The following is a 41,495-nucleotide window of genomic DNA, read 5'->3' on the forward strand; positions in this document are numbered from 1 at the left end:
GTTACCAGGCCGGTCGCGCCGTCGAGCGGCGCAACAAAGTCGCTGGGCTGCACGTCCGCACCGATGAAGACCTCGGTCTGCACCTTCGCGGTGAACGCGGTGGCGCTCCGTGAGTCAACCGGACGCTGCTCAGCGTTCGCCAGCGCCGGTGAGCCGAGCATGGGCACGATCGCAAGCGCGAGCGCCGTGCCGATTCCAAGAATCCGGCCGTTCTTGGGGGCGCGAGAGCGGCGGCGAACGGTGTGAGTGGGGGGAGCTTCGACTGTCAAGATTTCCTTACTCGCGGTGCGCCGAGAGGTCGACCGAGGTCGCCCCCTAGACGCGGCGGACTGCACGGCCTCGGAGACGCGGCGGCGGCGGCGCTTCGTGCGCCCGCTCAACACTCCGCGTATGAGACCGAGGCTAGCCGCGCGTACCAGCCCCCGGCGGGCGGTCCGGAAGTAGCCGTGCTCGGGCCTGTCCGGTGCAGTGGAGGCGGGCGACAGGCTGCGTGCACCGAGTGAACCGACACCCGTGCACGGTGGTGGTGTGTACGTGCACAAGCGCGGATGCCGCGACGCCCGCCGATCCCCGGCCAGCGCCGCTCCGCGCCCTACCGCGGCTCGACGGCGGGCGTCGCCGCCGCGGACCCGGTTTCACTCCCGCCGTCCGCTGCGTTCCCGCCCCGCGCCGCACGCACGCGCACGAGCACGAGGTACACGGCCGCGGTCACCACGAAGCCGACCAGCCAGGCGATGTCGATGTTGCGCAGCGGCGCCGCCATCGGACCAGTGAACAGCGGGGTGATCATGAACGGCACCTGCGCCGCGAAGCCGATGGCGTAGCTCCACAGGCCCACCGCGTTCCAGCGACCGTACTCCCCGCCCTCCCGATTGAAGAGTTCCCCGATCGCGTAGTCGCCCTTCTTCACGATGAAGTAGTCGGCCAGGTTGATCGCCGACCACGGGATCAGCACGTACAGCAGGAGCGACAGGAAGCTCTCGAACATCGTCATGAAGTCGCCCTGCCCGAGCAGCGCGATGAGTGTCGCACCAACGCCGCTCACGATCGTGGTCACCACGCGGGTGCGGGAGGTGATGATCACGTTGCGGAACGTTGACTGGATCCCGGTCAGCGCGTTCATCACCGCCGAGTAGAGCTCGACCCCGTTGATGAGGGCGGAGCTCACCGCAAAGATGATGAGCACGACGAGTCCGATCGTGCCGAGGTGCTCGCCGAGCGCGGCGAGCGGATTTTCCGGGCTCGCGGCACCGAGCAGCACGCCGAGCGTCATGACGAACACCGAGCTCAGCACGAGCCCCAGGTAGGTGCTCCAGAACGCGGCCTTGGGTCCCGTCGTCTTCGGCAGGTACCTGGTGTAGTCGGAGACGTACGGGGCGTAGGCGAGCTGCCACACGATCCCGATCGCGAGCATCGCGAAGAAGCCCTCGAAGGTGAACTCGGCGTCGGCGCGCAGGCCGGAAACCTCGGGCTGCAACCACAGCAGCACCATCGACACCGTCACGGCGAGCGCGATCACGATCGAGAGGTAGACCATGGTCTTGCGCAGCAGGTCGTAGCCGAAGACGCAGAGCACGATCCCGATCACCGCGAAACCGAGGATCGCTAGCGAGCCGTTGAAATCGGGGAACACCGCCAGCAGCGCATCGCGCGCCACGATCAGGATGCTCGCAAAGAAGCCGATGAACATGATGAAGGCGATCAGCGCGAACAGGCTGCCGCCCATGTATCCGAACTGAGCGCGCGCCTGCAGCATCTGCGGGATCCCGAGGTGCGGCCCCTGCGAGGCGTGGAGGGCCGATCCGAACGCCCCCAGCACGTTGCCGAGTAGGATCGCGGCGATGCTCCAGCCGATCGGGAGGCCGTACGCACCGCTCGCGACTGCGCCGGTTACGACGGTGAGCGGCATCATGTTGAGCCCCACCCAGATCGCGAACAGCGACCAGCTGGTGCCGGTGCGCTGGTCCTCGGGGATCGGGAGGATGTGCTGTTGCTCGAATCGCACGAATGACTTCGTGACGACGGGTGGTTCCTGGGTCATGATTCTCCTCGTTCGGTGGGCGCCCCGGCGGGACCGGGGCAGAGTGCCTCAGCGCCCCGGCGGGGCCGGGCGAGCGTCGGCGGCGTAGACGGTGGCCCCGCCGAGCAGGGTGCGTGCAACGCGCACTCCGTCGAACGCCTCGGGCGCGCCGATCGGGCCGGTGAGCAGTACGAGGTCAGCGAGCGCGCCGGCCGCGATTCTGCCCGCGTGCGCGGCGGTGCCCGAGATCTCGGCCGCTCCGAGCGTGTAGGCCCGGATCGCGGTCTCGGGATCGAGCCGCTCGGCGGGGAGCGCGGGGACGCGGGCCGCCGCGTTTCGGGCGTGCAGGTCGCCCGCGGGTGCCGTGCGCGTGCACGCGGTGTGCAGGCCCCAGAGGGGGTCCGGGCTCGTCACCGGCCAGTCGCTGCCCATCGCCAGGTGCGCCCCGGCGCGGTGGAGCGAGCCGAACGGGAAGTGCTGCGTGGCGCGGCCGGGGCCGAGCAGCGGGAGCTTGCGCTCGACGATCTCCTGGTCGTTGCGCGCCCAGAGCGGCTGCAGGTTGGCGGTGACCCCCAGCTCCGCGAAGCGCAACACGTCGGCCGGATCAACGAGGTCGAGGTGCGCGATCTGGTGCCGCGCCCCCGCGCCGTTGCGCGCCCGCGCCGCGGCGACCGCGTCGAGGCACTCGCGCACGGCGCGATCTCCGACGCCGTGAAAATGGACGCTCAGCCCGGCGGCGTCGATGCCGGTGACGATCTCCGCGAGGTCTGACGGCGCGATCACTGAGTCACCGCGCGCCTCGGGCGAGACGCCCGTGTACGGTTCGATCAGGGCGGCGGTGCAGTTCTCGCAGATCCCGTCCTGCATGATCTTGACGCTCGACACCGCGACGCCGGCGGACCGCGCAGCCGCGACCCGCGCGAGGATCTCGGGCAGGTACTCGGGCCCCGCCGCCGGGGGCCACCACAACGAGCCGGTGACTCGGGCCGTGAGAGCACCGGACGCGATGGTGTCGCGGTAGCTCGGCAGGCTGTCCGGCAGCGTCAGGTACTCGCCGAGGATCGCGTCGTGCCAGCTGGTGATGCCGAGCGAGAACAGGAGTTCTTGGGCCGCGAGCAGCGCGCGGCGCATATCGGCGGCCGCCCTGGGCGGGGCGAGCCGCGTCACGAGTTCGCCGGCGGAGTCGAGCAGCATCCCCGTGGCACGGCCAGCCGCGTCGCGCACGATCCGTCCCGCCGGTGGGTCGGGGGTCGCGTCGGTGAGGCCCGCGAGTTCGAGCGCCGCGGTGTTCACCCACACGCCGTGCGCGTCGTGGCTGGTGAGCACGGCCGGGCGGTCCGGCACGAGCTCATCGAGCAGCTCTCGCGTGGGGAGTCCGCCGGGAAATACGTCCCCGAACCAGCCGCTCCCGACCACCCACGGTGTGGGCTCAGCCGCGGCCGCGCGGATGAGTCGCGCGTAGCCGGCAAGCGAGTGCTCAGTCTCCAGGTCGCAGCCGAGCAGCGCGAGGCCACCGGCGAGCGCGTGGATGTGCGCGTCGTGAAACCCCGGGAGCACCGCCGCGCCAGCGGCGTCGAGTCGCACCGTGAGCGGGCCGGCGAGGGCGCTGATCGTCGCGTCGCTCCCGACCACCGTGATCCGGTCGCCCGCGATTGCCACCGCGGTCGCCGCGCTCGGTGCCGGATCCCAGAGCTGCGCGCCCGTGATGACGAGCTCGGGCGCGGTCACCGCCGCACCTCGGCACGCGGTGCGGCGGCCGCCGTGGCGCTCCCCGCCACCGCTGCGCGCAGTTCGCGCCGCCGCCACAGACCGTACACCAGGGCCGGCACAATGAAGCCGACGATCCAGGCGACGTCGACGTACCCGAGGGGAGCCGCGAGCGGTCCGGTGTACATGTTCGTGACCATGAATGGCACCTGCACGAGCAGGCCGATCGCGTAGCTGATGAGACCGATCGCGTCCCAGCGACCGTACCGCCCGCCGTCACGGCGGAACATGTCCGCGACCTCGTACTCCCCCTTCCGCAGCACGAAGTAGTCCACCAGGTTGATCGCCGACCACGGGATGAGCACGTAGAGCAGGATCGTGACGAAATCGCTGAAGATCACGAGGAAGTTGTTCTGTCCGAGCAGTGCGGCGACCATCGCGAGCGCCCCGTAGACGACGGTCATCAGCACGCGCTTCGCGGTGTTGATGTCGATGCGCGCCGAGACGGTCTCAAGCACTGTGAGTGAGCACATGACCCCCGAGTAGATGTTTGAGGAGTTCATCACCGCCGTCGCGGTGCCGAGCGCAAACAGCACGACCGGGCCGAACCCGCCCAGGAGGTTTCCGAGCGCCGACATCGCGTTCCCCTCGGTCGTGGTGAGCCCCACGATTCCGCCGAGCGCCATCACGAGGATCGTGCCGAGCACGAGTCCCAGGTAGGTGGCCCAGAACGCCGGCTTGGCGCCGCCCTCCCGCGGCATGTACCGCGAGTAGTCGGAGACGTACGGTGCGTACGCGAGCTGCCACGTCACCCCGATCGCGAGCATGCCGAAGAACCCGGCGGTGTTGTACCCGAGGCCCGGCTGCGCCTGGAACGTGGCGGGGTTCGCGATCGCGATGATGATCGACACGATCATGAGCGCGCCAATCAGCACGGAGAACACCGCCATGCTGCGGCGCACGAGGTCGTACCCGAAGATCGCGATGGTGAGCGCCGCGATCGCGCACGCGATGATCCACGCGAAGTCCGCGCTGCTGCCGAACGCCGCGGCGAAGCTCTGCGCGGCGACCACCAGGTTCGACGCGAAGAAGCCGAGGAACATGATGAGCGCGATGAACGCCAGCAGGCTACCGCCGAAGAAGCCGAACTGCCCGCGCGCCTGCAGCATCTGGGGAATCCCCAGCCGTGGCCCCTGCGAAGCGTGCAGCGCCGCGCCGAACCCGCCGATCACGTTGCCCAGCACGATCGCGGTGATGGTCCAACCGAGCGACAGGCCGAACAGCGTGGGTCCCAACGCCCCGGTCACCACCGTGAGCGGGCCCATGTTGATGCCGAGCCAGACGAAGAAGAGTCCGCGCGTGGTGCCGTGCCGCTCGTCGTCGGGGATCGGCCGGATGTGCCGGCGCTCGAAGGTCATCACCTTCGTGGTCGAGGTTGAAAGTCGTGGATATTCACTCATGATGGATCCCTACGTTCGCCATTGAAGTGGGTCGAAAATTGGCGCGCGAAACCGCGCCACCCGGGGCCCGCGCGCTGCGGGCCCCGGGGCACTGCGGGCGTGTTAGAGGCCCGCGCTTGCCGTCGCGGCGGTGAACGCGCGGTCGAGGAGGCCGGCGAGCTCGTCGATGTCCGCGCGGGTCATCACGAGCGGCGGCGACACCTGCACGAGCGGGTTGCCCTCGGCGTCGATCGCCACGCGGCACAGCAGCCCGGCCGCCGCGAGTGCGGGGTTGAGGTGCCCGCCGACGAAGTCGCTCGCGTTCACCGGGGTCTCGGCCCACCGCTTCGCTGCATGATCTGTCACGAGCTCGAAGCTGCGGTGGAAGCCGTCGCCGCGCAGGTCGCCGACGATGCGCTGGTGCTTCGCGGCAACCGCGGCGAGCTGCTCGCCCAGGTACGGCGTCAGCTCCGCCACGTTCTCGACGACCCGCTCGCGCTCCATGATCTCGAGGTTCTTCAGTGCCGCGGCGCAGGCAACCGGGTGTCCGCCGTAGGTGAGGGCGTGGTTGAACATGCCGAGCGAGCCGTCGAGCACGGTCTCGATGATCCGGTCGCTCGCGATCACGCCGCCGAGCGGCATGTACGCGGAGGCGATGCCCTTTGCGAACGTGATCATGTCCGGCTGGAACCCGTAGTGCGTCGAACCAAACCAGGAGCCGAGTCGCCCGTACCCGGTGATGACCTCGTCGGCGATGAGCAGGATGCCGTACTTGTCGCACAGCGCGCGCACCCCGGGGAAGTACTCGGGTGTGGGCGGGGTGAGGCTGCCGCCGGCGTTCTGCAGCGGCTCCATGATGATCGCGGCGATCGTGTCGGCGCCCTCCTGCACGATGAGTGATTCGAGCTCGGCGAGCAGGAACGCGGTGGTCTGCTCAGGCGTCTCACCCTCGGGGCGGCGGTACCGCTTGGTGTTGTGCGTGTGGCGCACACCGTGCATGAGCGGCTCGAACATCTTGCGCACGTCGGTCATGCCGTTGAGGGACATCGCGCCGTAGCTCGTGCCGTGGTACGCGACGCGACGGGCGATGAACTTGGTGCGGGTGCCCTCGCCGCGGTCGATGTGGAACTGGCGGGCGAGTTTGATCGCCGCCTCGTTCGACTCGCTGCCGCCCGAGGCGAAGAAGACGCGGTTGAGATCGCCCGGCGCGAGCTCCGCGATCTTCTGCGCGAGCCGCGCCGCCGGCGGGTGCGCAACGCTCCAGGTGGTCTGAAACGGGAGCTCCGCGAGCTGCTCGCGCACCGCGTCGCCAACCTCGGCGCCGTGGGTGTAGCCGAGCTGCACGCAGAACAGTCCGGCGAGGCCGTCGAAGAACCTGCGGCCGGTGTCGTCGAACACGGAGCAGTGCTCGCCGCGCACGAAGACCGGCAGATCGTCGTCGCGGTACTTGCCCGCGGGGGTGAAGTTCATTACGAGGTGGCGCTTCGCGATCTCCGCGAGCCCGGTGGGCGCGTCGCTCAGTGCCTGCTCGGGGGCTGCGGTGTCTTGGTGCAGTGTCATCGTTCGTGTGTCCTCTCAGTCAGCGTTGACCGGGCGGGGTGCCGTCGCTGTTCCCCATGCTGGCAGCGCTGTCGTCATCGGTAAAATAGGGATATTGGTTCAGCTGAATCTCTGAATGCGATGCAGCGGCGCTAGCCCCACTGCATCCAGGTGGTCTTGTAGTCCGTGTAGTTATCGAGCGCGTGCACCGACAGGTCGCGGCCGAAGCCGGACTGCTTGAACCCGCCGAACGGGGTGGTGAACCCGAGCGCGTCGACCGTATTGACCGACACCGTGCCGGCGACGAGCTGCTGCGACACCCGGTGCGCCCGCGCGAGCGATCCGGTCCACAGCGAGGCCGCGAGGCCGTAGGGGGTCTCGTTGGCGCGGGCGATCACCTCCGCCTCCGTGTCGAACGGGGTGACCACGGCAACGGGGCCGAACACCTCGCGCGTGTGCAGCTCGTGGTCGGCGGGGACGTCGGCGACGATCGTCGGTTCGATGAACGCGCGCGACCCACCGATCTCCGGCCTCGTGCCGCCGGCCACGATCGTGCCGTCGCGCCGCGCGGCCTCGATCGTGGCCCACACCTCGTCGGCCTTCGCCTCGGAGACGAGCGATCCGATCCCGCTCGCCGGGTCGAGGGGGTCGCCCGGTGCGTACGCGCGCGCGGCCGCGGCGTAGAGCTCCAGGAACTCGTCGTACACGGCGCGCTCAACGAAGACCCGGGAGTTTGCCGAGCACACCTCGCCCTGGTTGTAGAAGCTCCCGAACGCGGCCTTCTCGGCGGCGAGCGCGAGGTCGTCGCAGTCGGCGAAGATGAGGTTGGAGCTCTTTCCTCCGGCTTCGAGCGCGAGCCGCTTCATGTTCGACTGGCCGGCGTACTCCTGCAGCTGCTTCGCCACGGCCGTGGAGCCGGTGAACGCGATCATGTCGATGTCTGGGTGCAGGCCGAGCGCACGGCCCACGACGGAGCCGCGGCCGGTGACCACGTTGACCACACCGGCCGGGATGCCGGCTTCGAGTGCCAGCTCCGCGAGCAGCAGCGTCGAGTGCGACGCCTCGACCGGGGGCTTCACCACGACCGAGTTTCCTGCGGCGAGCGCCGGGGCGAGCTTCCACGTGGCAATCTCGAGCGGGTAGTTCCAGGGGACGATCACGCCGATCACGCCGAGCGCCTCGCGGGTCACGAGCGCGGTTGACCCGGGCGGGGTCACGGGGATCAGGTCCTCCGTCTTCTCGATCGCCTCGCCGTAGAAGCGGTAGAGCGCGGCGGATCCCGGCGCGTCGACGGTGGCGGACTCGCGGATCGGCTTGCCCATATCGAGGGTGTCGTGGAGCGCGAACTCGTCGGCGCGCGCCTCGATGAGCCGGGCAAGCTCAAGCAACCGCTCGCGGCGGAACCCGGCGCCGGCGCGCGACCAGGCGCCCGAGTCGAACGCGGCGCGGGCAGCCGCGACCGCGGCGTCGACCTCGGTGTCCCCGCACTCGTGGATCTGCGAGATCACTGCGCCGGTGGCGGGGTTGCAGTTCGCAATGGTGGCCCCCGAACTCGCGGCGACGCGGGCGCCGCCAATCACTGGGCGGCCGTCGAGGGTGAGCGCGGCGGCGGCGGCCTGCCAGTCGGTGTGGCTGCGGGTCATGAGGAGCTCCGATCGGTGTGGGTGGTGTGGTGGGGCCCGCCGGTGGGCGGGGAGTCGGTGGCGGCGGCCGGGGCAGCGGAGTCCGTGGGGTGCAGCGCCTGCAGCACCTCCGCGGGGATCTCGACGGTCGCCGTCTCGAGGTCCTGCGCCTTGATGAGGGGGGTGCCGCGCGTCTCGGGCAGTGTCAGCACGGTCACCACGCCGATCACGCCGACACCGAGCAGGAAGTACCCGGGGACGAGCATGTCGCCGGTGACGCCGAGCAGCCAGGTCAGCACGTACGGCGCGGGGCCCGCGAAGAGCGCGGCCGTGAGCGCGTACGCGGTCGACAGCCCGGTCTGCCTGGTGCGCGTGGGGAAGAGCTCAACGACGGTGACCGCGTGGGTGCCGAGGATGATGGCGAGGATCAGCGCGAGGCCGAGCGTCGACACGAACGCTGCCCACTCCTCGCCGCGCTGCATGAGCATGAAAAGCGGCACCGCGAGCACGGTGAGGGCGATGGCGGCGGTGAGGAGCACGGGCTTGCGGCCAAGCCGGTCGGAAGCGATGCCCGCGAACGGCACGATGATGAGGCCCAGTGCTGAGGCGAGCGTCGAGAGCAGCGCGGCGCGGCCGGCGTCGAAGCCGATGTACACCTCCTGGTAGGTGAGGAGGTACACGAGCACCACGTAGAACGTGACGTTCATGAAGGTCTCCATGCCGCTGGTCTGCAAGAACTCGCGCCAGTTGCGCTGAAACACCTCGCGCACCGGGGCGTGCGACACGGTTTCGAGCTCCTTGAGCTGCTCGAACTCCGGCGTGTCTTCGATCTTGCGCCGGATGTAGAGCCCGATCAGACCGAGCGGCACGGTGATGAGGAACGGGATGCGCCAGGCCCAGTCGATAATCTGCTGCGGATCGAACGCGAGGTTGAGCAGCACCACGGTGAACGAGGCGAGCAGGAAGCCGAGCAGGCTCCCGAACTCGAGCCAGCTCACCCCGAAGCCGCGGTGCTTCGCGGGTGAGAACTCGCCGAGGAACGCGGCGGCGCTGCCGAACTCGCCGCCGGCGGCGAGCCCCTGCACCACGCGGGTGGCGATGAGCAGGATCGGGGCGAGGATCCCGATGGTGTCGTAGCCGGGGAGCAGCCCGAGCACGAGGGTGGCGAGCGCCATCGCGAGGATCACGATCGACAGGGTGTGCTTGCGACCCAGCCGGTCGCCGAGCCTGCCGAAGATCACCGCGCCGATGGGGCGCACCAGGAATGAGACCGCGAACACCGCGAACGCCGAGAGCAGGCCCGCGGTGCTGTTCGACTCCGGGAAGAACACGACGGCGATGGTGCCGGCGAGGTACGCGTACACGGCCCAGTCGAACCAGTGCACCAGCACGCCGATCGACCCGGCGACTACGCTCTTGCGGAGGCTCTTCTTGCTCACGAGCTCGCTGATCTCTGGGGGCGGGGCTGCGGTCGACATTGACACGTCCTGTTCTCTGAGTGGGTGGTTACGCGGGCTGGGGCGGCGCGAGTCCGGCGCCGCGCCGCTCACGCGCGACGTCGGCGGCGACGTCGAGCGCGGTCCAGGCGAGGGCGCGGACCCCGTCGCGGAGCGCCTGCTCCGCCCGTTCGCCCACGCACGACTCAGCGAACGCCGGCTGGTGATTGCTCGCGGTGCCGCCGACTCCGATGTACGGGTGGATGGCGCGCACGAGCTGGGACACGTTCCCCATGTCGGTGGAGGCCCGGTTCATGCTCGCCGCCGCCGGGTCGACGTCGAAGCTGCGGCCGAGCGCGCGGGCGTTCTCGCGGTAGTGCTCGAGGGCTGCCTCGTCGGTGCGCATCTCGGCGTAGCGCTCGCTCTCGGGGGTGATCGTGAGCGTCGCGCCGGTCGCGAGCGCGCCGGCCTCGAAGCACGCGCGCACCCGCGATTCAAGTGCGAGCAGCTCCGCGGTGGTCTCGGCGCGCACGTACCAGCGCCCCTCGGTCCGCTCGGGGATCGCGTTGGGCGCCTCGCCGCCGCGGGTCTGCACCCCGTGCACGCGCGCGGTCGCCGGAAGCTGCTGTCTGAGCAGTCCGATCGCGAGCTGCGCGATCAGAAACGCGTCGTTCGCATTGATCCCGCGCTCGGGGTACGCGGCGGCGTGGGCAGCGGCGCCGTCGTAGCTCACGTGCCAGTGTGTCACCGCGAACGGCCGCGCCTCCGCAACATCGACGGGGGCCGGGTGGGCCATGAGCGCCAGGTCGAGCTCGGTGAACGCGCCGCGCTCAAGCAGCACAATCTTGCCGCCGCCGCCCTCCTCAGCGGGGGTCCCGATCAGCTCGACGGCGATCCCGAGCTCGTCGGCGACGGCGGCGAGCGCGATCGCCGCGCCCACCGACATCGCCGAGATGAGGTTGTGGCCGCACGCGTGGCCGAGCCCCGGCAGTGCGTCGTACTCGGCCAGAAACCCGACCGTGAAGTGCGGGAGCCCGCGCGGGGTGCGCACCGCGCGCACGGCAGTATCGAGGCCGAGGTATGGCTGCTCGACGGTGAAGCCGTGCGCGGTGAGGAGCGCGGCCACCGCGGCCGCGGACCGGTGTTCCTGCCAGCCGATCTCGGGGTTCGCGTGCAGCGCGTTCGAGAGCGCAATCAGCTCGGCGTCGACGCCTGCGGCGCGCGCGGCGATTCGGGCCTTCAGCTCGCCCGGGTCGTCACTCATCGCCCGGCACCCCGTACGAGGGGGCCGCGGCCGGGTTGAGCCCGCGGCGGGTGTAGTCGTCACGCTGCGGGAGCCACTCGTCGAGCGCGCGGCGCAGTTCTCCGATCGGATCCTCCGACCAGTCGACGCGCAGGTCGGTGATGCGCCATCCCGCGGCGCCCACCACCGCGATGCCCGCGGAGTGCACGGGGCCGGCCTCGCCGCCCGCGGTGATCGCCGCGCGGAGGGCGGCGTGCAGGCGCTCTTCGATCCCGCCCGGTGCGGTGAGCGCGGTGTCGACGAGGGCGTCGAGCACGTCGTGGCTCGCGAGCATGTTGCCGCCGGCGACCGCGTTGTCCCGCACCGCTGAACCGTAGATTCCGAGCGCGCGATCGCCCGAGTGCACGGCGGCGCGCCCCGCGGCGTCGAGCACGAGCAGCTGCCGGTAGCCGATGGTTGCCGGATCTGCCGCGGCGACCACGGCGGCGAGCGCCGCCTGCGCGGTCGCGCCCGCGCGCAGCTGTTCGATCAGGGCGGGGCCGAGCCGCGGGTCGGTCACGTTCTGGGAGTGCGCCCCGCCGATCCCGTCGGCGAGGTTGACGCAGCGCGCGGCCACGGCCGGGGACGAGGACGAGATCGCGGATCCGAACTCGCCGGTCACCGGGTCGCGCAGGATCAGGGAGAAGGTCACGCTGCACCCCCGTCGCTCAGCACGGCGGTCGCGTCGATCTCCACGAGCCACTCGGGCCGCGCGAGCGCCTGCACCACGATTCCGGTCGACACGGGGTACACGCCGCGCAGCCACCGGCCGACGGTGCGATACACGTCCTCCCGGTACCGCGGGTCGACGATGTAGATCGTGACCTTGACGATGTCGGCGAGCCGGCTCCCCGCCTCGTCGAGCAGCAGCGCGATGTTCTGCATCGCCTGCTCGGTCTGCGCAACCACGTCGCCGATCCCCACCGATTCGCGGGTGTTGAGGTCTTGCCCGATCTGGCCGCGGAGGTACACCACACCGCCAGCGACGACCGCCTGACTCAGGTCGTTGTCGAGGTTCTGCTCGGGGTAGGTGTCGCGGGTGTTGAACTTCCGCAGGCGCAGATGCGTCGTCTCCGTCACAGTGTCTCCTCGTCGAGTGGGCGGCCGGGGTGGCTCTTCAGCCAATTGTCGGGAGCCACAGAGAATCTGTAAAATACTCAAAAGGGAGATAAGGTATCTGAAAATTAGATACCTGGCCCCACGGCCCGGCCGGAGGATCCTCGCAATGGTGCACCGCTTCTCGATCACACTCACGCAGCTCAGCTACTTCGCCGAGTGCGCGAAGACGCTCAACATGACCGCGGCGAGCCAGGAGCTGCACGTGGCGCAGTCGGCGGTCTCCACCGCGATCTCGCACCTCGAACGCTCGCTCGGCGCCGCGCTGTTTATTCGCCAGCACTCGAAGGGCCTGATCCTCACCGCCGCGGGCGAGTCTCTGCTGCGCGACACCCACCGCGTGTTCGGCATGCTCTCCGACTCGATCGAGACGATCCAGTCGCACCAGGACGACGTGCGGGGCACCATCACGGTCGCGTGCTTCCACACGCTCACCCCGTTCATCCTGCCCCAGCTTCTCGCCGAGCTGCAGCAGCGGCATCCTCATCTCGTCGTCGAGGTGCTCGAGGGCGACTCGGAAGAAAACCTCGCCGCGCTGCGCGGCGGGCGGGCCGAGATCTCGATCGGGTACGACCTCACGTCGCCCGACGGCGTGGACCAGGAGGTGATCGGCAGCGTGCGCCCCCACGTGATCCTGCACACGGACCACCCACTCGCGCACCGCAGCGAGGTGGCGCTCACGGAGCTTGCCGGCGAACCGCTCGTGCTGCTCGATCTCCCGGACAGTCGCGAGTACTTTCTTGACCTCCTCACCGGCGCGGGCCTCACGCCGCGCATCGCGTATCGCACGAAGAACTACGAGGCCGTGCGCTCGCTCGTCGCGATGGGCTGCGGCTTCTCGATCCTCAATCAGCGGCCCCGGATCGAGGAGACCTACACCGGCAACCGCACCGCCGTGATCGAGATCAGCGGCGACGTGCGCTCACTAAACGTCACGGTGTCATCGCTGTCGCAGGTGGCGCACACCGCGCGCGCCCGCGCCGTTGCGGGAGCGGTGCGGGCGCTCGTCGCCGGGGCAGAACTCGCGGCGCCGGAGCCCCGCGGGGCGGAGCCGGCGGAGCAGTAGCGAGGCGGCAGCCGCCACGGCGCCGCACCGACGAGCCATCATGTGAAATTCCGATCAGCTCGGATAACTAGTTCTTAGAAACCGATCCAATGCACCACGAACGTGTATTGGCTTCGCCCCCGCGCCCTGCGCTTTGCTGGTGCCTACCCGGACCCACCCTCGGCGTCCGGGAGCTGAATCCGGCCCAGCGCGGCACTCGACCGCGCGCGCCGGGAACAGCCCAGTCCCCCGAGACGAGCGGAGAGCGAAGTATGTCGAGCCAAGAGATCGAGGCCACCGAAGTCCTCATCGTCGGTGGCGGCCAGGCCGGAGTGGCAATGAGCGAACACCTCAGTGCGCTCGGAGTCGCGCACGTCGTGCTTGAGCGCCACCGCGTGGCAGAGCGCTGGCGCAGCGAACGCTGGGACTCGCTCGTGGCAAACGGCCCCGCCTGGCACGATCGGTTCCCCGGCCTCGAGTTCGAGGGGGTAGACCCCGACGCGTTCGCCACGAAAGACCGGGTCGCGCAGTACATCGAGGACTACGCGGCGCAGATCGGGGCCCCCGTGCGCACCGGCGTCGAGGTGCAATCGGTGCGGCGCCTCCCCCACGCCGACGGGTTCCACGCGGACACCTCCGCCGGGCCGATCCGCGCGCGCTATGTGGTCGCAGCGACCGGCGCGTTCCAGATCCCGGCGATCCCGCCCCTCGTTCCCGAGCAGGCCGGGCTCACTCAGATCCACTCGGCCGGCTACCGCAACCCCGCGCAGCTCCCCGCCGGCGGGGTGCTCGTTGTGGGCGCCGGCTCCTCGGGCGTGCAGATCGCGAACGAACTGCGCCAGTCGGGGCGAGAGGTCACCCTCGCGGTGGGGCCCCACGACCGGCCACCCCAGCGCTACCGCGACCGCAGCTTCGTGTGGTGGCTCGGGGTGCTCGGCAAGTGGGACGCCGCGACCCCCGCGGAGGGCGCCGAGCACGTCACCATCGCGGTGAGCGGGGCCGACGGCGGCCGCACGATCGACTTTCGCAACCTCGCGGCCGACGGGATCACGCTCGTGGGGCGCGCGAACGCGTACGCGGACGGCGTGATGCGGTTTGGCACCGACCTCGCCACCAACATTCGCGGCGGCGACGAAAACTACCTCGCGCTGCTCGACGAGGCCGACGCCTACATCGAGCGACTCGGCCTGGACCTGCCGGAAGAGCCCGCGGCCAGGGAGCTGGGGCCGGATCCCGCGAGCGTGACCAGCCCGATCCTCGAGCTCGACCTTGCGCGGGCCGGGATCACGTCGATCGTGTGGGCCACCGGGTTCCGAGCCGACTACGGCTGGCTCCAGGTGAACGCGTTCGACGAGGTGGGGAGGCCGGTGCACCAGCGCGGGGTGTCCCCGGAGGCCGGCGTCTACTTCCTCGGCCTGCCCTGGCAGTCGCGCCGCGGCTCAAGCTTCATCTGGGGAGTGTGGCACGACGCGAAGTACCTCGCCGACCAGATCGCGATCCAGCAGGGCTACCGCGCGTACCGCCCCGCGCCGCACCTCACCCACGCGTAGCGGGGCGATCGGGCGCCGGGCGGCAGCGCGCCCGGCGCCTAGAGCGTGAAGTCGGTGGCGACGCGGGCGATCGCGTGCCGCTTCACCACGGCACCCGCCGCGACGTGGTCCGGGTGGGTCGCATACACGGCGAGTCCGGCCGCGTCGTCGAAGTCGGCGACGAGCGTCAGGTCGTAGTTTTCGCCGTCGAAGAGCTCGTTGCGGTGCACCGCGAGCGCGCGCACGGTGGGCACGAGGTCGACGAGGGGTTCGAGCGCAGCACGAATTTCGGCCGCCTGCGTGTCGCGCGCGTCGCGGGTCTCGCCGCCGAGCTTCCAGGAGACAATGTGGCGCAGCGTCATGGTGGGTTCCTTCCGGGGAAAACGTGAGTGTGGTGGCGCGTGGGTGAGCTGGTTCAGCCCAGCAGCCGGCCGAGCGGGCCGCGCGCGGCCCGCTCAATCGCGGTCGTGAGCTTGGCGGGGTCAACGCGCCAGATCGCGTGCTGCTTGCCGCTGACCCGCACCACAGGAATGTGCTCCGAGTACCGGCGGGCGAGCTCCGGATCCTGCAGGATGTCGAGTTCTTCGAACCGCGTGTCGAGCCCGCGCGTGGCGGCGTCCGCGCGGACGGCGGCGATCACCTCGCGGGCCTCGTCACACAGGTGACAGCCCGGTTTCCCGATCAGCGTGAGCTGCACGGTGCGCATCGCGCTCCCTTCCGGCCACGGGCACCGCCCGTGGCACCGCGGACCTCAGCCGCAGCGCGCTGGGCGCGCGGCGTTCACCCGAGGCGCTGGGGCCTCAGACAACAAAAGGCGCCGGACCAGAGGTCCGACGCCAGCATCGGTCGCGCCCGGGGCGCGCCGACTACTTCTTGTTGCGACGCTGGTGACGCGTCTTACGAAGCAGCTTGCGGTGCTTCTTCTTGGACATACGCTTACGGCGCTTCTTAATTACTGAACCCACGGTCACCTCACAACGTCTCTCGGGCCGCCGGATTCGTGGCCCACAAAACAGTAATCCTACTCTGCGCAGCGGCCCAGCGCGAACCAACGGGCGCGAAAAGTGAAATCAATCGCGCAAACGGAAGCGTGCAACGAGCTCTTTGACGCGATTCTCGGCGCGCGCGGCGGCGCGTCCGATCCGCTCGGCGGCCGCGGCGGCTTCCTCGGGGAGCACTTCCTCACCCAGGTCGGCAAACGCGTCCTGCGCTCCGGGGCCCGCCACGCGCTCGCCGCTCTCAGAGAGGTACTCGACCGTCACCTCGGTGTCGAACCCGGCGGAGAGGAACGGGATCACGAAGTCCTCGATCATCTCGAGCGGCTCGGGGTTCAGCGAGTAGTAGCGATGCTGCCCCTCCTCGCGGACCGTGACGAGCTCGGCCTCGCGAAGAACCTTCAGATGCTTCGAGACGGTGGGCTGGCTAATCTCCAGCTGGCCCACAATTTCCGAGACGCTGATCTCGGCGTCGCGCTTGAATCGCTCGAGCAGCACCTGCAGGATGTCGCGCCGGGTCGCGTCGGCAATGACCCCGAAGATATCTGGCATGACCCCAGGGTAGTGGGCCGGGGCCGTTCTGTCCCGTTCCCGCGTGCCGTGGGGCCACAATTCACCCTTCCGCCGCCGGATGTGTAGCATGACAGCATCGAGTCGAGACCGTGAAATCCACGCGCCTCGCGCCGTCAGCGGAAAGTAGGGCACCGTGGGGGCATCCGTCGTGAGGCAGCGTCGCTCCGCCGCACTCTCGCGCAAGTCCTGGGTCGGCGCGATGATCCACTCATCGCCAGCGCGCTTTGCGCTGCTCGTATTCACCGCGCTGATCCTGCTCTGGACCGCGCTGCTGTCGCTGCCGTTCGCGAGCGCGGACGGCAAGATGACGCCGCTCGTCGACGCTCTCTTCACGGCGGTCTCCGCGATCTGCGTGACCGGGCTCTCGACGCTGGACATGTCGACGCACTGGTCTCTGTTCGGCGAGATCGTGGTGCTCGCCGGCCTGCAGATCGGCGGCATCGGCGTGCTCACGCTCGCGAGCATCCTCGGGCTCACGGTGACGCGCCGCCTCGGTCTGCGGCAGCGCCTCCTCGCGGCCGGCGACACCAACCCCATGCGGATGGGGCGCGACGTGTCCGAGAGCCAGGCGGTGGGCCTCGGCGAAATCGGCGGGCTGCTCGGGGCGGTCGCGCTCAGCGTGGTCGTGATCGAGGGCGTGCTCACCCTGCTCATCACGCCGCGCCTCATGGTGGCCGGCTACGACTTCTGGCACGCGCTCTGGAACGGGTTCTACCTCGCGGCCTCCGCGTTCACGAACACCGGCTTCGTGCCACTCAGCGGCGGCCTCGACCACTTCGACACCGACGTCTACCTGCTCAGCATCCTCGCGATCGGCGTCTTTCTGGGCGCCATCGGCTTCCCCGTGATCTTCGCGCTGTACCGCTACGTGATCGGGGGCGGCTGGCGCGTGCACAAGCGGCTCGGCCTGCACGCGAAGCTGACGCTCACCACGACGATCATCTTCGTGATCTTCGGCTGGCTCGCGATCGCCGCGCTCGAGTGGAACAACCAGGCGACGCTCGGCAACCAGAACTTCTGGCAGACCATGTTCAGCTCGGTCTACATGTCGATCATGACGCGATCGGGCGGGCTCGGGATCATCGACCCGCTCGACATGAACGGCTCGACCCTGCTCGTGATGGACATGCTCATGTTCGTCGGCGGCGGCTCGGCGTCCACCGCCGGCGGGATCAAGGTCACCACCATCGCGGTGCTCTTCCTCGCCGCCTACGCCGAGGCGCGCGGCTACAAGGACGTGCAGGCGTTCGGCCGCTCGATCCCCAACGAGGTGCTGCGAGTCTCGGTGTCGATCCTGATCTGGGGCGCCACGATCGTGCTCGCGGCGACCGTCGCGATCATGCACATGACCGGAGAGTCGCTCGACATTGTGCTCTTTGAGGTGATCTCTGCCTTCGGCACCTGTGGACTCTCGTCGAACCTCTCGGCGGATCTCCCCGACGCGGGCAAGTATGTGCTCGCGGCCACCATGTGGGCCGGCCGCGTCGGCACCGTCACCCTCGCCGCGGCGATCGCCGCGACGAGCCGCTCACGCCTGTTCCGTTTGCCCGAAGAAAGGCCGATCGTTGGTTGATATTCGCAGTGACGCCCCCGTGCTCGTGATCGGCCTCGGCCGCTTCGGTGCCGCAACCGCCGGGCAGCTCGACCGCCAGGACCGCGAGGTGCTGGTGGTCGACACCGACCCCACGCTCGTGCAGAAGTGGGCGGATCGCGTCACCCACGCGGTGCAGGCCGACGCCCGCTCGATGGAGGCGCTGCGGCAGATCGGCGCCGACGAGTTCCAGGTCGCCGTGGTTGCGACCGGCTCCTCAATCGAAGCGAGCGTGCTCATCGCCGCCAACCTCGTCGACCTCGAGATTCCCCAGATCTGGGCCAAAGCCATCTCCGCCTCGCACGGCAAGATCCTTGAGCGCATCGGGGTGAACCACGTGATCTACCCGGAGCGCGAGGCGGGCGAGCGCGTGGCGCACCTGCTCAGCGGGGCGATGCTCGACTTCATCCAGTTCGACAACAACTACGTGATCGCGAAGATGTACCCGCCCCGCTCGATCCGCGGGCGCACCCTCTCCGACAGCGGCGTGCGCACCCGCTACCGGGTCACGGTGGTGGGCGTGAAGACGCCTGGGCAGCCATTCACGCACGCAACGCAGGACACGATGATCTCGCCCCACGACCTCATCATCGTGAGCGGGACCGCCTCGGACGTGGAGCGCTTCGCCACCATTGGCTAGCGCCTCGGCCGGCGCTCCGGGGAGGCAGAGCCTGCCTCCCCGGAGCGCCGCCGCCCGGCCGGGCGACTAGGACCCCTGGAGCTCCTCGGAGCGGCGGATGTTCGCGGCGAACGCGCGATCGAACAGCTCACCCCACGCGCCCTCCTGGAGCACGGCGACCGAGCGCTCGGTGGTGCCGTTGGGGCTCGTCACGTTGCGGCGCAGCTGCGCCGGGTCCTCGCCCGTGGTGCGCATCAGCTCGATCGAGCCGAGCACGGTCTGGCGCACCAGCTCGCGCGCCGCCGCGGCGTCAAATCCGAGCCGCTCAGCCGCCGCGATCATCTCCTCGACGAAGAGGAACACGTGCGCCGGGCCCGATCCGGACACCGCACCGACCGCGTTGATCTGCTCCTCCGGAACCACGAGCACCGAGCCGACGGTCTCGAACAGGCGGCGCACCAGCTCAAGCTGCGCGTCGTCGGCGGTCGCCCCGGCGGCGATCCCCGTGACCCCCAGGCCGATGTGGGACGGGGTGTTGGGCATGGCGCGCACCACGGCGACCCCGGCGGGGAGCACCGCCTCGATCGCGGCGGTCGACACTCCGGCGGCCACGCTCACCACGATCGCACCCGGCGCAAGCGCGTCCGCGATCTCGCGCGCCGTGTCGACGATCAGCCAGGGCTTCACCCCGAGGACCACCAGGCCCGCCCCCGCCACCGCGCGCCGGTTCGCCGCCGCGTCGTCGTCGGTCGCCGCGGCGGTCACATCGGCGGCACCCGCAAACTTCGCCGCGCTCGCGGCCGACTTGGTGGTCACGGCGATCGGGCGCACGATCTGCACCTCGGGGGCGCGCAACCCGGTGAGGATCGCACCCCCCATCGAGCCAACGCCGAGCATGGCGGTCTGCGGAAGGGTGGGCTGCGGGGACTGCGTTGTTTCGCTCACTCGCCCAGTGTAGGAGCTCCCGTCCGCCGCGCTGGGAGATATAGCGGGTTCGGCGACCCCCGCCCCGTAGACTGGCGCAGATAGGTTCGACTCTCGGCTGGAGGCATCTGACATGAGCGCGACAGGCGGAAGCAAGGCGATTATCGCGGCGTTCCTTGCAAACATGGGTATCGCGATCACCAAGTTCATCGCGTGGGCCCTGTCCGGCTCGTCCTCGATGCTCGCGGAGGGCGTCCACTCGCTCGCTGACTCGGGCAACCAGCTCCTCCTGCTGCTCGGCGGGCGCCGCGCGAAGCAGGCGGCCGACAAGGAGCACCCGTTCGGCTACGGTCGCGTGCGCTACGTGTACGCATTCGTGGTGGCGATCGTGCTGTTCTCCATCGGCGGTGTGTTCTCCGTGTACGAGGGCGTCTCGAAGATCCAGAACCCGCACCCGCTCGAGATGTGGTGGCTGCCGCTACTGGTGCTCGTCATCGCGATCGTGCTCGAGAGCTTCTCCCTGCGCACCGCGGTGCGCGAGAGCCGTCCGCACAAGGGCGATTCGAGCTGGTTCCAGTTCATTCGGCGTTCGAAGGCCCCCGAGCTGCCCGTCGTGCTGCTTGAAGACGTCGCCGCACTCGTCGGCCTCGTGCTCGCGTTCTTCGGCGTGGGACTCACCGTGCTCACGGGCAACGGCCTGTTCGACGGGATCGCCACGATCGCGATCGGCGTCTTGCTGATCGGCGTCGCGATCATCATCGGCACCGAGGTGAAGAGCTTGCTCGTCGGCGAGGGCGCGAGCGATGAGGACGTCGCGAAGATCGAGGCCGCGCTCCTGAAGTCGCACGACATCGACCGCATCATCCACATGAAGACCCTGTACGTGGGCCCCGACGAGTTCATGATCGGCGCGAAGATCAGCCTCGCCCCCGAGCGCACCATGAACGAGGTCTCGATGATCGTCAACCTCGCGGAGCGCCGCATTCGCGAGGCGGTGCCGGCCGCGCGGATCATCTATCTTGAGCCGGATGTCTACCTCGATCCAAACGCCGCGCAGCCGACCACGAGCTCGATCGTGATGCTCTCGAGCGACTAGCGCCGTCGGCGCATCAGCGCTTCACTCACCGTTCACCCGCAGGGCACTCTCGCGCTCCCTGGCGGAAATCAGCCTTCCCTAGCGTTGGATCGGATCGGCGCCACCACGGTGGCAGCCGCACGCGCCGCACCGGCGATCCGTTCACACCTCCGGAAGGAACACCAGTGACCTCTCGCGCACTCCTGCGCTCGGCGACGCTCGTCACGACCGCGCTCCTGATCAGCGGCCTCGCCGCCTGCTCCACCAGCAGGGCGGCCGATACCGGGTCCGGCGATGCCGGGGCCGCGGCCGTCGACGCTGCAACCGCCACCAGCGCCGCAGATTTCGGTGGCCTCGACGCCCTCGTCGCGGCCGCGGAGGAGGAGGGGCAGCTCAACGTCATCGCCCTTCCCGAGACCTGGGCGAACTACGGCGAGATCATCGCCGGCTTCGAGGAAAAGTACGACATCACCGTGAACTCGGCTTCCCCCGACGCGTCGAGCGCCGAGGAGATCCAGGCGGCGGACAACCTCAAGGGGCAGGACACCGCGCCCGACGTGTTCGACCTGGGCGCCGCGGTCGCGCTCGAGAGCACCGACTACTTCGCGCCCTACCAGGTTGAGACCTGGGACTCGATCCCCGCGGAGAACAAAGACCCCGAGGGCCTCTGGGTGAACAATTACTCGGGGATCATGTCGATCGGCTACGACGCGGACAAGCTGCCCGAGCCGAAGGCACTCACGGATCTGCTGGGCACCGACTACTCCGGCGCGGTCGCGCTGAACGGCGATCCGACTCAGGCCGGCGCGGCGTTCGCGGCGGTCGGCTCGATCGCCGCGCTCAACGGCGGCGGTGTCGACGATTTCGGACCCGGCATCGATTTCATGGCCGAGCTGCGCACCGCGGGCAACTTCCTGTCGCTCGACCCCACGCCGGCCACGATCGCCTCCGGCGAGACCCCGGTCGTGTTCGACTGGTCGTTCAACAACGTCGCGGCAGCCGCGGACAAGCCCAGCTGGACCACGACGGTGCTCGACGGACCCACCTACGTCTCGTTCTACAACGAGGCGATCAACAAGGACGCGCCGAACCCCGCGGCCGCTCGCCTGTGGCAGGAGTGGATCTTCTCCGACGAGGTGCAGGCGATGTTCCTCGACGCTAACGCGGTTCCCGTTCGCGTCGACGCGCTGACCGAGGCCGGCACCGCCGACGCGAAGCTCATTGAGCAGGCCACCTTCGGCACCGACTCGGCCGACTGGGTGTCCCCCACGCAAGACGAGACCGACGCCGCGAACGCGCTCCTCGCCGAGCGCTGGGCGACCGCGGTCAAGTAGCCGGCCGGTGGGGTGCGGAGCGATCCGCACCCCGCTCCGCCGTTTCACATGAAACGCATCGCCCCGGCGCTCGGCCTCACGCCGTTCGTCGCATACGTCCTCCTCTTCCTCGCCGTGCCCACGCTGCTCGCTATCGCGAGCGGCTTCGCCGGCCAGGACGGATTCACCCTCGACGGCCTCGCGGTACTCACGCAGCCGAACACGCTCTCCGCGTTCGGCGCGAGCGTGTGGGTGAGCGCGCTCACCGCGGTTGTGGGCGCCGCGGTCGGTGCGGTGCTCTGCTGGGCGCTCGCCGCACTCCCCGAGGCGGGCCCGCTGCGCCGCGTCGTCGACGCCGCCAGCTCGGTGCTCGCCCAGTTCGGCGGCGTGATGCTCGCGTTCGCCTTCATCGCGACGATCGGCATCCAGGGCGTCGTCACCGTCATCCTGCGCGAGCAGTTCGGGATCGACATCTTCGCCGGCGGTGTCTGGCTCTACGAGCTGCCCGGCCTGATCCTGCCCTACCTCTACTTCCAGGTCCCCCTCATGGTCATCACGTTCCTCCCGGCCGTCACAGCGCTGCGCCCCGACTGGTCAGAGGCGGTCGCCACGCTCGGCGGCACGAGCCGCGCGTACTGGCGGCGCGTCGGCCTCCCGGTGCTCGCTCCGGCATTCCTCGGTTCACTCCTGCTGCTCTTCGCAAACGCGTTCTCGTCGTACGCAACCGCGGCGGCCCTGATCAGTCAGGGCTCGCAAATCGTGCCGCTGCAGATCCGCGCGGCGCTCATCGGCGAGACGGGTGCCAGCCAGGCCTCGAGCGCGGGCGTGCTCGCGCTCGGCATGGTCGTGGTGATGACCGTGGTGATGCTCGCGTACGGCCGGCTCATGAGCCGCGCGGCCCGGTGGCAGCGATGAGCGCCCGCACGCCGGGCCGGCCGTCTCCCGCCATCGCGCGCACGGTGATCGGCGTGATCGGTGCCGCCTTCATCGTGCCCCTCCTCGCGATGCTCGAGTTTACGCTGCGCCGCGCCGAGGGCGGCTACGGCGCCGAGCACTGGGTCGCGCTCTTCGACCCGGCGAACGAGCGCAAGTACCGTGTGCTCTTCGAGGGGGTGGGCAACTCGGCGCTGCTCGCGGTGCTCACACTCGCGCTCGTGCTGCTCGTGTTCTTCCCGACCATCGTGCTCGTGCACCTGCGCTTCCCGCGGCTGCAGCGCTGGCTCGATCTGCTCACCGTGCTGCCGATCGCGATCCCCGCGATCGTACTCGTCGTTGGCTTCGCCCCGATCTACCGCGTGATTGGACAGACGGTCGGATCGGGCGTGTGGACGCTGTGCTTCGCCTACGGCGTGCTCGTGCTGCCCTTCGCGTACCGCGCGATCGTGGCCGACCTCTCGGGAATCGACGCGCGGGTGCGCGCCGAGGCCGCACGCTCGCTCGGCGCCGGTTGGGGCACGGTGCTCGTGCGCATTATCGCTCCCGGCGTGCGCCGCGGACTCCTGGCAGCCTCGCTCCTCACCATCGCGATCGTGCTGGGCGAGTTCACCGTGTCGTCCCTCCTCAACCGGATCACGCTGCAGACCGCGCTGTTGCAGGTCTCGAAGGCAGATCCATTCATCGCGGTCGCGGTGTCGCTGCTGTCGCTCGTCAGCGTCTTCGTCGTGCTGCTCATCGTGAGCGCAACGGGCGGCCCGCCGCAGCGGCGCACGCGGGGCCGCGGCCCCGACCCGGATCCGACCGCTGCGGCGGTCGCCGCCGCCCACGGCGCCCTGCCACTGAATCGCCCGCTGCCAAACTCCCGCGGCGCCCTTCCCCCACTCACCGCATCACCCAGTTCCTCCGAGGAGGCACCCAGTGCCAGCTGATCACGCACCCACCACCGCAGGCCAGTCGGTCGCGCTCGAGGGCGTCACGAAGACCTACGGCTCCACCACCGTGCTGCACGGCGTCGACCTCGCGCTCGACCCCGGCGAGCTGCTCTGCCTGCTCGGTCCGTCCGGCTGCGGCAAGACCACCGCACTGCGCTGCATCGCCGGGTTGGAAGCGGTGTCTGCCGGTCGGGTGCGGATCGGTGGCCAGGAGGTGACGGATGTGCCGGTACACCGCCGCGACATCGGGATGGTGTTTCAGCAGTACTCACTGTTCCCGCACCTGAGCGTGGCGAAGAACGTGGAGTTCGGCCTCGATATGCGCCGCGTAGCGAAGGCGGAGCGGCGCACGCGGGTCGGCGAGATGCTCGAGATCGTGGGCCTCTCGCACCTCGCCGAGCGCTTCCCGCACGAGCTCTCCGGGGGACAACAGCAGCGCGTCGCGCTCGCACGGGCGCTCGTCACGCGGCCGCGGGCGCTGCTGCTCGACGAGCCGCTGTCCGCGCTCGACGCCAAGGTGCGAGTCAGGCTGCGCGAGCAGATCCGCGCGATCCAGACCGAGCTCGGGATGACCTGCGTGTTCGTCACCCACGACCAGGAAGAGGCGCTCGCGATCTCCGACCGCGTTGCCGTGATGGAGGCGGGACGGATTGCGCAGCTCGGCACCCCGGAGGAGCTCTATCGGCGCCCGGCCTCGTCGTTCGTCGCCGACTTCGTGGGCCTTTCAAATCGGATTGACGGCGAGCTCTCGGGCGAGCGCGTGCTGGTGCACGGCGCCGAGCTCCCTGTGCTCGCCACCCCGTCCGGTCTCACGGGGGTCGCCGGGGCGCGCGTCACGGCGTATGTGCGGCCCGAGCATGTGCGCCTCGGTGCCGCGGGGAACGGCGCCGGAGCGGACGGCGCCGACGCCGCCGTGGTGCTCTCGAGCGGCTTCCTCGGACCGATCCGACGCACCGTGGTGCAGTTCGCCGACGGCAGCACCCTCGCCGCCCAGCACGGCTCAGAGGCCGAGTTTCGCGCGGGCGAGCGGGTGGCGGTCGCCTTTGCGCCGGAGGCCGTGACGGTCGCCCCTCGCATCTAGGCGCGGGGGCCCGGCGGTGCGGGGGCGCGTGAGTCCGGCGCGGGCGTGAGACGCTCGGCGCTAGCGACGGTCCGCGAAGAAGTCGCGCAGCAGCTCGACACTCTCCGCCTCGCACACGCCGGCGCTCACCTCGGGCACGGGCGAAGGGAGGCGGCCGTCGCGCAGCAGATCGTAAACGCTCCCCACGGCGCCGGCTTTTTCGTCCCACGCACCGAACACGACACGCGGGATCCGCGCGGCGAGAATCACCCCGGCGCACATGACGCACGGCTCGAGCGTGACCACGAGCGTGCAGCCGTCGAGAATCCGGTCGCCGAGCGCGGCCGCGGCGGCGCGGATCGCGAGCACCTCGGCGTGTCCACTCGGATCGGGGGTGGTTTCCCTGGCGTTGTGGCCGGCGCCAAGCACCTCCCCGCTTGGCCCGAGCAGCACCGCGCCCACCGGGATTTCGCCCGCGGCGGCGGCGCGACGCGCCTCCGCGAGGGCGAGATGCATCGCGGCGATGTCGGCGGGGGATGGAGGGATGGTGGGCACGGGAATAGAATAGGCGCATGCGAGTTTTCGTTGCGGACCATCCCCTGATCACCCACAAGCTGACGGTGCTCCGCGACGCGAAGACGCCGCAGCCCACGTTCCGGCTTCTCATCGAGGAGCTCATGACCCTGCTCGCCTACGAGGCGACGCGCGAGGTGCGGGTCGAGCCGCACGAGATCGAGACGCCCGTGGCACCCACCACGGGCGTGCGGCTCAGCGAGCCGCTCCCCCTCATCGTCCCCATCCTGCGCGCCGGCCTCGGCATGCTCGAGGGCATGGTCAAGCTGGTGCCCACCGCCGAGGTCGGCTTCCTCGGCATGGTGCGCGACGAGGAGACGCTGCAGCCCACCACCTACGCCGAGCGCCTTCCCGAGTCGCTCGCGGGGCGCCAGTGCTTCGTGCTCGATCCAATGCTCGCGACCGGCGGCTCGCTCGCCGGCGCGATTGAGTTCTTGTTCGCGCGCGGCGCCGACGACGTGACCGCGATCTGCGTGCTCGGCACCCCCGAGGGCGTCGAGGCGATCCGCCAGGCCGCCGGAGACCGCGACGTCACGCTCGTGCTCGGCGCACTCGACGAAGGGCTCGATGAGCACGCCTACATCGTTCCCGGCCTCGGCGACGCCGGCGACCGGCTCTACGGCACCGCGTACTAGCCCACACCGTGGGGGGGGGTGCGGCGTCCCGCAGACGCAGAGCTCCCCGCCCCGCCACAGGACCCCGCTGCGTCATCGCGCGGGGTCTTGTGCTGTGTTCTGGCGCGATCAGGCCGCATCGCTTGACACGCGACGCAATGTTTTGCTTAACTGTCCCTTATGCATGACACCATTCGTCCCCGGTCCGCCTTCGAGGTGAACTTTGGGAACACCGGCATGATGATGGCCGGTCAGGGAGTCATGCGCTGTCGAATGTGCATCTAGACCGCACGTACGTCTGGTGTATCGCAGCGCTTCCACTTCTCGGAACCGCTTCCCCGTGAGCTTCTGAGCCGCTCGGCTCGCTCGCACAGCATTCACGCCACCGCGATATCGCGGGAGGCTTTCCGCCACGCGGAACGACAGTCAAGGACATCATCATGACCACCACGCAGACCCTTCGCTCAGCTCGCCCCGACCTCACCTCGCTGCTTCCCGCCCAGCCGGCCCCGGAACGCAACGTCCCCGAGGGCACCGAGGTGCGCGGCTTCGCACTCTATGTCGGCCTCGCCGACGACAAGATCGCCGACACCGATCCCCGCCTCGGCGCGATCGTCACGCAGATCAAGCAGCTCGTCGCCCAGCTGGCCCCCGCGGCCGAGACCTACGCCGCGGTGGCGCTCGCCCCCGAGGGCACCGGGGGCCGCGACGTCGACGTCGTGCGCCTCGCACTCGGCGACCCCGCCGCGCACGCGCGCCAGAAGCAGCACGACGCCGCGGATCAGGATCGCGCCGCGAGCGGCGTCGTCCTCGACCTCTCCCGCAAGCGCGTGCTCCTCGACAACGTTGCCGCGGCGCTCACCTTCCGTGAGTTCGAGCTGCTGCAGTACCTCGTGCTGCGCGAGGGCCGCACCGTGAGCCGCGACGAGCTGATCACCGCGCTGTGGCACGACGCGTCCGAGGAGGACACCCCGAGCGAGCGCACCATCGACGTGCACATCCGCCGCTTGCGGGTCAAGCTCGCTCAGTACCAGGACATCGTGCGCACGGTGCGCGGCACCGGCTACCGCTTCGACCGGCACGCCGACGTGTCGATCCTGCACACGGCCGGCCCCAGCCCGGACGTCTTCTAAGCCGCACGAATACCGCCCCCGTCGCGCGCAAGACTCTGTCCGTGACCTGGAAGTCCCGCGACGAGTGACTACCGTTGAGTGGGGCGCCTGCGGTAACGTCGTATACAGATCAATCTGCAGAGGAGATCCCCATGAGCACGCTGCCCCCCCGAAGGACAGGACGGCCAGCCCGTCGGCAATGAGCCGGCGACCGGGTCCCCGGCCGATCCCGCACCCGCCCCCACGGAGCCGCCGCAGGCACCGGTGCCCCCGCAGGCCCCCGTGCCGCCGCAGGCACCGCAGTACACAGCACCGCAGCAGCCCGTGCAGCCGCCGCAGTACGCTGCCCCACAGCAGCCGGTGCAGCCCCCGCAGTACACGGCACCGCCCGCCGCGGGCCAGTACCAGGCCCCGCCGCCCGGCGGCTACCAGCAGCCCCCGCTCGGGTACCAGCAGCCCATCGCCGATCCGGTGAGCAATGTCACGCTGAACTACTGGCTCTCGGTGTTCTTCACCTGGATCCCGGCGCTCATCTTCTTCCTCATCGAGAAGGACAAGGGCAACCAGCAGGCGTACGCTTACCACCGCGACAACCTCAACTTCTCGCTGCTGCGCGTCGGCGTGGTGATCGCGACCTGGATCCTCGGGGCGATCCCGTTCCTGGGCGGCTTCCTCGCGGTCATCCTCGGCATCGGCTCGCTCGTGCTGTTCATCTTCCACATCATCGCGGCGGCGAAGGCTCCCGAGAACTACCGTCGCGGCGAGCAGCCGGGCTTCATCTTCAACATTCCGCTCGTCAAGTAGTCTGTGGCGCGGCACGCAGGGCTCGGGCTTCGGCCCGGGCCCTGCGTCGTTTCCCGGCGCCTGCGCTGTGCCCCGGGGCTTCGTCCGTGTCCCGGCCCAGGCTTCTCACCGGAGCGCGACTAGGGTGTTGCGGTGCCGCCCTCGCGGCGCTCCCCGCGTGCCTCGCGGCGCGCACGGCGCGCAGCGCGCCAGGTGTTCCAGCGCTCCCAGAACCGCGCGAGCACCCGCCTGAGCCAGCCCAGCAGCCGCCGCGCCCAGTGAAATTCGGTGCCCAGGATCGTCAGGCCAATAAACACGATCAGCCAGCCGGGACCCGGCAGCGGGACGAGGATCAGCCCCACCACCACCACGAGCACGCCGAGGGTGGTCACGAGCACTCGGTAGACGGTGTTGAGCCAGGGCCTGCGCCGGATCCGCTCGCGCCACCGCGCGGCGAAGCGGCCGAACCCGCGGCTGAGCCGGTGGGCCCGCGCAGCGTCCTCGGCGTATGGATCCGTCATGCGTTCGAGCCTACGGCGCAGAACTGGGGATCGCCCGGACACATCGGCTCGCGGTCTCGTACACTTGACGCATGACTCCCAGGTGGCGCACCGTTGCCCAGGCGAGCGGCCTCGCCGCCCCCGACGGGACCACGCGTCCCACGATCTTCGCCGAAATGACCGCGCTGGCTCACGCGACCGGCGCGGCAAACCTGGGGCAGGGCTTCCCCGACGCCGACGGACCGGCGTGGATCCGCGAGGCCGCGGTCGACGCGATCCGAGGCGGCGCGAACCAGTATCCGCCCGGCCGCGGGATCCCGGAGCTGCGTGCCGCGATCGCCGCCCACCAGCTCCGCCACTACGGGATCGAGCTCGATCCAGACCGCGAAGTGCTCGTCACAGCGGGCGCCACCGAGGCGCTGGCCGCCGCGGTGACCGCGCTCGCGGGCCCGGGGGACGAGGTGGTGACCCTTGAGCCGTTCTACGACGCGCACGCGGCGGTGATCGCACTCGCGGGCGCCACGCACGTCACAGTGCCGCTGCGGCCGAGCTCGGGCGGTTTCCGTGTGGATACCGTAGCGCTCGCGGCCCGCGTGAACGAGCGCACGCGGCTCATCCTCGTCAACTCACCGCACAACCCCACGGGCACGGTGCTCAGCGATGCGGAACTCGACGCGATTGCCGCCGCGGCCCGCCGCGTCGGGGCGATCGTTATCACCGATGAGGTGTACGAGCACCTGGTGTTCGGGGCGCGGCCGCACCGGCCCATCGCCACCCTGCCGGGAATGGCCGAGCGCACGGTCACCATCTCTTCCGCGGGGAAGACCTTCTCCCTCACCGGGTGGAAGATCGGGTGGGCTACGGGCCCCGCCGAGCTCATCGAGGCGCTCACCGCGGTCAAGCAGTTCCTCACCTACTCGGGCGGCGCGCCGTTCCAGCCCGCCATCGCTCGCGCCCTCACCGAGGGCGACCCCGACATCGCGGAGCTGCGCAACTCACTCGCCGCCCGACGCGATCTCCTCATCGCGGGTCTGCGGGCAGCTGGCTTCTCGCTCGTCGAGCCCGACGGCACCTACTTCGTGTGCGCCGATGCGTCGCCGTTCTTCACCGCTGAGGTCCGAGACGGGGCCGAGTTCGCCCGCGCGCTCCCCGCACTCGCCGGCGTCGCGTGCATCCCGCTCTCCGCGTTCTGCCACCCCGGCTCAGACACCGCCGGCGCACTCGCGTCGTGGGTGCGCTTCACCTTCGTGAAGGACGAGGCGACCCTGCTCGCCGCGATCGAGCGCCTCGCGCAGCTCACGCCCCGCCCCACGCACTGACGCCCGCGGCCGGGCGTCCCCGCTCGCGGGCGTGAGCGACCCGGCGAATGCCCCAGAACCTACGCGGTGGGGACCGGCGCGTGGTTGCACTCCGCGCACAGCGTGCGCTTCGCGCCGTTCCCGTCGCGGTACTCCACCCGCTCCTCGTCGCGCGCGATCTCGCGGTCGCAGTCATCGCAGCGGTGCGTGCGGCGGCGCAGCGCCAGCAGCAGCCAGCCGATGAGCAGCAGGGCGATCGCGATCCCAATCAGCGCGAGGATTCCCGTGGCACCGGTCACTGACAGCGTAGGGATCACGGGCGGCTCGGTCTCACCCGTCAGCTCAACGCCCACGTCAAAGCTCAGCACCGTCGAGTCAGCGCCGAGCGCCCGCGATGTCTCCACCGCGGCGTCCATCTCGAAGCCCACGGTCACCTGCACGGGGTCGCCCTGCGGCACCGCGATCTCTGCGACGTTTGCGCGGCCCTCCGGTACGAGCGCGGAGAAGCGCTCCTCACCGGAAACCCCGGCGATGTCCCAGAACAGCGTGACGTCGTCAGCGAGGTTGGGGTTCTGTGCCCCCTCGGGGACCACCTCGGCGAGGTCGATCGTGACCGTCGCGACGCCGTTACCGGGCCCGGCGTTCACCACGTTGAGCGTGCGCACCACGCGGTCGCCCGGGGCTGCCACGCGGTCGCCAATGAACGTGGTCTCGGCGCGCGCGTACTCGGCCCCGGTCCAGTCGAGGTTCACCGCGGGGCCGTCCCAGGTTGCCTCGATCACGCTCGGGTCAACGGGCACCGCGGACGGGTCGGAGGCAACTCCCCCGAGGCGCTCGGGGAGCGCGCTGTCAGAGGCGGCGGGCGCCGTGTTCTGCGCCCGCGCGCCGGAGATCGGCAGGGCGTCGGCCGCCGCGAGCGCGAGCACCGAGGTGACAAGCAGCAGGATCGCGAGTACCCAAGCGATCGCCCGGCCGCGCGACGACAGGCCGTCGCGCGAGTCGATGGTGATCGCACTCAGCCGCGGGTCTCTCGTGTCGATAGACGGGGACATCATCACGCCTCAATTCGCTTGGTCGCAGGAAGTTCACTTGACTGGTCCTCGTCGGCGGTGCCGAGGAAACGTTCGGGGGTCAGCAGCTCGGTGTCAAAGCTCGGCTCGGCAGCGTCCTGCTGCGGCGCGCGCTGCATCGCGAAGGCGAGTTCCCGCTCACGCAGCTCGAGCTCGCGCTCACGCAGTTCGAGCTCGCGCTCGACGAGCGCGTGGTCCCTGCCGGGAACCTGGGCGTCCGCGCGCCGCGCCGCGCCGTGCGCCGGGGCGGCTCCCCCGGCCGGGGTGCTCGGGCCTGCGGGCCGGGGCACGGTCATCACGGTGGTGCGCGGGCGCTTGAACGAGGACCACAGTCCGGCGATCACGAGGGCCGCGGCGGCGATCCCCACCACCAGCATGGTGTTCTCGCTGACCCACTGGCGTGCCCAGCCGAGCTTCGGAATCCCGTACATGAAGACGCCGCGCACCTGCGCCGGCGAAATCGGCTCGTCGACCGAGGAGTTCGCGTCGCCCTGAGTGATCAGGCGGCAGCTGGTGCCGTCGTCGAAGGTGCCGATCGTCTTGCCCACCACGCGGTGCGTGATGAGGGTGGGATCGTTCGGCTTGGGGAAGAACGTGACGATCGTGCCCACCGAGACGTCGGTGCACACCTCTGCCTCGCTGATCCCCTTCGCAACGACCACGTCGCCGGGGGCGAAAGTGGGCTCCATCGAGCCGGAGAGCACCGTGAACGAGTCGCCGCCCAGGATCCGCGGCACCGCGACGATCGCGAGCAGCAGGATGATCACTGCGAGGACGAGCGCGGAGCTGACTGCGCGGCCGGCGATGCGCCAGGGCGACTCGAACCAGCTGCTCTTCACCGCACCCCGGGAGGTGAGGCGGCGGACCTGGCGTCGAACGCTCATGCTGTGGCTCCCTTCAGGTGCTGAAAACTTGTGGGGCGCGTGTGCGCCGCTCGGGGGTGCCGGTCCGAGACCCGGGGTGGTGCCCGCCGCTCGCTGCGGAGGGGCGGGCACCTGCCGCGCCGCGGAGGCGGTGCGGGGTGTTCGGGGTGCGTGGGTGCCGCGCGCGGCACCCACGCGGGCGCGGGGTTAGCTGAACTGCGCGCCCGTGTCGCGGACCTGCGACAGCGAGACGGTCAGGTCGCCCAGCGTGTCGGCGAGCTGCACGTCGGTGCGATCCTCGACGGTCACGTCGGTGTCCTGGTAGCGGAAGTCGCCATCCTGGTCCTCGTAGAAGGACGCGTAGATGACCACGTTCAGGTCAACCGTGGTGGCCGGCATGCCGAACACAGCGCTCTGCGCGGCGACACCGGTCACGGTCGTGGCGGTCGAGCCGAGGATGCCGTTGGTGGCGTCCTCTGCGCCCTCGTCCTGGCCGGCTGCGGGAGCCGAGAGGTAGAGCAGCGGCGCGTCAGCCGTGGTCGGCAGCACGGTCTCGCTGACGAGCAGCGCGTCGCCGTAGTAGACCTCGTAGCTGTAGTTCATGCCGGTGATGGTGTTCGCCAGCTGGTCCAGGCCATCGATGCCGACGCGGGCAACGAGGTTGTCGCCGTCGAGCGTGGCGGTGGCCTCGAACGATGCCGCGAGCTTGTCGCCCGGGGCGATGCGCCACGTGTTCACGTCCGTGATCTTGTGGCCGGGCTGCGAGCCGTCGGATGCGCCGACGGTCTCGGTGGCGTCGACACGGTCGTTCGACACGTCCCAGAAGCTCGTGTCCTCAAGCTGCACGAGGTTCAGGTCACCGGCGGTGATGGTGCCGCCCGAGAAGGTGTCGTTCGCTGCCCACAGCGCGAAGGTCGAGCCACCGGCGAGGAGGGCGGCGGCGCCTGCGGCTACCCACAGGAGGCCGCGACGGCGCTTCTTCGGCTCGCTAACGACGATGATCTGGTCGTTATTCATTTCAGACATGTGTTATCTCCTGGTAGGTGAGCGCTAGGGGGATAAGGGGCCGCGACGGCGCTCGTCGACGCGGCCAAGTATGGGGGAAGTTGGTCTTGCTATATTCAGTTTGATCTGCGATTTGCTGCCAAAACGCGAGTTCAGTAGTTTCCGGTTATTCCTGAGTAGTGAGTGAGCAGCACCTGAGTTCTCCTCAGGGGATGAGTCGCACTACTCAGGGCACCGTCGCCCGGGAGCTAGTCCCGGGGGTCGACGTCCGGGTTGAGGTTGGTGACGATCGGGTCGAGCTCGATCACCACGTCGGGTTCCCCGGACGGATCCGGGTACACATCGGCGGACCAGTCGGCTGTGGCTCGCGCCTTGGTCGTGTCCTCCGCGGTCGCCTCGGCGAGCGCGCGGTTGTGGTAGACGCCGAGCAGCTCCAGGGCCGGCGGGTAGCCGACCGCGGCGTGCCACCGGTCGGTGGCCCCGTTGAAGCTGCCGTCCTCGGCGAGGCCGGTGACCTGCACGTCGTTGACGTAGGTGCCGTCAGCGACGTCGTTCCAGTCGAGCGCCACGCACCACTCCTGCTCCGATTCCGCGCCAGTGAGCGCGGCTCCGGGGGCCTGGAGTTCGACGTCGACGGTGTCGTACAGGTACACGTTCTTGGGCGTCTCGCCCTCGGCCAGCTCGGGGGTCTCGGGCACTGCCGAGCAGTCCCCGCCGGCGGCCGCCGGGTAGACCTTCATGGTGGTCCGCTCCAGCACTGAGCCGGGCTTGGCCACCCCGGAGGTGAGGTCGTGAGCGTCGTCGTCGGTGCGCTGCTCGGTGGTCGCGACGCTGTAGTTTAGGCCGGCGATTCCGAGCGCAGTGCCCTTCGCCGTGAAGCGCCAGATCACCGGCTCCGCGTCGATCGAGGTCTGGTCGAGCACCTCGATGATCTTTGATCCGGGGAGGGTGACGCTCACCGGCGCACCGCCGTCGGAGAAGGTGCGGGAGTCGGCGTCGAGGGATTCCTCGGCCGAGAACCTGACGGATCCGATCGAGAAGTCCGGGACGGGGGCGTCGGTCTGCGCGTTCCAGAGGGCGTTCGCAACGAGCGCGCCGCCCATCAGCGCGACGACCGAACCGCCGATCAGCAGATTCCGAGTGCGGGCCTTCATTATGCGCCACCCCCAGCCGTCACGAAGCCGTCGCCCTCGCGCACCTGCTGCAGTTCGACGTTGATTCCGTCGACAGACCAGGATGCGAGGTCGAGCATCGGCTGCTCGGCGGTCCAGCGGTAATCGCCGAGCACCTCAACCGTGACGACGACCGTCCAGTTCGCGGTGACCCCAGCGTTCGAGCTCTCGAGCCCGGGGACGCGGACCGGCGTACCCAGCTGGGCCTCGCCGGTGGCGGGCGCCACCTGTGCGCCCGTGCCGTCCTCGATGCGATAGCTTGCCGCGACGATCCCGGCCTCAATGTCGCTGGCCGCGCCAGCGCCCGTGTCGACGGCGAGCTCCGCGTTCAGGTTTTCACCCTGCAGCGTGGTCGTGATCGGGACCGAGATCTCGATCACGTCGCCCGGCATCGTGTTGAAGCCGGCGGTGCCGCCGCTGAGCGTGCCGCTCTCCGGGGCGGTCACCCCGGGGGTGACCTGCTCCCAGGAGCCCTCGCTCGTCGCGACGTTCAGGTCGCCGGAGCTGACGGTGCCGCCCGAGAACGTGCTGTCCGCGTTCCAGAGGGCAACGGCCATGCTGGCGGCAGCGACCACGCCGACCGCGGCGAGCGAGGCGCCAGCAATGAGTTTCGTTCTGTACCGCATCCCGCTCACCCGCCTTCCTGCCGCTTGTAGTGTGTTGTGAAGTTTCATTACGGAGCGCTCACCGTCGTATCAACGGGGATCAGCGAGCCGCACGCCGAGAGCAGTGTGCTCTGGCCCACGCCGAGCTCGGCGACCGTTCCGATCACGCCGTCGGTGCCGAGGCGCGCGTCGGTGTCGGTGACCGTCACGTCGGTAAGCTTCGTGGCCCAGTCGTCGGCCGAGATGTTAGAGACCTGGTAGACGAAGCAGACTGCCTGCCCGTCGGTGAGTCGCGTGCCACTCAGCGCCTCGGTGCCCGTCGCCATAACCTGCTCGGGGGTCGAGGAGTCCGCCACATCGACGAACGCGCGCTTGGTGATCCGGATCGACGGATCGGTCGAGAACAGCTTCACGGTGGTGGCACGCACCACGAGTCCGTCGTAGTTCGTGTCGTCCGAGGTGACGGTGTGCGCAATGCTCACCGGCGTGTTCGCCACCACGTCACCCGCGTCCGCGGTGACTCGCACCTTGTCCGAGCTGGTCTTGCCAGCGGGGATCACGGGGCTGGTCGTCGACAGGTTCACCTTGTTGTCCACCCCGGCCTGGTCGAGCGCGCCGGTGAAGTTCAGGTCTGCGCCCGGCGTCGGTGCGCCTGCGGCGACCGAGAACCCGTACTGCTTGCCATCGGGTTCGCCGGTGACGAGCGTAAACGAGCTCGGCTTGGTCGAGATCGGGTTGATGAACGTGATGTCCGGGTCGGTACTCTTCGCAGCGGCGGCGTTCTTCAGCCCGCCGGTGCTCGTGACCTTTTCGGCAGCAATCGCCGCGGTGACCTTCGCCGAGTCATCGACCCGAGCCACCACGTCGAACTTCTTGTTCGCGGTGCCCTCGACGGCGCTCACTGCGACCGAGCGCGGGTTCAGACGACCGGCGTCGATGGTCTCGGTGACCGCGGCTGCGGTGACGTCGACGACCGCGGCCGACACGGATGCCGGGTCGAGCGGCAGCGAGGACTCCACCGTGTAGTGGAGATCGCGCGCCAGCGTCGAGTCGTTCTGGTTGTCCGCCTGATTAATGGTGAGCTCCGGGCGGCAGTTGCCGCTGAAGCCGACCGTCCGCGAGTACTGCGATGACTGCGTGCCCGCGTTTCCGATCGTCTGGAGTCGGAGGTAGCCGCCGGCCTTACCGGTCGCGGCGTCAACGATTGTTGCCTCGTCGAACTCGTCCACCACGGTGGACGGGAACTTCTGCGCGCCGACCGGCAGGTCGAGCACCAGCTTCGCGTCGGTACCCGAGACCTGCTCCACGCGGCCGAGGTAGATCTCGGCGGTGCGGTCCTGAGTCCAGTACAGGTCGAGATCGACCGTGGCCGACGGGTACGGGCCGGCGGTGGGGTACTTCACGTCGAGCGTCGCAACGCACACCGGGATGTCCTCGGCGAGCGGGGACTCGACCTGCTGCGCGCCCGCGGGCACGTCCTCGGTGAGCACCGCCGCGTCGGCGGAGGGGTACCAGGTGTTCACCCGGCCGTTCGCCGTTCCCGCGTTGTCGACGAGCGTGCTCGTGCCGTCGCGAGTCTCCTCCGCGACCGCGGGCCGCGCCTGGCTGGCGCTGCGCGCGCCGAACGTGTTCTTCTCGACCAGCACGTCGCCCGTGTTGTTGAGGTAGATCGAGGTGCCCGAGTAGCCGTTGAAGTAGTTGTTCGAGATGCGCAGGTCGCCGGCGCTGCCGGACGTGGTGTTGCCGGCCCAGGACACTGCGTACGAGTGCCCGCTCGTGGCGCGCGTGACCTTGTTGTTCTCGATCACGTTCGTGCCGCCCATGGGGCCGTACGGCAGCGCGATGAACGCGTTGTGCACCCCAGAACCGCCGGAGCCCTGCATGTTGATGAACTGGTTGTTCGAGATGTTGATGTTCGAGGCCTTGACACTGTAGCCGGCAGCTGCCGCCGTGGTGAAGGGGAAGGTCGCGTTCGAGGTGATGTTCGACACGAACGAGTTGGTGAACGTGAAGCCGTCGAGGTTGACGTTCGCCCCGCGCTGGTAGAACCCGATGAGGTCCGTGCGGCAGCCCGAGCCGTCCGAGGCGTTGCAGTAGCCGCCGACGGTGTAGGTGACCTGCACGTTGTCGATCACGACGTTCTGCACCGGAGTGCTCGACAGCTGGTTGAAGTAGAACAGCGCCTGGCCGGGGTAGAAGCCCTGGAGCCGGTAGTTCTGCACGGTGATGTTCTTGGCGCCGTCGCGGTAGATCACGAAGCGCTCGGGGCCGTAGCTGCGCTGCGTCAGCGAGGTACCGCCGTCGATGACCACGCCGTCGGCCTTCGGGCCCATGACGTACGAGGTCTCGCCCGAGAGCACGTTGTCCATGTTCAGGAAGTTGATGCTCGGCCCGTTCACGTGGAACATCGCCGGGGCGGAGTCGAGGAGCGTCTCCATGGTGACCTGGTTCTTCAGGTCGATCGTGACCGGCGCGGTCACGAGGTAGTGGGCACCACTGTCGAAGTTTGAGACCGCGGTGGTGTCCATGCGGCTCGCGACCACCGGGTTGATGTTGCCGGTGAAGCCGGGCTCCACCGTGATCAGTGCGGCACCGGCCGGGAGGTTCAGCGCGTTCGTTTCCTGCAGCGCGGCCTGCATGGTGCAGGTGCCGGCCGCGGTGGCGCAGACGCCGTCGCCGACGTTGATGTCCTTCGCGGCCGTGGTCGCGTCGAGCGAGTTCACCACGAACGTGTGCGTGACGGCCTGCGCCCCGGTCGCGTTCAGAAGCGGGGCGGCCAGGAGTGCGAGCACTGCGACGAGTGCGGCGGCGCTCCGGCCGAGGACCTTCTTCTTCTGGCCGGAGGGCACTGAATGCCGACCCAACGCGATGCGCCCATTGGTCGCCCGATGCCTCATAATCTGAAATCCCTCCACAGGTGTGCTGTACAGAATCGATTCTCGACCCTCGTCGCGACCCGTGGGGGCGGTGTAAGTAAGCTGAGGCCAGACCTGAGTACCGGTCGTTCATATCTGAGTCGTGCTCAGTCGCGGTTGTCGCTCCCCCACGTACTCAGGCGCTCAGCGAGTGAGAGCCGAATCGGGTTCGATTTTGAGGGAATCGGGCACTCTCACACGCGGATCCCGCCCGGTACGAGCAGCACAAAAAAGCCCCGAGCGCGGGCGCGACGCGCGCCTGCGCTCGGGGACAGAGCGCTAAGAAATCCCAGTTCCTAGCCAGGACCGTACCCACTCGACCGCCTCGCGGCGACTGGAGACGCCGAGTTTGCGCATGAGCCGATGCACGTGGTTTTCGACCGTCCGGATACTGAGCACCAGCTCGTCCTGGATCTGTCGATTCGTGAGCCCACGCACCATGAGTTCTGCCACCTCGCGTTCGCGCGCGGTGAGCTGGGCGCCGGCCGACTCCTGCTGCGCAGTGTCGTACGTGCCCGGTTCGAGGGTGTCCAAGAACTCGGCCTCGAGCGCCTCGATCTGCACGGCGTGCGGCTCGTCGCCGTGCTCCCGGGCGATCGACGCGACCACGTCGTAGACCTGCACGGCCTGCCCCACCCGGCCGTTCTCCACCAGGCGCGGCAGCACCGCGAGTAGCCGGTCGCTGTCCGCCTCGTGCCTGGCCACGATGAACTCGTAGTACACGTTGACGTACTCGCTCCGCATCGGGGCCATCCACTCCTGCAACTGCTCGTTCCGCTCGCGGTCGAACTCGTAGTCGAGCGAGCGCAGCCCGCCGAGCACCGCGGCGAACGTGGCGCCGCGCTGATACATCACCTCCGCGCCGATCCAGCACTCGCGCGCGGCCCCCTCGGGCGAGCCTTCAAGCGCCAGGAGGCGCGCCCGCGCCCAGGCGCGGGACGTGCCGAGCAGCGGGCCGTCGGGCACTGGGAGTTCGTCGAGCGCGCGCACGAGCTTGCGCAGGCTGCGCGGAGACTCGCTCGCCGCGGTCGCCGCGCACACCTTCACCCCGAGGTACGAGATCTGCGGGAAGAGCGGCAGTCCCCCGATTGCCTCAACATAGTCTTGAATGCGGGTGATCTCCTCGTGCTGTCCGCGCACCAGCAGGAGCAGACTCAGCAGGTGCCCGTGGGCGCGGAGCGAGCGCTCATCGAGTTCGTCCTGCGCCAGCTCGAAGCCGTGCACCGCGATCTCCCGAGCTCGCTCGAAGTCGCCGCGCGCGAGGGCGACGAAGCCCTCCATAGAGTTCTGCAGGTAGGGGAAGTAGTCGTCGGACCAGGTCGACACGCGCTCGAGGGCCGCTGCCGCCAGATCCGGAAACCCCCGGTTGAGGTACACGAACGCGAGCGTGCGGGACATCTCGGTCTGCGCCACGAGCGGCAGCCCGTCGGTAGCGCTCAGCAGCTCGACCGCGTCGGCCGGCACCGTCGCGACGTCCGAGAGGAGTCGGATCCGTGCCGCGACGAGGATCCCCCAGTACTCGCCGGCGGCCTCGCGCTGCGACAGGAGCTGCTCCGCCCGCGCCACGTCGCCGCGAATGTACCCGTGCACCCACGCCTCCCAGACGATCAGGCGGACGCGCTGGTCGGTTGGTCCCTCCGCGGCGAGTCCCGCGGCGATCGCATTCAGGATCTCGTCGGTCTCGGCATTGACCACCACCAGCGTGCGCACGAGATTCACCGCGGTGGCGGCGCTCGGCGTGCGGGCCCAGTCTGACTCCGCAGAGGCGCGCAGGTCGCTGCGCTTCTCACCGAGGAGCCGCAAGAAGAGTGGGTCGATTGGCGCCACATGGATCCCGCGCTCGTGCGACTGCGATTTCGCCTCAAGCTGCCGCAACGAGGTGACCTGCTCGATGCGCGCGCTGAGGTGCTCGCGCCGCGCCGGAAGCACCGTGTGGCGGTACATCTCGCTCAGCAGCGGCGGATTGACCGTGACCCACCGGTTCTTGCCGGCGGGGTCGATGGTCACGGCGGCGCAGCGCTCGAGCTCCTCGAGCACCTCGCCCCCGATCAGCTGATCGGCCGCGCTCACGTCCGTGAGCCCCACGAGTGCGAGCATCTCGAGCGCGGTGCGCTGCGCATCCGTGCAGTCTTCGACGTAGCCGCTCGCGATTGAGATCAGCGCGTCGCTCCACAGGTCGCTCACCGCGACCCAGTAACCGTCGATGAGCTGCAGGCTGCCCTCGAGGCGGGCGATCTCGCAGATCGCGATCGCGAGCTTGATGTAGCCCGCCGACTTGGCGTACACCCGGTTAATCGAGGTCGTCTCGAACATCGCGCCGAGGCGCGAGTAGAGCACCGCGTGCACCTCTTCGCGGGTCAGCACGGGCAGGTGCACCACCACGCCGGTGCCGGGGAGCATGCTGTGCGGGATCGGTGCGTTGGTGAGCACCACGACCTGCGCCGCCGCGCGCTGGCGGTACAGCGAGAGCACCGCGGTAAGCGCGGGGGTGAGGTTGTGCTCGCCGTCCATCACCACCACCAGGGGTTTCCCGTCGAGCGCCCGCACAAGCTGCGCCGCGAGCGCCGCGGGCGAGTCCCCCGCGAGCCCCGCGTTCGTCGCTTCGCGCAGCACTCCGAGAAACGCGCTCGGAAGCGTGGCCCGCTCCCCCGTTTCCGGGAGGAACACGACCTTCGAACCGGATTCCTGAAACTCGTCGCGCAGCTCCCGCAAGAAGCGGGAGCCCCCGTTGCCGCGAGGCGACACCAGGTTGACGTCGAAGCCGAGCTGAGCGTACCGCACGATCAGCTCAACGGTCTCCGTCCGCGGCTGATATGCAAGCTGTCGGAGCATGAGTGAGTGCCTCCCCCCAGGCGGAGACACTCGCCGCCCGTTTAGCTCAATTTAAGTGAGATACGGGGGTACTCTGCAAGCGTTCTCACGAGTTTTCGCCAGAATATGAGTGTGTACACAGATCACCCCCGACTGACCGCCTGAGTACCCCTAAGTGACCCGCCCGGCTCGGCTCTCAGAAGGGTCACTCGTCTTCCTGGTCGCGCGGCCCCCGGCCGCACGCCACGGGGTGGCCGCCGGACGGGTTTCCGGTGGCCACCCCGTGGCGTGCTGTTCTAGTCGCGTGAGCCCGCGCGCGACCGGCGCGACCGGGCGGCGATCCCGGCTCCGGCACCGAGCAGGAGCACCCCGGCCGCTCCGAGGAGCAGCAGGCTCTGACCGCCGGTGATCGGCAGGCCCGGCTGCGGCGGCGCCGTCGGGGTCGGCGGCACCGGCGTGGCCGGCGCGATCACCGTGAACGCCTCGCTGACCTCGCCCGAGGCGACGCCGTCGAGCACCGCACGGTGCTCACCCGTTTCGAAGCCCTCCGGAACGGTGAACGTGAACGTGACGTCGCCATCTGCGTCCGCGGTCAGCGTGCCGAGGCCGACCGGATCCGAGTACACGGTCCCCGCGACCTGCTCATTGGGCAGGAAGCCGTGGCCCATAATGTCGAGCACATCACCGGCGAGCAGCCGCTCGGCGGACAGTTCGAGCCACGGACCGCCGACGCGAACGAGCGTCGCCTCAGACTCGTTGCCGTTCGCGTCGGTCGCGGTCACCGACAGCAGGTCGCCCTTCTTCGCGGGCGGCTCGAGCGTGCAGCTCCACCGGCCGTCAGGCGCCGCCACGGTTTCGCACAGCACGTTGCCGTCGGCGTCCTTCACCTTGACGGTCGATCCGGGCTCCGCGGTGCCCGACACGCTCTCACCGTCCGTGGGCTGCACTGTGGGTGCGTCCGGCGGCGTCAGGTCGACCTCCACGATGATCGGTGCGGACTCGTTGCCGTCCGGATCGATCTGCACCACCTCGTAGGATCCCTCGCCCACGGGGCCGCACGACCACGTGCCGTCGGGCTGCACCGTCGTGGAGCAGATCACCTCGCCCGTGTCCGGGTCGCGGATCACGATCTCGTTGCCCGGCTCGCCGGTGCCCGTCACCTCGCCGCCCGTCGTCGAGTCGATGTGCGGGGGCTTCGCCACGATGATCTCGACCGGCTCGGACTCGTTGCCGTCCGGATCGATCTGCACCACCTCGCTGCTCCCCGGCGGCACCGGGCCACACGACCAGGTCCCATCCGGCCGCACGGTCGTCTCGCACAGCGTCTCACCCGTGTCGGGGTCGCGGATCACGATCTCGTTCCCGGGATCGCCCGTGCCCGTGACCTCGCCGCCGTTCGTCGAATCGACGTGCGGGGGCTT

The 41,495-nt window shown here is 69.6% G+C and carries 38 protein-coding genes (1 of these 38 only partly in view); 13 read left to right on the forward strand and 25 right to left on the reverse strand.

The window, feature by feature from the left end; genetic code table 11:
- The 10 genes from EV139_RS03650 to EV139_RS03695 all read right to left on the reverse strand — a co-directional run.
- A protein-coding gene (locus EV139_RS03650) for a putative Ig domain-containing protein (protein WP_130452978.1) crosses the window boundary here: on the reverse strand, positions 1-269 show its beginning. 1,696 nt of this gene lie to the left of the window's left edge; 269 of the gene's 1,965 nt are visible here — the first part of the coding sequence; it begins with the start codon at positions 267-269; its stop codon lies beyond the left edge, outside the window.
- Between the two features lie 323 nt (positions 270-592).
- Positions 593-2,041 carry a purine-cytosine permease family protein gene (locus EV139_RS03655; RefSeq protein WP_130452979.1) on the reverse strand — a complete coding sequence of 483 codons (1,449 nt, stop codon included), beginning with the start codon at positions 2,039-2,041 and terminating at the stop codon, positions 593-595.
- 48 nt (positions 2,042-2,089) lie between these two features.
- Positions 2,090-3,748: an amidohydrolase gene (locus EV139_RS03660; RefSeq protein ID WP_130452980.1), complete on the reverse strand. Its 1,659-nt coding sequence runs from the start codon at positions 3,746-3,748 to the stop codon at positions 2,090-2,092.
- Positions 3,745-5,187 carry a purine-cytosine permease family protein gene (locus tag EV139_RS03665; RefSeq protein ID WP_130452981.1) on the reverse strand — a complete coding sequence of 481 codons (1,443 nt, stop codon included), beginning with the start codon at positions 5,185-5,187 and terminating at the stop codon, positions 3,745-3,747. The genes EV139_RS03660 and EV139_RS03665 overlap by 4 nt, the downstream gene beginning before the upstream one ends.
- Before the next feature lie 102 nt (positions 5,188-5,289).
- Positions 5,290-6,726, reverse strand: a complete 1,437-nt coding sequence (locus tag EV139_RS03670) for an aspartate aminotransferase family protein (RefSeq protein ID WP_130452982.1) — start codon at positions 6,724-6,726, stop codon at positions 5,290-5,292.
- A gap of 131 nt (positions 6,727-6,857) precedes the next feature.
- Entirely contained in the window at positions 6,858-8,348 is a 1,491-nt protein-coding gene (locus EV139_RS03675; protein WP_130452983.1) for an aldehyde dehydrogenase family protein, read from the reverse strand.
- Complete coding sequence (locus EV139_RS03680) at positions 8,345-9,805, reverse strand: MFS transporter (RefSeq protein WP_130452984.1); 1,461 nt, start codon at positions 9,803-9,805, stop codon at positions 8,345-8,347. The genes EV139_RS03675 and EV139_RS03680 overlap by 4 nt, the downstream gene beginning before the upstream one ends.
- Positions 9,806-9,833: 28 nt before the next feature.
- Positions 9,834-11,027 (reverse strand): amidohydrolase, encoded by a 1,194-nt coding sequence (locus EV139_RS03685; protein ID WP_130452985.1) that lies wholly within the window; start codon positions 11,025-11,027, stop codon positions 9,834-9,836.
- Complete coding sequence (locus EV139_RS03690) at positions 11,020-11,697, reverse strand: DUF1028 domain-containing protein (protein WP_130452986.1); 678 nt, start codon at positions 11,695-11,697, stop codon at positions 11,020-11,022. Before EV139_RS03690 ends, EV139_RS03685 begins: the two co-directional genes overlap by 8 nt.
- The gene (locus tag EV139_RS03695; RefSeq protein WP_130452987.1) at positions 11,694-12,125 is read right to left on the reverse strand and encodes a RidA family protein; all 432 of its coding nucleotides are present in this window, start codon (positions 12,123-12,125) and stop codon (positions 11,694-11,696) included. The genes EV139_RS03690 and EV139_RS03695 overlap by 4 nt, the downstream gene beginning before the upstream one ends.
- A gap of 145 nt (positions 12,126-12,270) precedes the next feature.
- Here EV139_RS03695 and EV139_RS03700 point away from each other — a divergent pair, with 145 nt between their 5' ends.
- Positions 12,271-13,227, forward strand: coding sequence for a LysR family transcriptional regulator (locus EV139_RS03700; RefSeq protein ID WP_130452988.1), 957 nt, complete (start codon positions 12,271-12,273; stop codon positions 13,225-13,227).
- Between the two features lie 251 nt (positions 13,228-13,478).
- Positions 13,479-14,756 (forward strand): flavin-containing monooxygenase, encoded by a 1,278-nt coding sequence (locus EV139_RS03705; protein ID WP_130452989.1) that lies wholly within the window; start codon positions 13,479-13,481, stop codon positions 14,754-14,756.
- A 38-nt stretch (positions 14,757-14,794) separates the two neighbouring features.
- Here EV139_RS03705 and EV139_RS03710 read toward each other — a convergent pair whose 3' ends face one another.
- From EV139_RS03710 to EV139_RS03725, 4 genes are all read right to left on the reverse strand, one after another.
- Entirely contained in the window at positions 14,795-15,097 is a 303-nt protein-coding gene (locus EV139_RS03710) for a Dabb family protein (protein ID WP_130452990.1), read from the reverse strand.
- A gap of 53 nt (positions 15,098-15,150) precedes the next feature.
- Complete coding sequence (locus EV139_RS03715) at positions 15,151-15,441, reverse strand: glutaredoxin family protein (RefSeq protein WP_130452991.1); 291 nt, start codon at positions 15,439-15,441, stop codon at positions 15,151-15,153.
- Between the two features lie 160 nt (positions 15,442-15,601).
- Positions 15,602-15,700, reverse strand: a complete 99-nt coding sequence (locus tag EV139_RS03720; RefSeq protein ID WP_005504750.1) for a 30S ribosomal protein bS22 — start codon at positions 15,698-15,700, stop codon at positions 15,602-15,604.
- 105 nt (positions 15,701-15,805) lie between these two features.
- A complete protein-coding gene (locus tag EV139_RS03725) occupies positions 15,806-16,282 on the reverse strand; it encodes an ArsR/SmtB family transcription factor (protein WP_130452992.1) in 477 nt (158 codons plus the stop codon).
- A 220-nt stretch (positions 16,283-16,502) separates the two neighbouring features.
- On the opposite strand from EV139_RS03725, the gene EV139_RS03730 reads away from it, so the two are divergent.
- A complete protein-coding gene (locus tag EV139_RS03730; RefSeq protein ID WP_130453478.1) occupies positions 16,503-17,876 on the forward strand; it encodes a TrkH family potassium uptake protein in 1,374 nt (457 codons plus the stop codon).
- A complete protein-coding gene (locus tag EV139_RS03735) occupies positions 17,869-18,534 on the forward strand; it encodes a potassium channel family protein (protein ID WP_198677440.1) in 666 nt (221 codons plus the stop codon). The genes EV139_RS03730 and EV139_RS03735 overlap by 8 nt, the downstream gene beginning before the upstream one ends.
- Before the next feature lie 66 nt (positions 18,535-18,600).
- Here EV139_RS03735 and proC read toward each other — a convergent pair whose 3' ends face one another.
- Positions 18,601-19,410, reverse strand: coding sequence for a pyrroline-5-carboxylate reductase (gene proC, locus EV139_RS03740; RefSeq protein ID WP_130453479.1), 810 nt, complete (start codon positions 19,408-19,410; stop codon positions 18,601-18,603).
- Between the two features lie 160 nt (positions 19,411-19,570).
- Between proC and EV139_RS03745 the strand changes: the two genes are divergently transcribed.
- The 5 genes from EV139_RS03745 (at position 19,571) to EV139_RS03765 (ending at position 24,774) form a co-directional block, all read left to right on the forward strand.
- Positions 19,571-20,533 carry a cation diffusion facilitator family transporter gene (locus tag EV139_RS03745; RefSeq protein ID WP_130452993.1) on the forward strand — a complete coding sequence of 321 codons (963 nt, stop codon included), beginning with the start codon at positions 19,571-19,573 and terminating at the stop codon, positions 20,531-20,533.
- Positions 20,534-20,697: 164 nt separating this feature from the next.
- A complete protein-coding gene (locus EV139_RS03750) occupies positions 20,698-21,846 on the forward strand; it encodes an ABC transporter substrate-binding protein (RefSeq protein WP_130452994.1) in 1,149 nt (382 codons plus the stop codon).
- Positions 21,847-21,894: 48 nt separating this feature from the next.
- Positions 21,895-22,740: an ABC transporter permease gene (locus EV139_RS03755; protein WP_130452995.1), complete on the forward strand. Its 846-nt coding sequence runs from the start codon at positions 21,895-21,897 to the stop codon at positions 22,738-22,740.
- Positions 22,737-23,690 (forward strand): ABC transporter permease, encoded by a 954-nt coding sequence (locus tag EV139_RS03760; protein WP_130452996.1) that lies wholly within the window; start codon positions 22,737-22,739, stop codon positions 23,688-23,690. The genes EV139_RS03755 and EV139_RS03760 overlap by 4 nt, the downstream gene beginning before the upstream one ends.
- Positions 23,680-24,774 (forward strand): ABC transporter ATP-binding protein, encoded by a 1,095-nt coding sequence (locus EV139_RS03765; RefSeq protein WP_130452997.1) that lies wholly within the window; start codon positions 23,680-23,682, stop codon positions 24,772-24,774. The genes EV139_RS03760 and EV139_RS03765 overlap by 11 nt, the downstream gene beginning before the upstream one ends.
- Before the next feature lie 60 nt (positions 24,775-24,834).
- Here EV139_RS03765 and EV139_RS03770 read toward each other — a convergent pair whose 3' ends face one another.
- The gene (locus EV139_RS03770; RefSeq protein ID WP_130453480.1) at positions 24,835-25,269 is read right to left on the reverse strand and encodes a nucleoside deaminase; all 435 of its coding nucleotides are present in this window, start codon (positions 25,267-25,269) and stop codon (positions 24,835-24,837) included.
- A 56-nt stretch (positions 25,270-25,325) separates the two neighbouring features.
- Here EV139_RS03770 and upp point away from each other — a divergent pair, with 56 nt between their 5' ends.
- From upp to EV139_RS03785, 3 genes are all read left to right on the forward strand, one after another.
- On the forward strand, positions 25,326-25,961 hold the full coding sequence (upp, locus tag EV139_RS03775; RefSeq protein ID WP_130452998.1) for a uracil phosphoribosyltransferase: 636 nt from the start codon (positions 25,326-25,328) through the stop codon (positions 25,959-25,961).
- Positions 25,962-26,380: 419 nt separating this feature from the next.
- Entirely contained in the window at positions 26,381-27,073 is a 693-nt protein-coding gene (locus EV139_RS03780; RefSeq protein ID WP_130452999.1) for a winged helix-turn-helix domain-containing protein, read from the forward strand.
- 243 nt (positions 27,074-27,316) lie between these two features.
- Positions 27,317-27,856 carry a magnetosome magnetite crystal formation protein family gene (locus EV139_RS03785; protein ID WP_157992977.1) on the forward strand — a complete coding sequence of 180 codons (540 nt, stop codon included), beginning with the start codon at positions 27,317-27,319 and terminating at the stop codon, positions 27,854-27,856.
- A 119-nt stretch (positions 27,857-27,975) separates the two neighbouring features.
- Here EV139_RS03785 and EV139_RS03790 read toward each other — a convergent pair whose 3' ends face one another.
- Positions 27,976-28,356: a TIGR02611 family protein gene (locus tag EV139_RS03790; protein ID WP_130453000.1), complete on the reverse strand. Its 381-nt coding sequence runs from the start codon at positions 28,354-28,356 to the stop codon at positions 27,976-27,978.
- Positions 28,357-28,427: 71 nt separating this feature from the next.
- Here EV139_RS03790 and EV139_RS03795 point away from each other — a divergent pair, with 71 nt between their 5' ends.
- Positions 28,428-29,654: an aminotransferase class I/II-fold pyridoxal phosphate-dependent enzyme gene (locus tag EV139_RS03795; RefSeq protein ID WP_130453001.1), complete on the forward strand. Its 1,227-nt coding sequence runs from the start codon at positions 28,428-28,430 to the stop codon at positions 29,652-29,654.
- Positions 29,655-29,713: 59 nt separating this feature from the next.
- On the opposite strand, the gene EV139_RS03800 is transcribed toward EV139_RS03795, so the two are convergent.
- From EV139_RS03800 to EV139_RS03835, 8 genes are all read right to left on the reverse strand, one after another.
- Complete coding sequence (locus EV139_RS03800; protein ID WP_206750807.1) at positions 29,714-30,685, reverse strand: TraR/DksA family transcriptional regulator; 972 nt, start codon at positions 30,683-30,685, stop codon at positions 29,714-29,716.
- 2 nt (positions 30,686-30,687) lie between these two features.
- Positions 30,688-31,587 (reverse strand): signal peptidase I, encoded by a 900-nt coding sequence (locus EV139_RS03805; protein ID WP_130453003.1) that lies wholly within the window; start codon positions 31,585-31,587, stop codon positions 30,688-30,690.
- 186 nt (positions 31,588-31,773) lie between these two features.
- Positions 31,774-32,592 carry an alternate-type signal peptide domain-containing protein gene (locus EV139_RS03810; RefSeq protein WP_130453004.1) on the reverse strand — a complete coding sequence of 273 codons (819 nt, stop codon included), beginning with the start codon at positions 32,590-32,592 and terminating at the stop codon, positions 31,774-31,776.
- Positions 32,593-32,819: 227 nt separating this feature from the next.
- Positions 32,820-33,725, reverse strand: coding sequence for a hypothetical protein (locus EV139_RS03815; protein ID WP_130453005.1), 906 nt, complete (start codon positions 33,723-33,725; stop codon positions 32,820-32,822).
- Positions 33,725-34,369, reverse strand: a complete 645-nt coding sequence (locus EV139_RS03820; RefSeq protein WP_130453006.1) for a hypothetical protein — start codon at positions 34,367-34,369, stop codon at positions 33,725-33,727. The genes EV139_RS03815 and EV139_RS03820 overlap by 1 nt, the downstream gene beginning before the upstream one ends.
- 47 nt (positions 34,370-34,416) lie before the next feature.
- Positions 34,417-37,197: a right-handed parallel beta-helix repeat-containing protein gene (locus tag EV139_RS03825; RefSeq protein ID WP_130453007.1), complete on the reverse strand. Its 2,781-nt coding sequence runs from the start codon at positions 37,195-37,197 to the stop codon at positions 34,417-34,419.
- Between the two features lie 345 nt (positions 37,198-37,542).
- Positions 37,543-40,095 carry a helix-turn-helix transcriptional regulator gene (locus EV139_RS16205; RefSeq protein ID WP_272928642.1) on the reverse strand — a complete coding sequence of 851 codons (2,553 nt, stop codon included), beginning with the start codon at positions 40,093-40,095 and terminating at the stop codon, positions 37,543-37,545.
- Positions 40,096-40,370: 275 nt separating this feature from the next.
- A partial coding sequence (locus tag EV139_RS03835) for an Ig-like domain-containing protein (protein WP_157992979.1) occupies positions 40,371-41,495 on the reverse strand: 1,125 nt, incomplete at its 5' end.

Source organism: Leucobacter luti, from assembly GCF_004217175.1.
Taxonomy (GTDB): domain Bacteria; phylum Actinomycetota; class Actinomycetes; order Actinomycetales; family Microbacteriaceae; genus Leucobacter; species Leucobacter luti.

Excerpts from the sequence above, each read along its gene's own strand:
- EV139_RS03655 (WP_130452979.1), bottom strand. The coding sequence starts at position 2,041 with ATGACCCAGGAACCACCCGTCGTCACGAAGTCATTCGTGCGATTCGAG.
- EV139_RS03665 (WP_130452981.1), bottom strand. The coding sequence starts at position 5,187 with ATGAGTGAATATCCACGACTTTCAACCTCGACCACGAAGGTGATGACC.
- EV139_RS03670 (WP_130452982.1), bottom strand. The coding sequence starts at position 6,726 with ATGACACTGCACCAAGACACCGCAGCCCCCGAGCAGGCACTGAGCGAC.
- EV139_RS03675 (WP_130452983.1), bottom strand. The coding sequence starts at position 8,348 with ATGACCCGCAGCCACACCGACTGGCAGGCCGCCGCCGCCGCGCTCACC.
- EV139_RS03680 (WP_130452984.1), bottom strand. The coding sequence starts at position 9,805 with ATGTCGACCGCAGCCCCGCCCCCAGAGATCAGCGAGCTCGTGAGCAAG.
- EV139_RS03685 (WP_130452985.1), bottom strand. The coding sequence starts at position 11,027 with ATGAGTGACGACCCGGGCGAGCTGAAGGCCCGAATCGCCGCGCGCGCC.
- EV139_RS03700 (WP_130452988.1), top strand. The coding sequence starts at position 12,271 with ATGGTGCACCGCTTCTCGATCACACTCACGCAGCTCAGCTACTTCGCC.
- EV139_RS03705 (WP_130452989.1), top strand. The coding sequence starts at position 13,479 with ATGTCGAGCCAAGAGATCGAGGCCACCGAAGTCCTCATCGTCGGTGGC.
- EV139_RS03710 (WP_130452990.1), bottom strand. The coding sequence starts at position 15,097 with ATGACGCTGCGCCACATTGTCTCCTGGAAGCTCGGCGGCGAGACCCGC.
- EV139_RS03715 (WP_130452991.1), bottom strand. The coding sequence starts at position 15,441 with ATGCGCACCGTGCAGCTCACGCTGATCGGGAAACCGGGCTGTCACCTG.
- EV139_RS03725 (WP_130452992.1), bottom strand. The coding sequence starts at position 16,282 with ATGCCAGATATCTTCGGGGTCATTGCCGACGCGACCCGGCGCGACATC.
- EV139_RS03730 (WP_130453478.1), top strand. The coding sequence starts at position 16,503 with ATGATCCACTCATCGCCAGCGCGCTTTGCGCTGCTCGTATTCACCGCG.
- proC (WP_130453479.1), bottom strand. The coding sequence starts at position 19,410 with ATGCTCGGCGTTGGCTCGATGGGGGGTGCGATCCTCACCGGGTTGCGC.
- EV139_RS03745 (WP_130452993.1), top strand. The coding sequence starts at position 19,571 with ATGAGCGCGACAGGCGGAAGCAAGGCGATTATCGCGGCGTTCCTTGCA.
- EV139_RS03755 (WP_130452995.1), top strand. The coding sequence starts at position 21,895 with ATGAAACGCATCGCCCCGGCGCTCGGCCTCACGCCGTTCGTCGCATAC.
- EV139_RS03760 (WP_130452996.1), top strand. The coding sequence starts at position 22,737 with ATGAGCGCCCGCACGCCGGGCCGGCCGTCTCCCGCCATCGCGCGCACG.
- EV139_RS03770 (WP_130453480.1), bottom strand. The coding sequence starts at position 25,269 with ATGCATCTCGCCCTCGCGGAGGCGCGTCGCGCCGCCGCCGCGGGCGAA.
- upp (WP_130452998.1), top strand. The coding sequence starts at position 25,326 with ATGCGAGTTTTCGTTGCGGACCATCCCCTGATCACCCACAAGCTGACG.
- EV139_RS03780 (WP_130452999.1), top strand. The coding sequence starts at position 26,381 with ATGACCACCACGCAGACCCTTCGCTCAGCTCGCCCCGACCTCACCTCG.
- EV139_RS03790 (WP_130453000.1), bottom strand. The coding sequence starts at position 28,356 with ATGACGGATCCATACGCCGAGGACGCTGCGCGGGCCCACCGGCTCAGC.
- EV139_RS03795 (WP_130453001.1), top strand. The coding sequence starts at position 28,428 with ATGACTCCCAGGTGGCGCACCGTTGCCCAGGCGAGCGGCCTCGCCGCC.
- EV139_RS03800 (WP_206750807.1), bottom strand. The coding sequence starts at position 30,685 with ATGTCCCCGTCTATCGACACGAGAGACCCGCGGCTGAGTGCGATCACC.
- EV139_RS03805 (WP_130453003.1), bottom strand. The coding sequence starts at position 31,587 with ATGAGCGTTCGACGCCAGGTCCGCCGCCTCACCTCCCGGGGTGCGGTG.
- EV139_RS03810 (WP_130453004.1), bottom strand. The coding sequence starts at position 32,592 with ATGTCTGAAATGAATAACGACCAGATCATCGTCGTTAGCGAGCCGAAG.
- EV139_RS03815 (WP_130453005.1), bottom strand. The coding sequence starts at position 33,725 with ATGAAGGCCCGCACTCGGAATCTGCTGATCGGCGGTTCGGTCGTCGCG.
- EV139_RS03820 (WP_130453006.1), bottom strand. The coding sequence starts at position 34,369 with ATGCGGTACAGAACGAAACTCATTGCTGGCGCCTCGCTCGCCGCGGTC.
- EV139_RS16205 (WP_272928642.1), bottom strand. The coding sequence starts at position 40,095 with ATGCTCCGACAGCTTGCATATCAGCCGCGGACGGAGACCGTTGAGCTG.